Source organism: Bacillus sp. bc15 (assembly GCF_900142585.1).
Taxonomy (GTDB): Bacteria; Bacillota; Bacilli; order Bacillales; family Bacillaceae_G; genus Bacillus_A; species Bacillus_A cereus.
The window spans coordinates 57672-115342 of the sequence record NZ_FRBJ01000009.1 but is presented as its reverse complement, the minus strand read 5'-3'; the positions used below and the strand labels follow the sequence as shown (position 1 = coordinate 115342).

Here is a 57671-nt window from a genome sequence, read left to right as displayed (position 1 = left end):
ACTTAAAAGCATTGAAAATGCTAGTAAAAATACAAATACTGTAAACGATTTTTTCCGCATGAAATTCATTATGTACCCCCTACATGTTGAGAATATTTTTCAATAGCAAGCATGATATTAAGCCTTTATCTTTTGATTGTCAATACATATGGTTGAAAATAATTCTCATTTCCGTTGACAATAAGAATTAAGTTGAAATACACTTACAACGTATCATTATACATTGAAGGGGAAACGCTGCATGTTATTAAAAACAAATCAAGCAAAATGGATTGGATTATTTGTTGGAATCATTGCAGTCGTTATTTGTATTTGGGGAAGTATTATTTTCGGATATACAAATACGAGCTGGAAATTAGCGCTAGATGCTTTTTTCCATTTTAATGGTTCTAATGAACATATTATTATTCAAAATGTGCGCCTTCCAAGGGCACTTATAGCAGCAAGTGTTGGTGCTAGTTTAGCCATCGCGGGCTGTCTTATGCAAACTTTAACTAAGAATCCACTTGCTTCTCCAGATTTTATTGGATTAAATTCAGGTGCTGCGTTCTTCATAGTTGTAGCAATTGTAATCTTTTCAGTAACATCATTATCAGCTTTCACATGGATTGCCTTTTTAGGAGCTGCGGTTGCAGCTGTACTTGTATTTGCTTCTAGTTCTTTAGGAAAAGAAGGGACTACTCCTCTTAAGTTAACGTTAGCAGGGGTCGCAATTAGTGCGTTATTTTCATCATTAACACAAGGATTACTTGTGTTAAATGAAAAAGCACTTGAAGAGGTATTATTTTGGCTTGCTGGATCTGTGCAAGGGAGAAAGTTAGAAATTTTACAATCTGTATTCCCATATTTATTAATAGGATGGATTGCATCTCTTATGATGGCAGGGAAAGTAAATACATTGATGATGGGAGAAGACGTCGCGAAAGGACTTGGACAACGAACAATTTTAATGAAATCATTCGTGTTACTTATTATTGTACTGTTGTCTGGTGGTTCAGTTGCGGTTGCTGGTCCAATTGGATTTATTGGAATTATTACTCCGCATTTTGCTAGATTTCTTGTTGGAGTTGACCACAGATGGAGAGTGCCTTATAGCGGATTGTTAGGTGCAATACTACTAATATTGGCTGATATAGCAGCAAGATATGTCATTATGCCACAAGAAGTACCAGTAGGAGTTATGACAGCATTTATTGGAGCACCGTTCTTTATTTATATTGCACGTAAGAGAGGGCTTAGCAAATGAAGAAATATATTCCGTTTCGTATAGGAAAAGGCGAGCTCTCGTTTTTAATGTATAAACGAGCTTGTCTCGTCTTGTTAAGTTTACTAGTTGTTTTAATAGGATTATTCTTTGCGAGCGCAGGTATGGGAGACATGAAAATTGCTCCTTATGACGTATGGCAAGCAATTACCGGAAATGGCGATGCAATGTCAAATATGGTTGTAAATAAGTTTCGTATGCCACGTATTTTAATTGCTATCCTCGTAGGAATTGCGCTTGCGGTAGCGGGCTGTATTTTACAAGGGCTCGTTCGAAATCCGCTTGCTTCTCCTGATATCATCGGGATTACGGGCGGGGCAAGTGTCGCAGTTGTATTATTTTTAGCGTTATTTAGTGATAAAAATAATGCACTAACGGTAAGTATTCATTATATGCCGCTCGCAGCTTTTGCAGGAGCAACGATTGTAGCGGTTTTTGTATACTTATTTGCATGGCAACATGATGGATTATCACCAATTAGTCTCGTTTTAATTGGTGTTGGATTTTGGGCATTAACGAAGGCGGCGACAACATTATTTATGTTGCTAGCACCAATTTATCAAGCGAGCCAAGCGAATGTATGGATTACGGGTACCGTTTACGGCTCTTCTTGGCAAAATGTTATGGTACTTGCGCCTTGGGTTCTCATTTTAACAGTAATATCATTTATCGCAGCTAGGCATTTAAATGCACAAGAGCTAGGGGATGATATAGCGGTAGGACTTGGGGTTCCTTTAACGAAGTCGCGTGTATTTATGTTATTACTTAGTACAGCTTTAATTGGTGGTGCGGTAGCTTTTGCCGGAGGGATTGGATTTGTCGGTTTAATGGCACCTCATATTTCACGAAGATTAGTTGGTTCTTTATACGGTGCATTACTCCCAGTTGCAGCTATTGTCGGTGCAATTCTAGTACTTGCTGCAGATTTAATAGGGCGTACAATTTTCACACCACTTGAAATTCCAGCAGGGGTATTTACATCAGCAATTGGTGCACCTTATTTCATTTATTTACTTTATAAAAGTCGGAATTCATAAAGGGAGATGAATATGCAAAAAGCATTGGAGACGAAACGCTTGACGTTGTCTTATGGTGAAACAATTATTATTGATGAGCTGAACTTAGAAATTCCAAAAGGAGAAATTACAATTTTTATCGGTTCTAACGGTTGCGGGAAATCAACTTTATTACGTTCACTAGCCAGATTATTAAAGCCAACAAATGGTGATATTTTGTTAGATAATCAAGCAATTCAAAGTATGCAAACGAAGCAAATTGCTCGTCAAATGGCGATTTTACCGCAAGGACCACAAGCACCAGAAGGACTTACAGTATTACAACTTGTAAAGCAAGGACGCTATCCATATCAAACATGGCTGAAGCAATGGTCAGAAAAAGACGAGGAAATGGTACAGAAGGCACTTGCAGCAACAGGTATGACAGAATTTGCTGAGCGTGATGTGCATGCTCTTTCAGGTGGGCAGCGTCAACGTGCTTGGATCGCAATGACACTTGCACAAGATACAGATATCATTTTACTGGATGAGCCAACTACATACTTAGATATGACTCACCAAATTGAAGTGCTAGATTTATTATTCGAATTAAATGAAACAGAACAAAGAACAATTGTTATGGTATTACATGATCTGAATTTAGCATGCCGCTATGCAGATAACATTGTAGCAATTCAAGATAAACAAATATATGCACAAGGTAAACCTGAAGAAGTGGTAGATGAGAAACTAGTACGTGATGTATTCCGAATGGAGTGTCAAATTAGTACGGATCCGTTGTTTGGAACACCGCTTTGTATCCCTCACGGAAGAGGAAGACGTGTAGTTAAAGAAGTTGCTCAGGCAATGAGATAAAAAAACGATGAGTGAGTCATCGTTTTTTTTATTTGGTACAAGAAAATAAGAGGAAGAGAGGAATACGTAAGCGACGTTTATACTCTTCTTCATCTTGAAAATAGGTTGGATTTGGTGTAGCTTCTTTTAATGATGTAATGGTAAATCCAGCTTGCTGTAATAATGTGAAATACTCTTCCGTTGTACGATGATATTTAATAACTTCTTGGTCAATCCATGGTTCAACCCGTTTGCCTAGTTTAAAATAATCATCGACGAGCCAACTCGTTCTTTTACCACTTGTTTGTAAGCTTTCAAATGAAGAAGTAATAACGGGATGTTGAACGCTAAAGATAAAGGTGCCATTTGTTTTTAAAGTTTGAAACACATTTTGAAAAATGATATCAAGATGTTCAATATAATGTAAGGCGAGTCTAGAGGTTACTAAATCAAAAGTGGAAGAGGGATAGGTATAATCTTTGAGGTTTAAAAAATGAACAGATCCATTTTTATTTTCTAGTTGTTTTTTAGCTTTTCCATACATAAGCTCGGAGCCTTCAATGCCGGTGTAAGAGTAGCATCCCTTTTCTAATAATTCCGCACCAAACTTAGCATCACCACAGCCTAAATCGAGAATTTGTTTTCCTTGCACATGACCAATGAGCTGAAAGAATACTGGTTTTTCAATGGATTCATTTGGGCTATTTTCTCGGTATTTTCGTTTCATATATTGTTCGAAAAATGCTGTGTTATTGTATACATCAGATTCTGTAAATGCCATGTTTGAAGCCTCCCTAAATATTTTTTTAATTCTATCAAATATGAAAAGTAAATGATAGATTTATTGTAATGAATCATATATAATCTAGAATTGTAAGCGGTTACTTTAAACTATTTTTCTATAATAAATTCTGAAAACGTGTTAAGCTAGTAGAGGGATTATTAGAACTATTAAGACAATAATCCGCTTACATGAACGATGGGAGGCTTCACAATGTCTAGTAAAACACTTGCGAAATTTTTAGAAGAAAATTTAGAGGATTTAAAATCAAAGGGGCTTTATAACGTAATTGATCCGCTTGAGAGTTCGAATGGACCAATCATTACAATTGGCGGAAAAGAATATATTAACTTATCTTCAAACAACTATCTTGGATTAGCAACAGATAGCCGTTTGCAAGAAGCAGCAATTGGTGCTATTCATAAGTACGGTGTTGGAGCAGGGGCTGTTCGTACAATTAACGGTACTTTAGATTTGCATATTAAGTTAGAAGAAACAATTGCAAAGTTTAAACATACAGAAGCAGCAATTGCTTATCAATCAGGATTTAACTGTAATATGGCAGCGATTTCAGCTGTTATGGATAAAAATGATGCGATTCTTTCAGACGAATTAAATCATGCATCTATTATTGACGGTAGTCGTCTATCAAAAGCAAAAATTATTGTTTATAAACATTCTGATATGGAAGATTTACGCCAAAAAGCAATCGCGGCGAAAGAATCAGGTCTTTACAATAAATTAATGGTAATTACAGACGGTGTTTTCTCAATGGATGGAGATGTTGCAAAACTACCAGAAATTGTTGAGATTGCAGAAGAGTTAGATTTAATGACATACGTAGATGATGCACACGGTTCAGGTGTACTTGGAAAAGGTGCAGGAACTGTAAAGCACTTCGGTCTTTCTGATAAAGTTGATTTCCAAATTGGTACATTATCAAAAGCAATTGGGGTAATTGGTGGATATGTAGCAGGGAAACAAAACTTAATTGACTGGTTAAAAGTTCGATCACGTCCATTCTTATTCTCTACAGCATTAACACCAGCTGATGCGGCAGCTTGCATGAGATCAATTGAAATCTTAATGGAAAGCACAGAGTTACATGATCGTCTATGGGAAAACGGTCGCTATTTAAAACAAGGGTTAAAAGAACTTGGCTTTAACATTGGGGAAAGTGAAACGCCAATTACACCTTGTATTATTGGGGACGAAGTATTAACACAAGAATTTAGTAAACGTCTAAATGAAGAAGGCGTATACGCAAAATCTATCGTGTTCCCAACTGTAGCAAAAGGAACAGGTCGTGTTCGTAATATGCCTACAGCAGCTCATACGAAAGAAATGTTAGATGAAGCAATTCGTAAGTATGAAAAAGTAGGGAAAGAAATGGGCATCATTTAAGTAACGACATCTTTTGAATAGCTTGCAAATGAGGAGTGGGGAAAATGAAAAAAATTCTAGTAACCGGTTCTTTAGGGCAAATTGGTTCTGAACTAGTAATGAAACTTCGTGATGTATACGGCGCATCAAATGTTATTGCAACAGATATTCGTGAAACAGATAGTGAAGTAGTAACGTCTGGTCCATTTGAAACGTTAGATGTAACAGATGGACAAAAACTACATGATATCGCAAAGCGTAATGAAGTAGATACAATTATTCATTTAGCAGCTTTACTTTCAGCAACAGCAGAAAAAAATCCGCTATTTGCATGGAACTTAAATATGGGTGGACTTGTAAATGCTCTAGAAGCAGCTCGTGAATTAAACTGTAAGTTCTTCACGCCAAGTTCTATCGGTGCATTCGGTCCATCAACGCCAAAAGATAATACACCGCAAGATACAATTCAACGTCCTACTACGATGTATGGGGTAAACAAAGTAGCGGGAGAATTACTGTGTGATTATTATCATCAAAAATTTGGCGTAGATACGCGCGGTGTCCGTTTCCCAGGTTTAATTTCTTACGTAGCTCCTCCAGGAGGCGGAACAACTGATTATGCAGTTGAAATTTATTATGAGGCGATTAAAAAAGGTGCATACACCTCATACATTGCTGAAGGAACGTACATGGACATGATGTATATGCCTGATGCTTTACAAGCGATCATTTCATTAATGGAAGCTGATCCAAGTAAGCTAGTGCATAGAAATGCATTTAACATTACAGCAATGAGCTTCGAGCCAGAGCAAATTGCAGCGTCAATTCGTAAACACATTCCGACGTTTACAATGGATTATGCAGTAGATCCAGCTCGTCAAACAATCGCTGATAGCTGGCCAAACTCTATTGACGCAACAGCAGCAATGAAAGAGTGGGGCTTCAAAGCAGAATACGATTTAGATAAAATGACAACTGACATGCTGGCTAAGTTAAAAAAAAAGCTTGCAGCTGAGTTAGTGATGAATTAATAGGAAGGGTCGATTCTTAGGAATCGACTCTTTTTATTTGTATTTTGGGAATATGCAAATAATTACAAATGTGATAGAATGAGTTAATTTGTGTGTAAAGGGGAGACAAGGAATGGAGAAATGGGAGTTAGCAAAGGAAATTTACAATACGTCACGTTTAACGGGAACATTTAAACTTCGATCAGGACAAGTATCAAATCAATACTTTGATAAGTACTTATTTGAATCTAATCCAGTACTGTTATTAGAAATTACTAAACAGTTGAAAGAGCTCATTCCTCCTGATACAGAAGCACTCGCTGGTTTAGAGATGGGAGGAATTCCAGTAGCAACGGCATTATCTTTACAAACAGGTATACCAGTCGTATTTGTAAGAAAAGAAGCGAAGAAGTACGGCACATGTAAGTTGGCAGAGGGTGTTGATATTGCTGGGAAAAATGTTTGTGTTGTTGAAGATGTCATTACGACAGGCGGTCAAATATTATTAAGCACGAAAGATTTAAGAGAACTAGGTGCGAAAGTTAATCATGTTCTAGGTGTGATTGAACGAACAAAAGAAGGAAGAGATAACTTATTAGAAGATGGATTGCAGTTGCACTCCTTATTTACAATGGATGAGTTAATTGAAGGGGAAATGCAACATGCAAAGAGTTGATGTCGTATATGCACTAATACATGACGAAGAAACAGATAAAATATTAATGGTACATAATGTAGAACAAAACGTTTGGTCATTGCCAGGCGGGGCTGTGGAAAAAGGTGAAATATTAGAGGAAGCACTAATAAGAGAAGTGAAAGAAGAGACAGGTTTAACTGCTGCGTTAGGTGGACTTGTTGCGATCAATGAAAAATTCTTTGAAGAATCAGGGAATCATGCACTATTTTTTACATTCCGAGCGAATGTAGTAAAAGGTGAACTTATTGCGGAAGATGAAGGTGAAATTTCTGCAATAGAGTGGGTGGGTCGAACAATTGCGAATGAGCGCTTCCCATACTATGACGGAGGATTTGAATCTTTGTTAGAAGTAGCCATTCCATACAAGTTTCAACCAGAAACAAAGTAATTGAACGAAAAAACAGGAGCCACAAGGCTCCTATTTTCTATTCAATCGTCTTCAGTAATAACTTTTTCAATAGTGGTTTAATCTTTAGACGTAAATCTTCAGCGTGATTTGCAACTAAGAAGTGATGGTTATAAATGTTTTTCATCAATTGATAAGTTGCTTCTTTCGCTTCGCCTTCTTCGATGAAGATACCGATTACTTCCATACCACTTTTACGCGCGAGTTTAACAGCTTCATGCGTATCTAAAATTCCGTCTTGTTGATAGTCTAGCGCAGAAGGCTCACCGTCTGTGAAGACTAGTAAGAATTTATGTTTCTCAGGTCTTTTGGCAAGCTTTTCAGAAACGATACGAATAATATATCCGTCGCGGTTATCTTCTTCTTCACGAAGTTGCATAATTTCTGGACCAACGTTTGGTAACGTTGAGTTTTTATAATTTACAACTTCATGGATAACGTTCGGCTTATCTTCAGGTTTAGCGCTAGAGGCATCTTCCCAAAATCCGCTAATAGCGTGCGGGATTTTTAAAGATTTTAAAGCTTCATGGAATAGTACAACACTCTTCTTCGTTTCTTCCATTTTGTTATACATAGAACCAGAACAGTCAACTAACAGTTGGAATGCAACATCGAGTTCTTGTGACTCTTGTCCTTTTTTATAAAACATCCGCGGTTGTTTTTCGGTATAAATACGGAGGAATTTCTTACGAAGTCTTCCGTAATATTTATCACTATTCGCATTCGTTTTATTTTCAATCGTTTTTTCGATAATTTTCTTTAATTCTTTTACATCTTTATTGACGACTGATTTGATAGCTTGGTAATCTTTTTTCTCATCAATATTTACTTTGCGAGCTTCTTTAAATGTATGAGAAGCACCTACATTATACTTCCCATATGCACCGTCGTGCTGGCTAGAAGCGTGTGAAGCCCTTGCTTCTTCTGTATCAGCGCCATCAAAGTTGGATTGTGTACTTTTTTGAGAAGTACCTTGTACAGAACCAAGTGCTTGGTCGCCATCTTCTGATTCACGAGCAGTATCGCCCATCATGTTTGTTTTTGTTCCGCTTTCTAATTCAAAGCGTAAAAAGTTCTCGTTTTCGTTATTTTTATTTTCACGATGCCATGTGGAGAAACTTTCATCCATTTTGTTTTTATTTTCATCGTCATCTATAAGCTGCGTATCATCATTTGCTAAATCTTCGACGCGACAGTTCTTTTCGTCTGCAAGAACAGATAAGTAAAGTGGAGCATGTCCGAAATAGTTGTTAAGCATATCACTTTCAAGAAGCGCCTCTAAGCGATAGCGAATTTTCTCAACGATATACATAATATCTTCTGTATTACGTGCTTGGAATGTTTCATGTAAAATCGCTTCAATTTGCTCGAAATATTCATTATTAAACATTTCATATTTATCGCTCGTTAATGAAAGATAGCATAGGCAAAATAGACGATCAGCGTGATAATTACGAACACGGTTTATTTCATTTTGGGAGCCGAAGTAATTGCGGTACATTTCTTTTCGGCGTTTAAAAACATGCTTTGTGCCAGGACGTAAGTTCTTTACGATTTCCTCAACGCGTAAATCTTCTAATAGAACAAATAATTGTGTTAAAAACTTTCTTAGGGGCGATTCTTGCAATTCAATTGCATAAGAACGAATTAAAGTCATGTCCGAGTAATGTTTATTACCAAGTGCTTTTAAGAACACTTCGCTTTTTAATCCGATTACTGTATCTTCTTCTTTTCGATCATCCCAAAAGTGACTAATGACAACTTTCTTTTCAATTTCGTCGTAGTATGCTTTATAGCCATATTCAAGATAGGCATCGTCTTCTTTTAGAAGGGCATACATTAAGTTTTCCATTTGTAGAAACAGCGACGCATCAATTTTTTTGTCACTAAAAATTTGTCTCATAAATTATCCCTCAAAGAAATAACTTTCTGCTAATTCACGGACAGTCATTTGTTCTGTTTCATCATTAAGTTTTGCAATTATGCTTCGTTCAATCGCTCGCATAACAGGAATATATACACCTAAATCACATGCGTCGATAATACCACGAATACTTGCTGCTTCTTCACTTACACGTCCATCGCGAGCTAAAGGCATAAGGTCGCTTGCAAATGCAACAAACTTTTCAATTGTTGCAACATCATTTAATTTTGATTCTGCTAATAATAGTTCTTTTAATGTGTCACCTTGAATGTAAGGAACTTCAATAATAACGAAACGGTTTTTTAATGCTTCATTTAGTTCACTTGTTCCAACGTAACCTTCGTTAATCGCAGCAATTACACGGTATTCGTCATCACCGTATACAACCTCTTGTGTAAATGGGTTTGTGATCATTTTACGGTAATCTAATGCGCCGTGAAGTAGCGGTAAAGTTTCAGGTTTTGCCATATTGATTTCGTCAATATATAGGAAGTGACCGTTCTTCATTGCTTTCATAAGAGGACCGTTAACGAATGAAACTTCAGATGCACCATCTTTCGTTTGTAGTGTGTTGTATCCTAAAATACCTTCTACATCTAAGTCGACAGAGCAGTTAATGCTATGCATTGGTTTTTGGAATAAAGAAGAAAGAGTTTCCGCTAGTACTGTTTTACCACTACCAGTCGGTCCTTTTAATAGAATGTTCTTGCCAAGAAGAAGTGCTGTAATCGCATCTTCAATAATGCTATTATCAGACGCTTTATATATTTTCGTTCCGATTAAATGTGCATTTTCACCAGCTTCTTGTTTATTTTTTTCATGAATCGTAGAAAGCTGTTGTTTTAAATCAGAATGTATATGAAATTGTTCTAACATGTATTTCCCACCTAACATTATTTTCATAAAGTAATACATCTTATGATAACTTGTTTTAATATGGTATGCAAAGAAAAGGAAGGAGGATAAAGGGAAAAGAAAAAGCAATCAAGATGAAGTTGATTGCTTACAGTAAAGGAGAAATGAGCCTCATGAAAGACTCCAATATGCGTTTTTTTATACTTCTTTTTTGGAAAGAGTTCCATTTAATTTCAGTTGAATGTTTAAAGTCTTCTTCAAAATCATGTTTAATATCGTGAACTGTTTTTGATTCATAAAGTACGCTAATAATTTCGTAATTCAATTCAAAGCTACGTACATCCATGTTTGCTGTTCCAATAGTTGCAATTGTATCATCAACGAGTACAATTTTTGCATGCATAAAACCATCTTTATAACTGTAAATAGAAGCACCAGCCTTTAAAAGCGGAGTGAAATAGGATTGAGATGCTTGATCACTAATGATGCTATCACTTTTACCTGGATATAAAATCCGTACATCTATTCCGGCAATTGCACTTAAGCGTAATAATGTTAAAGTTTCTTGATCTGGAATAAAGTAGGGTGTAGCAATCCAAATTGATTTTTTTGCAGAGCCCATAACAGCTAATAATGTATTACGAATACTTTTATCATCGGAGCTTGGTCCGCTGGCTACGATTTGAACAGCACCTTCTGCATTTGAAATCTCTTTACCTGGGAAGTATTGTCTATTCATGAATTGATCCCAGGAATAAGTATTTAAACCACTAGAGGCATAGAGCCAGTCTTCTAGAAAGATTGCTTGTAATTTATATAATGCTTTTCCTTCTATTTTTAAATGACTATCACGCCAAACAGGAAATTTCTTTGAACGGCCAAGATATTCATCACCGACATTGAGTCCTCCGGTAAAACCAATTTCTCCATCTACAATAACAATTTTTCGATGGTTACGATAATTGACAGTTTCAAGTAACCAAGCTGAAAAAATAGGGTCAAATTCTACAATTTCAATCCCAGCTTCTTTCATAGGTTGTAAAAATCGTCTTCTTAACGTATTACTTCCAAGGCCATCATAAAGGAAGCGTACAATAACACCATCTTTTGCTTTTTGTATTAAAGCATCTCGAACTTTTGTACCAATTTCATCAGATTTATAAATGTAGTATTGAATATGTATATGATGTTTTGCCTGCTCTATAGCTCGCAAAATTTCTGAAAATGTTTGATCTCCGTTTGTTAAAAGTTTTGTAGTTGTTTTATCTGCGGCAGGACCGCCTCCAAATTTTTGTATGACTTCTGTTAAATGTAAGGAACGTTCATTTAGTGGGACTGTGAGTAATAACTCTAGTCTTCTTCCTTCTAATATTTCACGGAATAATTTTCTTTGTTCTTCTGAACGATGGAGATGTTTTTTTCTTCTCCAGCGGCTGCGTCCAAAAATAGCGTATAAAAGCACACCTATAATAGGAAGAAGTGCTAATACTAAAAACCATGCTAATGTACTTTGTGGAGATCTATTTTCTATAAAAATAACGAATGAAATTCCTACGATTGTGATGGACCATAGAGCACCGACAAATGTATATAACGAGATATACGATGTATTTAATAGGAACAGAACGATAGATACAATTGTAAATATTAATAGTAATTGAACGATAGGCTTCTTCATTTCTATATAATTCCCCTAATCTTTTTTCAATATAGACTTCTTAAATAGAAGATGTAATATGACATCTTTATTATAAGGTGTTTTGCTTTTTTTACAAAATATAGACATTTCACCTATACTTTCCGCATTTGTCCTACATACAGTGTACTATCCCATTTTTTATCTCACTCTTAACGCATATGAAAATGAAAAAATCGAAAAGGAGCGGAGAAACATGAATTATATAGAAAATAATGGATTGTACTATCGGAATCATCATGGAGGACACAATCATGGTGGGCATAATCATAACGGCGGACATCATCACCATGGAGGACACAATCACTATGATCACCATCATCATCACGGAGGCGGATGGGGCTGGGGTGGTGGTAGTTCATGGGGAGGCGGATTTTTCCCTGGAAGCTTTGCAGGAGGAGTGTTAGGCGGACTGACAGCGGGTGCGTTAACAGGTGCAACAAGTGGAGGATATTATCCGGCTCCATATCCAGTAGCTTATCCATCACCATACCCTGTAACGTATCCAATGCCATACCCAGGTTATCAGCAAATACCATATTCGTATTAAACTAAAAAAGAGGCTATCCTCTTTTTTAGTTTAATACGGTATTTATTTATAAAATACTTCCAAAATTAAGGTGAAAATATGTTAATATTTTGTTATTGTAATTCAAAAACATATACATTGATGTAGAGTTTTATATTATTATTCGTGAATAGTTATGTAGTATGTTCTAATTTCTATTTCGTTATTAAAAACAAAGAGATCAGATGTGAGTGGTATTAGTTGGAAATAAGGCTTGCATAGAGCCACTTAAAGGGATTGCAGTATAATAAGGCGCGAAATAATTAGGGAGATGAGAAGCTACTAGTTATAATTGGAACGGTATAATATTGCTTTTTATTACAAATAATATTATGTTATTTTAATCGGTCTATTTAAAAAGATAATTTATGTAATGGGCTAGTGTTAGAAAATGAAATATCTCTATTTCTATGAAGAGAAACAGGTTGTGTTTTAGTCAGATAGAAGCAAGGAGAGATGCGCATGCTAGAACAGAGAGGTCATGCATTATATGACTCTTCATTGCGAGATTTAAAGTTAGCATTAGATGAGTCTTCAATTGTTGCAATTACAGATCGAAAAGGTCTTATTACATATGTAAATGATAAATTTTGTGAAATCTCTAAATACAAAAGAGAAGAATTAATTGGAAAAGATCACCGTATTTTAAATTCAGGACATCATCCAAAAACCTTTTTTCAAGACTTATGGAAACGTATTTTGAATGGGAAAGTATGGACAGGTGAGATTCGGAATCGAGCAAAAGATGGTACATATTATTGGGTCAAAACAACAATTGTTCCATTTTTAAATGAAAAAGGAGAGCCATACCAGTTTATCGCAATTCGAAATGATATTAGTAGTAGAAAAGAAGCGGAACATAGATTGCGGCTAAGTGAAAGTCGTTATAGGGAACTTGCCTATCATGATGCTTTAACGAGTTTGCCTAACCGTTTACAATTAATAACGACCGTTAATAAATTGATTGCAGATAAAAAAGAATTTGGTATGATTTACTTTGATTTGGACCGTTTTAAATTAGTAAATGATACGTTAGGTCATATGATAGGGGATTTACTTTTAAGCGAAGTTGCTTCACGGTTGCATTATGTACTAGGAGAGAAAGAGGTTCTGGCTAGGCTAGGTGGCGACGAATTTGTGCTGTTAACAAAAAATCATAGACAAGATGATATGAGTCAGTTAGCGACATCTGTGTTGTCATGTTTTCAGGCACCATTTATGCTGGAAGGCCATGAAGTATACATTTCAGCTAGTCTAGGACTTTGTTCTTATCCACAAGACGGACAAGATGTGGAAACTTTATTGAAAAACTCTGACTTAGCTATGTATAGTGCAAAAGAACAGGGGAGAAACGCTGCGTGTTTCTTTACAGATGAGCTACGCGCGAAAATAAATCGTAGAATGAAAGTTGAGTTTGCTTTGCAAAAGGCAATTCGTGATGAAGAGTTAGATGTAGCATTGCAGCCTATTATTGATTTGAAAACGAAGAGATATTCTGGTATAGAAGCTCTAGTACGTTGTATGACAGAAGACGGACCTATTTCACCAAGCGAATTTATCCCTGTTGCTGAAGAGTCTGGACTTATTATAAAGCTAGGAGACTGGGTATTAGAAAAGTCATGCCGATTGTTTAAAACTTTGCCAAATTATCAAGAAGGACTAAAGTTATCTGTGAATTTATCTATACAACAATTAATGCAGAAACGTTTTATTTTGTCTGTACGTAGCATTTTAAAGAGAACTGGTTTTCCTCCGAACCGTTTAATATTAGAAATAACGGAAAGCATTGCAGTTCGCCATTTTGATTATATTATTGCTACATTACAAGAATTAAGAAATATGGGTGTTTTAATTGCTTTGGATGATTTCGGAACTGGCTATTCTTCCTTATATTATTTAAAACAACTACCACTGGATATTGTAAAAATTGATCGTAATTTTATTCGTGAATTTCATTATGATCATGCACAACCAGAACGAACGATTGTAAAATCCGTTATTGAAATTGCTCATAGTTTAAATTTAGCAGTAGTTGCTGAAGGGGTAGAAACAGTAGAGCAAGAGAGTTTGTTACAATCAATGAGCTGTGATTATGTACAGGGATTTTATTATGCGAAACCTTTATCTGTAGGAGAGCTAAAAGAAAAGTTAATTACAGATTTTTAATAAAAAAGAGAAGCCAGCAGCTTCTCTTTATTTAATCCGTTTTTTGTGAGTCTTTCATTAGTACAGGATAAAGAATAAGACCTAATACGAACAATCCAATTCCTAAGAAGAACGTTTTTAAGTCAGCAGTTCCTGTTTTGATAACCCAAATTGAGTATATAAATGCTAATGTAGTGATGATTCCGTCCTTTATTCGAGAACCAGGCATTATATCATACGTTTCTCCTGTAATAACCAGTTTGAATTGGTACAGAGTAGAAACAAGGTATGGAATTAAATAGGCTAATGTTGCTACGACGATAGCGAAACTATACGCTTCTGAAACAGTACCAGAAATCGTTGAAAATAAGAAGATTTGCGTCATTACATTTGTAATCAATAATGATTTTGAAGGACTACCTTTTTTATTTGTTTTCCCGAAAAACTTAGGGAAAAGTCCATTCTTTGCTGCCTGGTAAGGTACTTCTGAACTAACAACAATCCAGCCAACTGTAGATCCAAATAAAGATATAAGAGCGAGTAAAGCCATGATATATGCGCCTTTATTTCCAATTGCTAAATTTAATGCGTCTACTAATGGTTTTTGAGACTCTTTTAAAGCATCTTGCGGAAGAGCTCCCATTGTAAGTAAAGTAATTGACATGTAAATAAGAAGAGCGATAATTAATCCGAAAATCGTAGCTTTTTTTACATCGCGCTGTGATTTTGCACGATTAGAAAGCATAACTGCTGATTCAATACCGATAAATGCCCAGAGTGTTGCAATAGCAGCTGAATTGATTTGTCCCCCTAACGAGATGGATTGTCCTGCTTCATTCATAAAGGTTTGACCGTCTCCGAAATTAGAGGCATTGAAAATGAATAATGTAATTACAATAAACATTGTAAATCCGATAATTTTTGCAATGGTAGCAAGTAGATTCATGTTTCCAGCTCGATCAATATTTTGAGAAAGAATATATTGAATTCCCCACAGCATAAGGCTACATACGAGGAAAGTTAATCCTTTTCCGAGTTCCAGTGAAAATCCATTTATTGAAAAAAGAATTTGCTTACTTTGTAAAACTGGAAAGAATGTTGATAAATATCCAGCAAAGGAAATAATAACAGATGCTGTTGCAGCCCAGTTAGCAGCCCAATATCCCCATGCCATACTATATCCTGCAACTTTACCAGCTTTTTTTGAAGGAAACATAGCTTGAGCATAGCTTTGTGGTCCAGCTTTTAATTCTGGTTTCCGAATCGCTAAATTTCCAAATACAAGTGCAATCATAAATACGCCAAGTCCTGTAATACTCCATGCGAGTGTAGAACCCATCGGACCTGATACTTGTGCTAAATTTGCTGGAAGCATAAATACGCCACCGCCAACCATATTCCCGATAACAAATGCTGTTAAAACCCATAATCCCCATTTTTTCGTTTCCATTTTTGTTAACTCCTTTGTAGTAAGTTTTGCTTAAACATCATTTTTTACTAGCTTTTTGACAATAAAAAAAGAGCCATGTAGATAAAAAATACCTACATGGCTCTTTGCCTAACGTAGGTACAACGGGAATAACCCTTGTACCTACGCGTAATTTTTCCGCTAGGTTTCAAGGGTTACGTATGATGATGATGTTTTTGTGCAAATGTAACTACAGTTGTTGTATAAGTAAGCATAGTTCTTTGCTCCCTTTCTCCTCTGATTTTGAAGTTAGTATACTACATGTTTTTTTGAATGAAAAGAAAAATATAAAAATTTTTATAAAAATACGTTTTAAAGATTAAATATTTACCTATATTTTTCTTGTACTGGAAAATAAGTGAGAGATTGGCAGAAGAGTGAAGCATGTTATAATACATATAGAATTAGAAGGTGACAAGGGGCTATTGTAGATGATGAGTAAGTATGAACAAATTTATACAGAAATCAGTAAATCTATTGATAATAAACAATTAAAAGAGGGATGCAAAATTCCATCAGAAACAGAATTAATGAAGCAGTATGAGGCAAGCCGAGGCACGGTAAGAAAAGCTGTAGATTTACTGCAAGAGCGTGGATATGTGCAAAAAATTCATGGAAAAGGTGTTTTTGTTTTAAAGCGAAAAAATATTGAATTTAATTTTGGCGGTATTGTAAGTTTCCAAGAAGAAAATGAACGTTTAGGACGTCATTGTATTACGGAAGTTGTGGAAATGGACAAAGAAAAAGCCACAAAAGAAATTGCGAAATTATTAAATGTAAAAGAAAAAACAGAGATTGACCATATTAAACGTGTACGAAATATTGATGGAGACAAAGTAATTTTAGATATAAATCATTTTGTATCTGAATTTATTCCAGGATTAACGAAAGAAATTGCAACAGCATCGATTTATAAATACATCGAGAAAGAGCTTGGGCTACATATTAGTTATTCGCAGAGGGTAATAGAAGTACAGCCATGTACAGAGGATGACAGAAAGTATTTAGATTTAAATGGAACAGACTATGTTGTCGTTGTGAAAAACTTTACACATTTGTATGATGGAAGTCAGTTCGAATATACAGAATCACGCCACCGTTTAGATATTTTTCATTTTTCGGATGTGGCACGCAGGAAGTAAAGAGGTGGAACAAAATATTGTTTCATCTCTTTTTTTATAAAAAAAAACACGAACTCGTATATACGAGTGTTGACTAACTTATATATACGAGTTAATATGTAATTGTAAACGGTATCAAAAAAAGAAAAGAGGGACGGGAATATGGGGAAAGACTATCGTAAAACAGCAGAGGAAGTGTTGCAGTATATTGGTGGGAAAGACAATATTGAACAAGCTGCACATTGTGTGACGAGGCTCCGTATCGCTTTAAAAGATGAAAGTAAAATAGATAATGATAAATTACAGTCTGTTTCATTAGTGAAAGGAGCGTTTCATAACGCTGGTATATTTCAAGTTGTAATTGGTCCAGGGGATGTAGATCGTGTTTACGCTGAATTGATAACGCTTGCAGGTATGAAAGAATCGACTGTAGCTGACGTAAAAGACTCTGGAAATCAGAAGTTAAATCCAGCTCAAAAGTTTGTAAAAATATTTTCGGATGTATTTATGCCTATATTACCAGCGATCGTAACGGCTGGTTTACTAATGGGTATTAACAATCTATTAGGGGCAAAGGACTTATTTTTTGATGGGAAAAATTTATTAGATGTTTATCCGAACTTAGGTGGGCTTTGGGATTTAATTAATATGATGGCCAATACAGCATTCGTATTCTTACCAGCACTTGTCGGGTGGTCAGCAACGAAGCGTTTTGGTGGTAGTCCAATACTAGGGATTGTTATGGGATTAATGCTTGTGCACCCGGCCTTATTAAACGCTTGGGACTATGGAAAAGCAGCGACTGGTTTAGAGGGTCAAAAGATTGAGTACTTCAATATTTTAGGACTATTCCAAATTGAGAAGGTAGGATATCAAGGACAAATTTTACCTGTTTTAGTAGCAGCATTTGTATTAAGTAAAGTGGAAATTTTCTTAAAGAAACATGTACCAAATGCAATTCAATTATTAGTTGTACCAATTACAACAATCGTTGTGACAGGTGTGTTAGCACTAGGAATTATCGGTCCGGTTACACGTCATATTGGAGATTTATTAACAGTAGGATTAGTAGGTGTATATGAAACAGTACCAGTAGTTGGAGCAGTATTATTTGGAGCGTTATATGCACCCCTTGTAATTACAGGTATGCATCATATGTTTATTGCAATTGATTTACAATTGATTGCACAACATGGCGGTACATTTATTTGGCCGATGATCGCTCTTTCTAACATTGCGCAAGGTAGTGCGGCACTTGCGATGTTCTGGATTTCTAAAAATCAAAATGATAAAAGTATGGCATCAACATCAGCCATTTCAGCATACTTCGGTATTACAGAACCAGCGATGTTTGGTGTGAATTTACGAAATAAGTTCCCGTTCTATGCAGCGATTATAGGGTCTGCTGTGGCAGCGATATTCATTACATTAAATGGTGTATTAGCACCTGCTATCGGAATTGGCGGATTGCCAGCATTTATTTCTATCATTCCGAAATCGATTCCAATGTTTATTGTAGGAATGATTATTGCAGTTGTAATCCCATTTACTTTAACATGGTTATTTGCAAAAAGAGTCAAACAGAAGTAGGAGGAAGTTAAACATGAAGGATTGGCATAAAAGTGTAGTCTATCAAATTTATCCGAAGAGCTTTAATAGTTATTACAATAGAGAAACCGGTGATATAAAAGGGGTTACAGAGAAACTAGATTATTTAAAAGAACTCGGAGTGGATTATATATGGTTAACACCGATATACCAATCACCACAAAATGATAATGGATATGATGTAAGTGATTACTACAGCATTGATCCATCTTACGGAACGATGGAAGAGTTTGAAGAACTTTTAGCAGGAGCGAAAGTACGTAACATTGAGATTATGCTTGATATTGTTGTAAATCATAGTTCGACTGAACATAAGTGGTTTAAAGAAGCGAAGGAAGATAAAAATAGTCCATATCGTAATTACTATATTTGGCGTGATGAAAAAAATAATTGGCAGTCTAAGTTTGGTGGATCTGCTTGGAAATATGAGGAGAAGACGGAGCAATATTATTTACATTTATTTGATGAAACACAAGCAGATTTAAATTGGGAAAATGAAAAACTTCGTGAAGAAGTATATGATATGATGCGTTTTTGGCTGGATAAAGGGGTAACAGGATTCCGATTAGATGTCATTAACTTAATTTCAAAAGACCAATGCTTTTTAAACGATGAAGGTAGTACTGCGACAAGTGATGGACGCAAGTATTATACAGATGGTCCGCGTGTTCATGAATATTTACAAGAGATGAACCGAAATGTTTTTGCAGGAAAAGATGTCATTACAGTTGGAGAAATGTCATCTACGACAATTGATAATTGTATTAAATATTCTAATCCTGAGCGTAATGAATTAAGCATGACGTTTAGTTTCCATCATTTAAAAGTAGATTATCCGAATGGTGATAAGTGGACGAAAGCAGAGTTTGATTTTATTAAATTAAAAGAGATTATGTCTAACTGGCAAATTGAAATGCAAAAGGGCGGAGGATGGAATGCGTTATTTTGGTGTAATCATGACCAGCCTCGCATCGTGTCACGCTTTGGTGATGATGGAAAGTACCGAAACGAATCTGCAAAAATGTTAGCGACAGCCATGCACATGCTGCAAGGAACGCCTTATATTTATCAAGGGGAAGAAATCGGTATGACGAATCCTAAATTTGAGTCCATCGAGCAATATCGTGATGTAGAATCGTTAAATATATACGATATAAAGCTAAAAGAAGGGCTATCAAAAGAAGAGATTATAGGGATTTTAAAGCAAAAATCTCGTGACAACTCTCGCACTCCGATGCAGTGGAATGAAGAGATGAACAGTGGTTTTACAACAAGTACACCTTGGATTTCAGCGGCTGAAAATTTTAAAGAAATAAACGTAGAGAAAGCATTAGAAGATAAAGAGTCCGTATTTTATCATTATAAAAAGTTAATAGAGCTTAGAAAAACGTATGATGTAATTACAGAAGGAGAATATGCTATTTTGGATAAAAATGATCCTAAAATTTGGGCATATACTCGTACTACAGAAAGTGAAGTACTACTTGTTATAAATAACTTCTATGGAGAAGAAATAACGTATTCAGTACCAGCGCACGTTCAGTTAGATGGAATGAAACAAGAAGTACTACTTTCGAATTATAAAGATGCCAGCAAGGATATTGCAAAACTTAACTTAAGACCATATGAATCAATTGTGTATCGATATACGAAATAAAAAGGTTGTATGCCCGAGCGGCATACAACCTTTTTATTTTAAGACACCACTATACAAAATGCTTACTTCTACTTCAGGTTTGAATTTTACTTTTGCATAATCTTTATTCCAATTTTTTTTCTTCCATAAGTTAGGATGATAAGCGATAAGATGTCTTCCAATACCGAAAGCATCACAATTTGCTTTTTGTAGTTTTCGCGTTATTTTTTTCGCTTCTTTCGTGAGTTGTTTAGAAAGTTCTTTATTTAGTTTTTCTCTATCGTCCATTGTATACATATTATCTCTTGGAGATTCAAGTGCTATAACTTTTAATTGGAGCTTAATGTGAGCATAAACATTTCCTTTTTTATCTGTTGTTATTTTTAAGTCGCGTTTTAATTTTCGATTACTAATTTCCATTGTTAAATAATCAGATGTCTTCTCAGATTCATCACTAGTCAGTTTTTGGGTTATACGGGCACTTGTTCCCATTTTTCCGGTTAATAACACGAATAAAACAGATTGTTTCAAAGGTAAATGCCCAGTTAATTTATCATTGTTAAATAAAGCTAACCCGTTTGTAACTACTTCTTTTCCTTTTATTTTTATAGAAGGAAGGGTAAAGTCTTTACCGGGATCTAACATTTTTGTAGCAGCTGTTTCTAAAGTTTCTTTTGGAAATACACTCATATCTTCTAAGCTTTTCACTTTTTTCTTTAGAAAATCTCCAATTAGTAAATTTCCTATTTTCTTTTTTTCGAGTATCTCCGATGTTTCACCATCTACTGCAATAAGTTTTACTAAAGCAGTTGGGTTTGTTGGATCTCGAAAGCTGACATCTAAATAGGGGAGTATACCCTTTTTTAGAATTTTGGTTCCGAGTAATTGAACACCATATTTAAAATAGCGAATATTCCCAGTCACATTTTTTTTTAGGGCATCGCCTGTATCCATTATGTTATGCCCGGTTGCTGAATATATTTCATTCTCAAATGAAGATTGCTCTCCGCTTGAACTTTTTACGAGCTCGATTGTTTGCTGGAGTTTATTCTCTTCCGTAATATCAGCTCCAACGCTATAAGCTAAACTTGCCTCCCTTAATGGTTCTTGATCCCAACAGCCAGAAAGGAGGGAACTAGCACATAATATTAAAAGTAATTTAACTCTTTTTTTGAACATACTGTTCTCCTTTCTTATTTCGTATCACAGAATAAAGTAGAAATAAAAGAGGAAGGACAACTATGAAAATATAGGTGAACTTATCAGTGAAAGTTGAAATTACTTTTAATTCTTCAGGTGTATCTATAAATAAGGCTACACTAAAAGCAATAATACCAACGATTGGAACAGCCTTTTTATGATTAGCAAGGTTGAATATATGTCCAATTCCGATTGAAGCAGCGCAGTAATAACTAGCAATAGAAGCGACAACTGTTATCATCCAAATTGGGATGAAGATTAGGTCCGTTCGATCTATAATTCCAATATGCAAGGAGCGTAATAAGTAAGCAACTGGCTCTGGAATAAGCTCAATTTGCTTTGGACTAAATACGATAAAGCAAATCCAAACGGTAAAAGTATAAAAAAGAGTTACAAATCCATTGGCGATAGAAATGGCCTTCAGTTTTGCAATAGAACTCCCATTTACTTTTGGGAAAGCGATAAGAATAATTTCAAAACCATACATGGCTGTAATTGTTTCCTTGGATGCTTGAATTATATTCCACCATCCGGCTTCTGTAATAGGAAAAATATAAGAGAAATCAGCTCGTGAAAGCCCTAGGGCAATTAAAAGGGCCATTGGAATAATGAGAATAGAGGCCATGACATAAAATCGTACGATGACTTTAAATGTGTTATAAGCTACATAACAACAAGCTACTGTACATAATATGAGAATTGCAGACCACGGAGTTGCGTGTAAAACCCATACTTTAATGACGTTACAAGCATTCAACATAACCGTCATACCGATAAGGGTAAAATAAAAAACATAAGAAAAGCCCAATAGTTTTCCTAACTTATTACCAAATAGCATACAAACACTTTTATACATATCTGCATCAGGAAATCGTTTTAAGAAAAGCCACATAAGTAAAATAATAAGTTGAATGGCAAGCCCCGCGATGAGCGCAGAAATCCAACCACCACCTTTTGCTATCGGATGAAGCCGGTTAGGTAGAGATAGTATACCGACCCCAATTTGGCATTGAATAACGAAAAAGGTAAATTGAACAAGTGAAATTTTACTTTGCGTGTTTGTCACCGTCCTCATCCTCTCTCGTTACAGGTTGGCGCTGCATTTTTTTCGGTTTTGGATCATGTGGTCTTTCCCAAAATGACCAAATTGGTAGTCTTATGAAAGAATCTTTCATATCTTTAATCCGCATCGGGGCAACAGGAGAAAGATATGGTGTATGAAATGAATGAAGCTGACATAAGTGAACGAAAGTTATAATGAGACCGAATGATATTCCTACATATCCGAATATGGCAGCAAGGAGCATTAATGGAAAACGAAGAATCCGAACTGCTGAACTCATATCGTTTGATGGAACGAGAAAAGATGAGATTGCAGTTAAAGCTACAACGATGATCATTGTGTAAGAAACGAGTCCAGCTTTTACAATTGCATCCCCAATTACTAAACCACCTACAATACCGATTGTTTGTCCAACGCGGCTCGGCAAGCGAATACCAGCTTCTCGTAATAACTCGAAAATTAACTCCATTAAGAGAGCTTCAAAAATAGGAGGAAGCGGTACTTTCTCTAATGAAGCTTTAATCGTATACACAAGTTCGAGCGGTAACACATCAGGATGAAAAGCGACAGTTGCAATATATAAAGCTGGTAAGAGAAAGGCAATTAAAAAACTTACTAAGCGAATCATTCGGACGAAAGAACCGACAATCCAACGGTTATTATAATCATCTGGTGATTGATAAAAAGCGAATAACGTAACCGGTACGATGAGTGCTGTTGGATCTCCGTCAGATAAAATAGCAACACGCCCTTCCATTAAATTAGCAACAGTTCTATCTGGACGCTCTGTATTTAATTGCTGCGGAAATGGGGAGAAAGACGTATCCTCTATAAATTCTTGTATGTATCCTGGTGGCATAAGTGCATCCGTTTTAATGGTTTCCAATCTTCTTTTCACTTCTATAACTAAATCGTCATTCGCTATATTTTGCATATAAGTAATTGCCACTTTCGTGTGCATTTCTTCACCGAGTGTAAAATACTTAACAACTAAATTTGGACTCTTAATGAGTTTACGAATAGAGGTTAAATTAGTTGCTAGATCCTCTACAAAACCAGTATGTGGACCGCGCACAACTCCTTCATTATCAGGCTCTGCTATATCTCTCTTTAAAGATAAGGCTGTTTCGAAAATACAAAAACTGTCGACGTGTTCATGAAAATATAAGGATTTACCTTGTAATAAAAGTTGTATCCCATAATTTAAATTCGTTTCTTTTTTCATATTTAACGTAGAAAAAGCTTTATCTAAAGATAAATCTGATCGCGTTAATAATGGCTCAAGGACTAACTGATGAATTAGATTTGGATCTGCTAAAGATTCGATATATAAGATTGTTCCTTTTCCGTTTTGAAAAGGGAGATCTAATTTTTTTATATCATCAGAATGAGAAAGTTTATTTTCAATGTAATTAATGTTCTCCGGAAGTGATGGAAACATATGCTTTTGGTTTTTACTCTCTTGTTGTTCTTTTTGCTCTGTCATAATTTCCACCTCTCTTAAAGTGCAATTGTTTCTGTTAATTTTTGTTGTTTGTGAGAAATTTATGCTTGAATTATTTTAAAAAAAAGAGGATTGAAGGTTACGTTACATTGTCTTTTGTGCATTATTCAATTTCATAGCAGTACTTCTAACATTTGTGTCGAATTAAGAAGATATATAGGAGGGATATATATGGAAATAGCTGTAGAACGTGTTTTTACGAAAGAGATTTTAAAAAGAGCAGCGAATTTGTTTCATGTAACAGTAGAAGAAAAGCCACTTGGAGATTTTGAGAATTATATTTTTAAGGCGAAGGGTGATAATGATGAAGATTACGTATTACGTTTAACACATTCTTCTCATCGTTCTAAACAAGAGGTAGAGGCTGAACTAGATTTTTTACGATATGTTGCGGAGAATGGGGCAAAGGTAGCAGGACCTCTTTATTCAACGTCTCGAAATCTCGTAGAAGAAATCGCAGCAGAGGATGGGACTTTCTTTTTCGCTTCTTTATTTACATATGCAAAAGGTGAGCCAGTAAAAGGAGCAGAATCGCCTTATTGGGGAGATGCTTATTTTGAAGCGTGGGGAAAAGCGATTGGGCAACTGCATCGCCTTACAATGGATTATCCTAAAACAGACTACCGTGAAACGTGGGAAGAAGACGAAAGTGGAATTGTTAATGAATTAGAAGATGGTCAAGTGAAAGAGATTGCAGCGGTATTAATGGATGAAATTAAGGCTCTTCCAGTTGAAAGAGAAACGTTCGGTCTTATGCACGGTGATATCCATCAAGGTAATTTCCATTATGATGGAAAAGAGCTTACAATCTTTGATTTTGACGATGCAGCTTATAATTACTTTATACATGATTTAGCGATGGTTCTATACTACTCTGTTCTATTTACACCGTGGACAGCAGAAGAGAAGACAGATTTTGCTCGTAAACAGTTACAAGTGTTACGAAAAGGATATGAGTATGAGCACAGGCTGGCGGATAGTTGGTATGAATTGATACCACTATTTTTACGTTTACGTGATATAGGTTTATATGGAACGCTTCAGAAGAAGTTTAAAGGGAAAGATATGCCTGATAACTTCTTGAAATTATCAGAAGAGCTATACGAAAGAATTATTAAAAGAGAAGCAATTGTGAATATATAATACATTTAGTTCAAAACAAAGTATATAAAACAAATATATACTTTGTTTTTTTATACAAAAATATGTTTACTTTATTAAAATAATATTGTCCTGGATTCGGTATACACTTATAATTTTATATATATTCTGAATATTCTTCATAAAGAAGGAGGGGGAATGTTGGAAGCTTTCGTAAATTGGTTAAATAATATTGTTTGGAGTCCAGCACTTGTTTATTTATGTTTAGGAGTAGGTTTATATTTTTCCATTCGAACGAAGTTTTTACAAGTAAGGCACGTAGGAGAAATGGTGAAGCTGACATTTCAAGGAGAAAAATCAGAAGCTGGTGTTTCTTCATTCCAAGCGTTAGCACTTTCATTATCAGGACGCGTTGGAACAGGAAATATTGCTGGAGTAGCAACAGCGGTTGCATTCGGTGGACCAGGAGCTGTATTTTGGATGTGGGCAGTAGCCTTTTTAGGGGCAGGATCAGCTTATGTAGAATCAACACTCGCGCAAATATATAAGACGAAACATCAAGGGCAGTTTCGTGGTGGGCCTGCTTACTACATCGAAAAAGGTCTAGGAGTTAAATGGTATGCTTTAGTATTCGTTGCAGCGACAATTCTTGCAACAGGACTTTTATTACCAGGTGTACAAGCAAATAGTATTGCTGTAAGTTTAGAAACAGCTTTTGGTATTAATACTACCGTATCAGGGGCTATATTAGTTGTCGTATTAGCTCTTATCATTTTCGGTGGAGTAAAGCGGATTGTTAACGTAGCGCAAGTTGTCGTACCGTTTATGGCAATAGGCTATATTTTAGTAGCTTGCGTCATTGTTGCTATGAATATTGAAAAATTGCCAGAAGCATTTATGTTAATTATAAGAAGTGCATTTGCATTAGAAGCTGCATTTGGTGGTATTATCGGTTTAGCAATTTCTTGGGGAGTAAAACGTGGTATTTATTCTAATGAAGCAGGGCAAGGAACTGGGCCACATGCAGCGGCAGCAGCTGAAGTATCACATCCAGCTAAACAAGGTTTAGTGCAAGCATTTTCCGTTTACATTGATACATTATTTGTTTGTTCAGCAACAGCATTTATGATGATTATTACAGGCATGTATAACGTATTTGATGCAAGCGGAAAAAACTTTATCGTTAATAAATTAAATGGTGCTCAGCCAGGACCAGGATATACACAGGCAGCGGTAGAATCTGTTTTCCCTGGATTTGGAAACGGTTTCGTTGCAATCTCGCTATTATTCTTCGCGTTTACAACAATTATGGCGTATTACTACATTGCAGAAACGAATATAGCGTACTTAAATCGTGATAAGGATCGTCCTTGGCTGTCCATGATACTAAAGTTTGTATTTTTAGGAGCAGTATTCTATGGCTGTATAAAAACAGCAGCAACGGCTTGGGCTTTAGGCGACATTGGGGTAGGAATTATGGCATGGGTAAATATCATTGCGATTTTACTATTACAAAAACCTGCATTAGTCGCATTAAAGGATTATGAAAAACAGAAAAAAGAAGGAAAAGATCCAGTATTCGATCCAGGGCCATTAGGAATTAAAAATGCTGATTTTTGGGAGCATGAATACGGGAAAGATAAGAAAGAAGAAGTATCTTAATAGAATAGAAATGAAGAAGCAAAGGGGAAACCCTTTGCTTTTTTTTATGGACAAATTGAAGCTAAAAGTTATTTTTGGGACTATTTTTGAATATAAAAAGAATGTACATGCGTTGTTAGGGGAAGGGGGGAGTATGTTGATAGAATTTCGTAATGTAAATAAATATTATGGTAACTTTCAAGTTTTGAAAAATATTAATGTGCAAGTGAAAAAAGGCGAAGTAGTAGTAGTTGTCGGGCCTTCAGGATCAGGAAAAAGTACATTGCTTCGATGTATAAATCAATTAGAGGCAATTACAGATGGAGAATTAATTGTACAAAATACAGAGGTACACAATAAAAAAACGGACATGAATGAATTGCGGCGAAATATTGGGATGGTCTTTCAACATTTTTATTTATACCCACATAAAACAGTTCTGCAAAATATTACATTAGCACCGATTAAAGTAAATAAAGTTTCCAAAGAAGAAGCAGAGAAAACAGCAATGCTTTATTTAGAGAAAGTAGGAATCCCAGAGAAGGCTAATGTATATCCGCATCAATTATCCGGAGGACAACAGCAAAGGGTAGCAATTGCTAGAGGACTTGCGATGCAACCGGAAATTATGCTGTTTGATGAGCCTACGTCTGCTCTTGATCCGGAGATGATCGGGGAAGTACTTGATGTTATGAAAACGCTAGCTAAAGAAGGGATGACAATGGTCGTTGTCACGCATGAAATGGGATTTGCACGAGAAGTAGCAGATCGGATTTTATTTATGGATGATGGTCAAATTATTGAAGATACAACACCGGCACAATTTTTTGCAAATCCTGAACAAGAAAGAGCTCGTTTATTTTTAAGTCGGGTGCTAAATCATTAGAGGAGGAATTTCATGCTTAAAATGAAAAAGTTATTTACTTTAATCGTATTTTCATGTTTATTCGTGCTTGTTGTTGCTGGATGCGGAAGTAAAAAAGATGAGGCAAAGGAAACAAATACGAAGCAAGGCGGGGCTGTTGAGCAAATTAAGAAACGAGGGAAATTAGTAGTTGGGGTGAAGAATGATACGAATTTATTTGGATTAAAAAATCCTTCAACAGGGCAAGTAGAAGGATTCGATGTTGATATCGCGAAGGCACTTGCGAAAAAAATTCTTGGGGACGAAAAGAAACTAGAGTTGAAAGAAGTAACATCTAAAACACGTATTCCACTACTGAAAAATGGTGATATTGATGCAATTATCGCAACAATGACAATTACGGAAGAACGTAAAAAAGAAGTTGATTTTTCAGATGTATATTTTAAAGCAGGGCAATCGTTACTTGTGAAAAAAGGAAGCAATATTAAGAGTATTGATGATATAAAACAAGGTGTGAAAGTATTAGCTGTAAAAGGCTCAACATCTACAAATAACATTCGTCAAAAGTCACCAGAAGCGACTGTATTAGAATTTGAAAATTATAGTGAGGCATTTACAGCGTTAAAAGCGGGGAAAGGTGATGTTTTAACGACAGATAATGCAATTCTTTACGGAATGGCAAAACAAGATTCTAATTATGAAGTTGTAGGGAAAATTTTTACGGATGAACCGTACGGAATTGCAGTGCAGAAGGGTGCAGAGGATTTAACAAAAGAGATTAATAGTTTATTAAAAGATATGAAAGCTAATGGAGAATACGATAAATTATATGAAAAATGGATCGGTCAAAAACAAGAAAAATAAAGTGACACTAATTGGAATAAATAATAAGAGTGAGAGGATGAGGATGCTCATCCTCTTCTTGTAAAGAAAGAGGGGAGAATATGTGCCTGATTTTTCTATACTAACGAATAACATTGATATGTATTTAGAAGGCTTTAAGTATACAGTTATGTCTAGTGTAATTGCATTAATAGGAAGCTTTATTTTAGGAGTAATTTTGGCGGTAATGCGTATTGCACCGATTCGTATTTTAAATTGGGTAGGATCAGCTTTTGTAGAGTTTGTAAGAAATATTCCACTCGTATTAATTGCATTTATATTTTATTTTGCTTTACCTGTAATAGGAATTACTTTAAATGGTTTTGTAGCAGGAACAGTTACGCTTACGGTATATACGGCAGCTTTTATTGCAGAAGTAATTCGCGCTGGTATTTTATCAGTTGCGAAAGGGCAGATGGAAGCTGCTCGCTCTTCAGGGCTAACGTATGTGCAGGCGATGTATTATGTTGTCTTACCCCAAGCAGTGAAAATTGTAATTCCCCCTTTAGGAAACCAGTTTCTCAATTTAGTAAAAAACTCTTCCATACTCGGAATTATTGCTGGTGCTGATTTAATGTATCAAGGAGATTTAATTTCAACGAAGACGTTTGTTACGTTTGATGTTTATATATTTGTCGGGATGTTTTATTTAATATTAACAATTCCGCTCAGTATGCTAGTGCGTTATTTAGAAAAACGCTTAGCAAAGGAGGCGGTGTAAATGGATTTTAAGGGAGCTATAACAGGTGATCATATCCTCTTTTTATTAAAAGGATTGCTCATTACATTAGAGGTAGCGCTCGTAGCAATTGTACTTAGTTTTATTATTGGAAGTGTAATCGGTATATTGCGCTACACGAAAATACCTGTCGTCTCACAAGTATTAGGAATTATCGTTGAAGTGATTCGAAACTTACCACTACTGTTAATTATATTTTTCACGTATTTTGCACTTCCAGAAGCAGGCTTGAAATTAGAAATTATAACAGCTGCAATTGTTGCTTTAACAATATTTGAGGCAGCAATGATATCTGAAATTGTTAGAAGTGGTCTATTGTCTATTGAAAAAGGGCAGGTCGAAGCCGCAAGATCTTCGGGATTAACGTATGTGCAAGCGCTTTGGCATATTATTTTGCCACAAGCATTAAGGAGAATGGTTCCGCCGCTTGTCAGTCAATTTATTTCATTGCTGAAGGATACATCGCTAGCGGTTGTTATATCACTCCCTGAGCTTATACATAATGCTCAAATTATTAGCGGGCAAAATGTGAATTACATGATTCCAACGTTTATAGTAGTAGCTTGTATGTACTTTATCGTAAATTATAGTTTATCAATTTTATCGAGAAGATTAGAACTTCGTTGACTCTTACAATATATGTAAGGGTTTTTCCTTGTTTCTCCTTATTTTCCTCTAAATAGAATCTAAATCTTGCAATAATTCGATTTTTATATTATTTTATCAGAAAAGTTTTAATTTTATATAGAAAATGTAATCGCTTTCGTGTATATTTTTATTATCAGAAAATTTTAACAAGACATAGGGGTATGGTAGGGGGAGGATTTAGATGCAGCAACCAACGAATGAGAAATTACATCGTACGATGAAGAGTAGACATTTATTTATGATCGCACTAGGTGGTGTAATCGGAACTGGTTTTTTCTTAGGTTCAGGTTACACTATTAATCAGGCTGGACCAGGGGGAGCCATCCTTTCATATTTAGTAGGCGGATTTATTATGTATTTAACAATGCTTTGTCTTGGAGAGTTAACGGTAGCAATGCCAGTTTCAGGTTCTTTCCAAAAGTATGCAACGAAGTTTATTGGACCAGGAACGGGCTTTATGATCGGCTGGCTATATTGGCTTGGCTGGGCAGTAACAGTAGGACTAGAATTAACGTCAATCGGTTTAATGATGAAAAGATGGTTTCCAAATGTTGATGTTTGGGTATGGTGCCTTGTATTCGGCGTTGTTTTATATGCTTCAAACGCAATTTCGGCGAAAAGTTATGCCGAATTAGAATTTTGGTTTTCTAGTATTAAAGTAATTACAATCCTTGCATTTGTTGTTCTTGGTGGTAGTGCATTATTAGGATTTATATCATATGACGGAAAAGAAGCAGCACCTCTTTTCTCTAACTTTGTAAGCGATGGTGGACTTTTCCCAAATGGACTAGCTGCCGTATTACTTACAATGATTACAGTTAACTTCTCGTTCCAAGGAACAGAGTTAATCGGAATTGCAGCGGGAGAAAGTGAAAATCCAGAAAAAACAATTCCACGTGCGATCCGTAATACAGTATGGCGTATTATGTTATTCTTCATTTTAACAATGACAATTTTAGTAGGATTAATTTCTTGGAAGGAAGCAGGCGTAATTGAAAGTCCATTCGTAGTTGTATTTGATAAAATCGGTATTCCATATGCAGCTGATATTATGAACTTCGTTATTATTACTGCGTTATTATCTGTAGCGAACTCTGGATTATATGCAGCGACACGTATATTATGGTCACTTGCAAATGAAGGAATGGCACCAACTTCTTTCAAGAAAGTAAATAAACGTGGTATTCCAATTACAGCGCTAGTCGTAACGATTGCGGTAGCTGGATTATCTCTATTCACAAGTTTCCTTGCAGAAGATACAGTATACATGTACTTATTATCGATAGCTGGTTTATCGGCTGTTTCAAGTTGGATCATTATTGCTCTATCGCAACTTCGCTTTAGAAGTCAGTATATAAAAGGCGGAGGAAAGTTAGAGGACTTAAAGTATAGAACACCACTATATCCGATTGTTCCAATTTTAGCTTTAATTACAAATAGCATCGTTGTTATTAGTTTAGCGTTTATTCCTGAACAAAGAATGGCGTTATACTGCGGTATTCCATTTATCATTTTCTGCTATATATATTATTATTATTATATGAGTAAGAAACAGCAGAAACCGATGAAAGTGGAGATGGACAAAACAAATGAAACTAACAATCAAACAAGATGATATAAAGGCAGATTTATCGTATGCTCAATTAGCGATTGGAAAAGAAAACGGGTATTCACCGTTACAATTACTCGTTTCTTCTATCGCAGGATGTAGTGCAATTGTCTTTCGAACAATTTTAGAAAAGAAACGTATTACATACGATACGTTTACAATTGAAACTGAAATTGGTAGAAGTGAAGCTTTATCAAAACCAGTTGAAAGTGTTCATTTGCACTATAAAATTAAAGCGGAAAACATTACAGAAGAGCAGTTGGACAAAGCATTGCAGCTTGCAGTGAAAAATTGCACGATTGTTCAATCTGTAAAAGATAGTATAAAGGTTACGGAAACAATTGAACTAATAAAATGAAACATAAAAACGTGAGAGCCGTATTCTCACGTTTTTATGTTTTTAGAAAGAGGGGAAAGTGTAGTGGACTGTTTAGGTTGTAAATTAGCAAACGAAGAGAAAAAAATATATAAAGTATATGAAGATGATTATGTAACTTGCTTTTTAGATCATGCGCCTTTCTACCCAGGACATACTTTAATTGTGCCAAAGCAGCATGTTGTAGAAGTAGATGAATTAGATGACGTTGTAGCAAGATCAATTATGGATGCTTCTAAGCTGATTGCAAAAGCGATTAAGGCATTATATAAACCAGATGGAATTACAGTTTGTCAAAATGGTGGAGTATTTAACGAGTTAACACATTACCATATGCATGTCGTACCAAGATATAAAGAGCGTTCGTTTGCTGAGTTTTATACGGTGCAACCGGAGGAAAAGAAGAATCATAACTTTGAAGAGACAAAGAATTTGGTAAAAGAAGCGATAGAGCAAATACTGTATATTGAAAAGGTGTAAAAGAATTTTTCTTAGAGATACAGTCAGGAAAATTCTAATATTAAAAAGCCCAATTTCTCAGTTACAATAGAGAAATTGGGCTTTTGTTTATTCTATTATTAAATTTTATCTATAAAAAGATTTTGCAGTGTCACAAAGTTACAGTGCTCATTCGTTATATAGAGTGAGAGGAGGAATTATATGAAAGTTACAAACAAAGATTATGAAAAGATGGAAGAGCTATATGAGTTGTATGAACAAAAAATTTATTCTGTAGCTTATTCTATTTTAAATAATATTCAACAGGCTGAAGATGCGGTTCAAGAGACGTTTATTACTCTTTATAAGAACTTGGAAAAGCTCCATAGCTTGAGCACTGAAGAGCTTAAACGCTATATTTTGAGGATCGCGAAAAACAAGGCGATTGATAGTTACCGGAAAAATAAACGACATGAAACATTTTTAGAAGAATATGAAAGAGAATCAATAGAAGCAGTAGATGAAAATATTGAAGAGTGGGAAAAACGTAAAATGTCTGAGGTTCAAATTGATACATTGCTAAAAGAGTTAAATGAATCTAACAGACAGGTGTTTAAGTACAAAGTCTTCTATAACTTAACGTATCAAGAAATTTCAAGTGTAATGGGGATTACGGAGGCTAATGTCCGCAAGCAGTTTGAACGCGCTCGAAAACGAGTCCAAAATATGATAGGAGGTATACAACATGACGAATTCAAAGAACTCCAAAGAAATATATGAACTTGCTGAAAAAATTGCTTTAGATGATTTTGATAAATCCGAAGAACAACATGAATTTTCACATACATATACGCGCAAAAAGAAACTGTTTATGGAGGAAATGAAGCTGAAGGGCGAGCGACCACAGAAAAAGAGTAAAAGACATCGTATGTTAATCGCTGCTGCCTGCTTATTGATTGGTATGCCGACAACCGTTTTTGGTGCAGTAAAAGTCTATAATATGATTGTTCAAAAACAAAATTATGAAGTAAATGTTTCCTTAACAAATAAGGATTCGAAAAAGAGTGATCAGTGGTATAAGTTGAAGGTTGGTAAATTGCCAGAAAATATGGAAGCAATTGATGACACTGCTATGAAATATTCATTTAAAGATAACTATGCAAATGGAGGCTTTTCATTCGTTCTTTGGAGAGTAGGGGGGAATTCAGATTTTCCAACTCTGTACTCGAAAAGTTATGAAGAAAAAGAGATAAATGGTAAGAAGGCAGTAATTGTCCATAGAGAAACTGGTAAAAAAGATTTAATGATGGACAGGGTAGTTTTTCTATTCTTTGAGGAAGAAGGGATCATGTTACAAAGTTATATTGGAAACGATATAAATGAAGAACAAATGGTGGATGTGTTAGGGAACATCTCACTTGAGCCTACGTCAAAAGAAAAGGCATCACATATAACAGATTATGATAAAAAGTATTTTAGCGAAGAAAGTAAGCCTAAAAAAACTAAGGTGATTCCTTTGAAAAAAGATAGTAAACGACTATTTCATATAGGACAAAAGGTTCCAGTAACGATTATCATGGATAACAGCAAAATTGAATATGTGATAGAAAAGGTTGAAGTTTTTGATTCAATCAAAGATTTTAAACAAGAGAACTTTTATGAACTTGGCTTAGGAATACTAAGCAGGAATCAGGCTTTGGATCAAGGGGGACAATTAATACCATATAGACGGGACAAATATAAAATTGGAAATGGTAAAGATTCAATTGATCAATTAGTAGAATCAAAATTAATTCATCCTAAATTTGTCTACCTAACAACAACAGTGAAAAATATAGGTAAACAGGCGACAGAAGAAATCTATATGCATCCATCCATACAAGTGCTTAAAAGTAAGGGGAATGTATGGAATTACGCTGAAAGAGATGGAATTGCAGAAAAAAATATTATGACAGGCGAAGTTGATTATTTAGAGCCTCACGGAGATGGAAAAAGCTTTTACAATATTGGCAGTATCCGACCAGGACAAACGGTGAAGGTTAACTTAGGTTATTTTGTAGATGAGGATAAGATAGATTCAATCTTCCTTGATGCTTTCCGTTACAGTGGGTCTAGTGGCACTGAGAATATGAATGAGAAAAATCGTTGGTGGTTCGATATTCGTCAACAATCAAAATAATAGAAACAAATCGAAGAAAAAAGCTGCTTATATTTAGCAGCTTTTTTCGTCTTCATACATATGTAAAACTTCTTTCGCACGTCTACGTAAACCATCTATCAATTCTTTCGGTTCTAAAACTTTTGCATCTTTTCCAAGTCTATAAAATAAAGGAGTAATAAAGTTAATCTCACCTTTATCAATTGTTGAATTTATATATCCTGTCCCATCCTCGTTTACTATAACGAATTCCTCAAGATAAGGAACGCTTTTACATTGGCGTACGCCTTCTGTTGTCAGTAAAACATGTAACTGAGTAGGATTGTGTACTACGTTAGAGTTAGAGGTAAACCACTTTTCTAAATTCATGAATGTATCCTCATTTTCTTCCGTTGATAATATAGAAAGAATACGATCGATACGATATAGTAATACTTTTTTCCTATCATAGTCATAGGACGGTAAGTACCATAGCCCGTCATGAGCATATACACCGATAGGATGAACATGTTTTGTTTTTACCCCGGATTTAGATTCGTATTGAAAGTGTAAATTTTTATTTTCAATCGCCGCTGTTAACACTTCGTTTAAAAGTGGTGTATCAATTGTTCTCTTCGGATTCCAAAAGGCGATATAAGAACGTATTTTATCAACTTTCGCTTTCGCATCATGTTGTAGGGAGCTATATAGTTTATGTGTAACGGAATTTATTTCTGTGTTAAAAGGTAAGTCTCTGTAGTAGCTTAAAGATTGAAAGGCAAAAAAGATGGAGACTGCTTCTTCTTCGGTAAATAAGATAGGTGGAATGACCCTAGTTGTTAATACTTTATATCCTCCGTTGCGACCTTGTTCAGCGTAAATGGGTAATCCCATATCACTTAAATCTAAAATATATCTATGGACAGTACGAACGGAAATATTAAATTCATCGGCTATTTCTTGAGCTGTAAATGCTTTTTTTGCAGAAGCAAATATAAGAATATCTAATAAGCGTTTAGCTTTTGACAAATGTATCACCTTTTTTCTTTTTAACATGACATAAATCGTCGTGTTTTATTGTTAGTATATTGTTTACATCATATGTTATCAAGATGAGATGCAAGGAGGAAAAGATATGTCACGTGAAATAGTTTTATTTATAGCGGCGAGCTTAGATGGGTATATTGCGAAAGAAAATGATGATTTAGAGTGGTTAATGGAAACGGAAGGAGAGGGAGATAACGGTTATACAGAAATGTATGAAACAATTGATACAATAATAATGGGAAAGAGAACGTACGATTATGTAGTAGAGCATACGGAAACATTCCCGTACTTAGATAAAGCATGTTATGTTTTTTCTCGTTCAGAAAAAGGTTCAGACGGAAACGTGGAATTTGTAAATGAAGATGTAGTGGAGTTTACAAAAAGGTTAAAAGCACAAGAAGGATCTAAAATATGGATGGTTGGTGGAGGAGAGCTACTGAGAGAATTCTTTAAAAATAATCTAATTGATGAATATATTGTTACGATTACACCGCATATATTAGGCTCAGGTGTCCCATTATTTAAAGAAAAGAATCCAGAAATTAATTTAACTTTAACGGATACGAAACGTTTTGGGCAATTTGTAAATTTATATTATAAAGTAAAATGATAAAGTGAAACTTTAATCAGTGGGGGTTTTGTTCATCTCCCACTGATTATTAGTTGAACCAATCGGGCTTTTACGGGCAGTTGATCCCCCACCTAACTTCTTTGCTTCCGCTGAATTTTGATGTAGGGGTCTTACTGCCCGTTAATGCGGGATAAAGAAACACGACTACTGATGATAGTCGTGTTTCTTTATAGATGGTAATGAAATTATAAAGCAAGACCCGTGATTGACTTCACTCGTTACTGTAATATTCCCGCCGTGTAGCTCTACAATTTCCTTCACGATAGATAGTCCTAAACCAGTTCCACCTGTAGCTCGTGATCTAGCTTTATCAACACGATAAAAGCGGTCGAAAATGTGAGGGAGGTCTTCAGGCGGGATACCTTCGCCTTCATCTTCAATTGTAATGGAGATACGTTTATGTTCTTCTGTAATAGAAATGTTTATATGAGAATGTTCTTTTGAATGTCTATAAGCGTTATTTAAAATGTTTACTATAACTTGTTCAAATCGCTGTTCATCTAAGTTTACTAGCAGTGTAGGAGGACAAGAGAAAGAAACTTTAATGTATCTTTCTTTATACATGGCGTTTACTTTTTCAGCTATACGAGTAAGGAAGGTGTGTAAATGCACTTCCTTTACTTGAATAGAAAAGTTATGTTGTTCCATTTGTGCAAGTGAAAATAAATCTTGAACTAAGTTTGTAATGTAATCAGATTCATCTTTTATAATCGATAAATATCGCAAACGTTGCTCAGGAGGGGTGCTTTCTTTTAAAGCAATGTCAGCATAACCTCTTACGTATGTTAACGGTGTTCGTAATTCATGAGCAACACTTGCTAGAAATTCACTTCGCTCTGTTTTCATATAATGTAAATCATTTGCGAGCGTTTGAATAGATGATGCTAGTTCACCAATTTCATCATTTCGAGTAGTCGTTAACGAAACGGACAAATCGCCTTTACTCATTTTTTCAGTGGCATGTTTCATGTGTAACAATGGTTTTGTTAATAAACGTGATAATAGAAAGATGGTGATGGCTGTTAGTAGAAACGTAATGACTCCGGCAATAATGAATTGTCTTGTTAGCCCGTTAACCATTTCCTCGATTGATTCCGTCCCGAGAAACATATATACGTATCCTTCCGTTTTTCCAGCCACTACAATGGGGCTAACTGTACATATATAATTAGATGTTTTCCAATGATTCTCTATAATTGCTCCGTCATGATCTGTCCGTGTTTGCATCTTTTCAATATGCTTTTTTATAGTAGTATTTATTTCATTGGATTTAGCTAGTACCTCCTTATTTGCATTTGTAATAACAACAGTAGTTTCGGCTTCGGATTCCATTAGTGCAACATGGGAGATTGTTTGCTTATCAAAATACTTTTCAAGGACATCTCTGTGACTATTTCCGCGCTTTAATAAAGCTGTCATTTCTTCATTTACTCTATTGTTGACAAGGCTATAATAAAGCGAGACAAATAGAACACTTTCGATTAAAAGTGTAACAATCAAAAAATAAAATCCGAGCTGAATAGAAATTCGCTTCATTGCTTTGCTCCTTAATCTAGAGTATCAACCCATCGATATCCGACTCCGTAAACAGTTTTTAAATGGTAATCAATAGGGAAATTTGCTTTTCGCAATTTATCACGTAAATTACGAATATGTGAATCGACTGTGCGATCTTCTGTATTTGTGTTTAACCCCCAAATTCGTTCGATGAGCTGATCACGGCTTAATACGTAGTTCACATGGCGTAAAAATAATCCGAGTAAAGAAAATTCAATTGGTGTGAGAAGGAGTTCTTCATTATGGACAGAAACGAAGTGTTTTGTTTCATCCCATACAATACCGTGATATTGGATTTGTTTATGTTCATTTGTACGTCTTAAAACGGCTTCAATTCTTGCGAAAAGTTCTTCTTCATGGAAAGGTTTCGTTACGTAATCATCGGCTCCAAGTTTTAATCCTTGAACGACATCTACTGTTTGATCACGAGCTGTAACCATAATAATAGGAATGTTACTAAAAAATCGGATTTTTTTGCACGTTTCCCATCCGTCCATCTTTGGCATCATAATATCGAGTAAAACAAATTTAAAGTTTCGATTTTCTATATGTAAAATAGCTTCTTCTCCTGAAGTCGCACATACGCAGTTATATCCAATTGGGGTAAGATAAAGCGTTAATAATTCAAGCATTCTCGGTTCATCGTCTACGAGCAGTATATCAATCATAGAGAGCCCTCCATATTTATAATCGTTACTTAAAGTGTAATGCAAAATCATGAAGAAATGGTGCAGATTATGATGTGTCTGCATAATTTCTTCAGAATTGCTTGTTATTGTGGAGTTGAAATTACATTTTAGGTAATCATATTGGCTCAAAAATGATTAATACGGAGGCGGTATAATGAAAAAAATGACCCGAATTTTTGGGATAACAATAATTACAGCAGTTGGTCTTGCTGCATGCGGACAAACGAATACAGACCATAAAAACCATGAATCTACAAAAGAGAAAAAAACAGAGCAAAAGGAAATGAAAATGAATCAGGAGGTAACGGCGCCAAAAGAAATGAACGAAGGGGCATCGTATGATTTATTAACGACAAGTTTAAAAAATGTGACGAGGTTAAATACAAATGATCCCCTGCAAATGGCAGTGTTAACTTCGCAAACGATATGGCCAGCAACCCATAAAGAGAACCAGCCGGGTGCTGTTATTTTAGTACCAGCAAGCGAGTGGCAATTAGGTATTGCGAGTGCAGACCTTATTCATCATCCGAATAACGGGCCGATTTTATTTATAGAAAAAGAAAAGATACCGGAAATGACGTTAAAAGAAATAAAACGATTAAATCCAATCGGAACGAAAGATGGAACACAAATTATGGTGATGGGGGATGTAGGTACTAGCGCGCTTGAACAATTAAAAGGTTATAAAGTAAAACAAATAAAAGAAACGGACCCAGCTATATTTGCGAAAGATGTTGATAAGGAGTATGCCGATATAACAGGAAGCTACCCAAATAGTGTTATTATCGGTTCATCTGCAGAAGAAGGACGTTTATATACAACACCCGCTGTAAATTGGATTTCTCATATGCCGGAACCACTACTCTATACAGAAAAGAATAAAGTGCCAGAAGCGACAATAGAGGCATTAAAGATGAGAAAAGATAAAGCAAATATATATATATTAGGGCCAGAAAAAATTGTTTCAAAAGAAGTAGAAAAGGAGTTAAGCAAATACGGGAAAGTAACGCGTATTAGTGGAGAGACCCCTACAGAAAACTCGATTGCGTTCGCTAAATTTAAAGATGAAAAAACAAAATTTGGCTGGGGATTCACAAAACCTGGTCACGGTTTATCATTTGTTTCAAGCAAAACACCAGATTTAGCAGTTGCTGGGGCACCTTTTTCACATATGGGTAAACACGCACCTGTTGTATTATTAGAAGAAGGTAAAGTTTCACAACCAGTGTATGACTTCCTTGCAAGCATTCAGCCGAAGTTTAAAGATGATCCAACACTTGGACCATATAATCACGGTTTCTTATTAGGAAGTACGAGTGATATTTCATTTGAAACACAAGGAATACTAGATGAGAGGTTAGAAATTGTTCAGGAAAGTGGTCAAGGACACGGTGGACATTAATGAAATGAGAAAAGATGCTACTAAGGTAGCGTCTTTTTCTTTAGGAAACTTTTACATAGCAAAAAATCTTCTACTCGTTATATAATAGCTTTCGTGCAGTCGGCTAGATTTTCTTATGGAGAAAATCAAATTATAAAGGAGTAGAGGAGTGGTATTTTGTTTCAAATGATAAAAAATGACTGGTTTTCTAATGTGAGAGGGGACGTGTTATCAGGAATTGTCGTTGCTTTAGCATTAATCCCTGAAGCGATAGCCTTCTCTGTTATTGCAGGCGTGGATCCAACAGTTGGACTATACGCAGCCTTTTGTATTGCAGTTACCATTTCATTTGTTGGCGGAAGAACTGGAATGATTTCAGCTGCAACAGGTGCAATGGCATTATTAATGGTAACGCTCGTTAAAGATCATGGTTTGCAATATTTATTTGCTACAACAATATTAACAGGTATCGTCCAAATTATTTTTGGCGTGTTCAAACTGAGCTCATTTATGAAGTTTGTTCCGAAATCTGTTATGAGTGGTTTTTTAAATTCACTTGGAATTTTAGTTTTTACAGCGCAATTACCGCATTTTAAAAATGCAACTTGGCAAATGTATGCACTCGTTGTATTAGGACTTGCAATTATATATTTATTTCCACGTATTACAACGGTTGTACCTTCTACGCTTATTTCAATTATTATTGTGACGAGTATTGCACTTATGAGCGGATTACAGTTGAAAACAGTAGGGGATATGGGAAGCCTGCCGAAAGAATTACCGTTCTTTAGTATTCCTGATGTGCCATTTACATTAGAAACATTAGGGATTATTTTACCTTATGCAGTTATGCTTGCAATCATTGGTTTACTAGAGTCTTTATTAACAGCTTCAGTTTTAGATGATATGACGCATACAGAAAGTAATAAGCATAAAGAGGCACGCGGACAAGGGATCGCAAACATCGTTGCTGGATTTTTCGGAGGAATGGCAGGATGTGCAATGATCGGCCAATCTGTTATTAATATTAAATCAGGTGGACGAGGTCGCCTATCAACATTTGTAGCGGGCGGATTTTTAATCGTATTATTATTCGTTTTAGGAGATTATGTCGTTCATATTCCGATGGCAGCTTTAGTTGCGGTTATGATTATGGTTTCAATCGGAACGTTTGATTGGAACTCTGTAACAACGATTCATAAAGTACCAAAAGGAAACGCATTTGTTATGATCGTAACAGTTGTGATTGTCCTAATTACACATAACTTAGCATTAGGTGTAATTATCGGAACAGTAATTAGTGCGGTGTTATTTGCATTCAATATGGCAAAGATTCACGTGAAACATTTATATATTGAAAATAAGAAAATATACGAAATTCACGGTCAACTTTTCTTTGCATCCACAGCCGATTTCATAAATAATTTTTCATTTAATGAAGATGTAAAAGAAATTGAAATGAATTTTACTCATGCGCACGTATGGGATGATTCAGCGGTGGCATCAATTGATAAAGTTATCATAAAGTATGAGCAAAGTGGTGTGAAAGTAAGTATAACAGGATTAAATGAACGTAGCTCAAAACTTGTTGCAAATTTAGCTACTTATAATAAAAGAATTGCTAGTTAAAAGCCTCCTTTTTAGGAGGCTTTATTATATAATACGAGTAGGATAACGAAAAGGGGATTCAGCATATGTACAAACAAATTATATTAGCATGTGACGGTTCTGAACATGCACTTCGAGCAGCGGAACATGCAACATATATTGCGAAATGTAGCGCAGAAACAAATGTTGAAGTTGTGTACGTAGTAGATAATAGAACGGCAAAATCAGATATTATACAAGGTCAAACAGATTTAGAAACAATATCGGCTAGTCGAAAAGATAAATTAAAAGAGATTGAAGTTTTATTAAAGAAAGAGAACATATCTTATACAATTACGATATTACATGGTGATCCTGGAGATACAATTGTTCAATATGTAAATACAGGAGATATAGATCTTGTTATCGCCGGAAGCAGAGGGCTAAATACACTGCAAGAAATGGTACTTGGTAGTGTAAGTCATAAAATAGCAAAACGAGTGAAATGTCCGGTGATGATTATAAAATAAAATGTAACTAAAGACCTTAGTATAGCTGAGGTCTTTTTTATGTATAAAGAACTCTCATTTGTGGAAATACTAGATATATAAGTTGAAAAGATGTTAACTTACAAATTTGTAAGTTAGTTGTTAGAGAAATCGATGTTATGAAATTTTTCCCATTGGTAAAATAAAAGTATCAAAGGGGAGATAGGGAGGATGGAAGCAATGAAATCATTTCAAAATTTGTCATATAGTCAAGGGGTAAGCTTAATTTGTTTAGGGGGATTTGCTGGATCTGTTACGTTAGCTGTTTTAATAAAGGTATTTCATCAAATCTTTTAATATTAGAGTAGGGAAGGAATTGGTTGTTATCATTAGTAGGAAAAGCAATGAAAATAAAAAATAGCTCTTAGCATGTATGTAAATGCTAAGAGCTATTTTTATGTTTATTTTTCTACTTCTGGCTTCTCACTTGTTACAGTAACGTCTTTCCAATGTGAAGTTATTTGATTCACTTCAGTGTTGACATCATAATTTTTTACGCGCTTATTAACACCTGTTAAATCAAATGTGTAATGAATTGGAATCATCGGTGCTTCGTCATGAATTAATTTTTGCCATTTATCGTATACTTCTTTACGATATTTTTCATCAGTAGCTTTTTCTGATAATCCTGCTTCTAATAACTTCGTATTTTCATCATTTACCCAGCGTTGATAGTTGAATCCGGCATTTTTGCCCCATAGGCCAGAAAGGTCAGGGTCAGAACCAGTGTTCCAAGCACCGGCAAAAATATCAACCTTCGGATCATCTTTTTTAATCATGTCACGCATAGCATTAAATTCGTGTAAGCGTCCATCAACAAGTTCTACTTTTAAGCCGATATCTTTCCAAGATTGAATGTAGAATTTAGCCAGCGGTTCACTTGTTTCACTACCACTACTAGTTAAGAAGTTAATCTTCAATTCATTACCTTTTGGATCTTCACGGAATCCATCACCATTTTTATCTTTATACCCAGCTTCATCTAATAGTTTTTTCGCTTTATTTACATCGAAATTATACGCACCAACATCATTATTATGGTACTTTGGCATAGATGGTGGAATTGGAGAGTTAGCTGGAACGCGAAGTCCGTGATATACTTTCTCTCCTAATTTTTCTCTATCAATTGCATGTGCCATCGCTTGACGTAAACGAACGTCTTTGAACTTATCGTTATCCATTACAGCTTCATTCTTTGCTTTGTCCATATGTCCGAACTTAAATCCGATATAAGTGTAAGCAAGGTCAGTTTTACCAATTAGTTGTGTGTTTTTTAATTTACTTACGTTCGGATATTGATCAGCAGTAATTGCTGCAATATCAATATCACCTTTTTTCAGAGATGCACTAACAATAGATGGATTTACAACTTTTAATGTTACATTTTTTAGCTTAGGTTTGCCGCCCCAGTAATCATCAAAACGCTCATACTCAACTGATTCACCAGGAACGATTTTCTTCACTTTAAATGGACCGAATCCAATTGGATTTTGACGGATTTTATCTGATTCAGCTAGTTTTTCAATTGGTACATCACCTAAATATTTTTTAGGTGTAGGATATGTCCAAATACCAGTTTTTAGTGAAGGGTTTACTTCTTTATAAGTAATGGAAATTGTTTTTGGATCGACTACTTTAATACCAGAAATTTTGTCAGCTTTTCCAGTGTGATATTCTTCCATACCTTCAATCATTTGCATTTGTGTATCGTAACGGATACCTGTATATTTGCTATTACCGATTATTAAGTAAGAATATTCTAAATCCTCAGCTGTTACAGGATTACCATCGTGCCATTTTACATTATCTTTAATTTTAATTGTAATTGTTTTTTTATCTTCAGAAATTGTATAAGTTGCAGCACCGTCATTTGTAATTTCCCAGTTTTTATCTGTAGCTAATAATTGTTCATCAAAGAAATCCATAATCTCTGAATCTGGAGCAACTTCATACAATACCCTACTTAAAACACCAGCGAAAGGTGAATTTGAAACGAGTCCATAAGTTAATGATCCGTCTTTAATTTCTTTACCGTCATTTTTTACAGCAGCACTAAATTTATTTGTTTCTACTTTTTTTGTGTTTGCCTTTTTACTACCGCTATCAGCACCCCCACATGCAGATAGTAATAATGTTGAAGCAGCAAGTGTACTTAATACTTTGTACAGTTTTGGTTTGTTCATAACTTCTCCACCCCTTATCCTTTTCTTTGTCTCGCATCAGCCGCACGCTTTAACGCTTGACCAATAAAATTTATACACAGCATCAACACTAAAATCATGATTGATGCGGGTAACCAAATCCACCACTTTTCTTGTAATACATCTGGGTTAGTTGCGTAACTTACAAGTGTACCAAGACTTGGTGTGCTCTCTGGTAGACCGAAGCCTAAGTAAGTTAAACTAGATTCAATTCCGATGTTACCAGCAAGATTTAATGTGATATTTACGATAATAATAGAACTTAAATTAGGTAATATTTGCTGGAAGATTATTTTCCAATTTGGTGTTCCTAATGTTTTTGATGCAGATACGTAATCAAGTTCTTTCTCAGTCAATACTTTAGAGCGTATAAGCCTTGCTTTTCCGACCCATAAGAAAGCGGTCATTATGAGAATAAATGTCGTAATATTGAAAGTTGGAACGAGTGAGATAAACACGATAACAATCATTAAGAATGGTAAAATCATCATAAAGTCGATAAAACGCATAATGATGTTATCGACAACTCCTCCAAAATAGCCAGCAATTAGTCCCGTCGTAAGACCGATAAGGGTTGCTAAAAGAGTGATGGCTAAACCAACTGTAAAGGAGTTACGTGTACCAATAATTAATTGTCCGAAAATATCACGGCCTCCATAATCAGTTCCTAACCAATGTTCAGCAGAAGGAGGGTCATAAATAGCGAACAAATCGACTCGGACGATATCTTCTTGCTTCATAATAAATGAAGTTGCGTAAACGGCTATTAATATTAAAGCTAAAAAGAATAGAGAAAACATTGCTAGTTTATCTTTACGAAATTCTCGCCACATAATGGAGAAACCAGAGGGGCTCTTTTCGTAATGAATGACTTCAGTTTGTTTTTCAGGATTTGCTAACATAACGTTTCTTCACCTCCATTAATCAATACGAATACGTGGATCAACGATGCTTAGAATAATATCGGAAAGAAGAGTCCCGAGTAGCGTTGCGAATCCAGTAAATAATACAAGAGCAGTTACGACACTGAAATCACGTTGAGTGATAGATTGGAAAAATAGTTGTCCAATTCCTGGATAGCCGAAAATATTTTCTAGAATAATAGAGCCTCCAACTAAACCTGTAATTTCATATCCTAAAAATGCTGCAATTGGTAAAAATGAATTTCTTAAAATATGTCTGGAATATACTTTAGATTCTGGTACACCTTTTGCTTTTACTGTGCGTACAAAATCTTTATGTTTCGTATCGATAATTTCACTTCGTAAATATTGTACAGTTCCTACAGTCCCAATTAATGCCCCAGATAAAGCTGGTAAAATCATATGATTGAATTTACTTAAATAGTAATCAAATGATCCTGTTGCAACTTGTGGATCAACGCTACCACTCGTAGGGAAAATTGGATATAAAAAGCCGAATAAGAATAACATTACTAACCCGAAAATAAATAGTGGTGTACCGAATCCTAAAAAGTTATAGAGCGTAATGAGTCGATCAGCCCACGTATCATTCCAACGTCCACTTATAACTCCAAGTGGAATAGCAATTAAGTAAGTAAGAATAAGAATAAGAAGAGCTAACAGTATGGTATTGCCAAGACGTTCCCCGATAATATCTGTTACTTTTATTTTATGTGCGTAAGAAATACCGAAATCCCCTTGTACAGCATTTGAAATCCACCTTACATATTGAGTGGGAATAGGATCGTTTAAACCTAGTTTTTCACGTTGTTCTTCGAGCACTTTTGGATCGGCTTTTGGGTTTGCTAGTTCAGCGCCACTTAATGCATCACCTGGCATTGCCTTAGCCAGTGTAAAGACGAGTACGCTTAATATGAATAATTGCGGTATCATAACTAAAACCCGGCGTAATATAAATTTCCACATATTTTATCACTCCCTTAAGGTAATGCCACCCGGTGTGTTGGCGAGATTGGTTTTAAATCGTAAGCACGACCATTTTCATTGAAATAACTTTCGTATGATTTCTCATACTCAACGCTTACCTCACGACGCAATTTACGTTGTTGCTCGCGGTTTTCAGGACGAATATCAGGAATAGCTGATATTAAGCGCTTCGTATAAATATGTTGTGGATTATTATAAATTTCTGCACTTGTTGCTTCTTCAACGATGCGTCCGCGATACATAACACCGATACGGTCACACATATGGCGAATTACGCCTAAATCATGACTAATAAATAAGTATGTTAGTCCGAGTTCAGCTTGTAAATCTTGCAAGAAGTTTAAAACTTGAGCTTGTACCGACACGTCAAGTGCAGATACAGGTTCGTCCGCGATAATAAGCTTCGGTTTTAGTGTAAGTGCGCGTGCAATACCAATCCGCTGTCTTTGTCCACCGGAAAATTCATGTGGGTATTTATACATAGACTCAGGATTTAATCCAACTTTATCAAGATAATCTTGAACAGCTCTACGCTCTTCATCAGGTGAGAGTTTCTCAAAATTTCGAAGTGGTTCAGCGATAATATCCATAACACGTTTCTTCGGGTTTAAGGATGAATAAGGATCTTGAAAAATCATCTGAATATCTTTTCGTTGTTCTCTTAGTTCTGAGCGACTTAATTTTGTTAAATCTCTATTATTAAAATGAATGCTACCGCCTGTCGCTTTTGTTAAGTGCATAATTGCTTTTCCAGTTGTTGATTTGCCGCTCCCAGATTCCCCAACGATTCCGTATGTTTCGCCAGGTTGTAGTTCGAAGCTTACGCCATCAACAGCACGAACGTAATCTAATGTACGGCCGAAAACACCACCTTTAATTGGAAAGTGTACTTTTAAATCTTCTACTTTAAGCAGTGCCATGAGTTACGTCATCTCCTTTCTTATGTTGGAAGTTGAAATGTTTGTAGCAAGTGCAACGTACCCAATGGTCTTGTTTTACTTCATGTAAAACGGGATTTTCTTCATGTTGATCAGGTCTAATCCATGGAATCCGTGCTTGGAATCGACAACCTGTGCGAGGTAACTTAGCTAATGTCGGTACAACGCCTTGAATAACATGTAATTTTTCTTTTTCAGCAGATGCAGACGGGATTGAATTTAATAAGGAACGAGTATATGGATGAAGAGGGTTATTAAAAATCTCTTCGACTGTTCCTGTTTCTACAACTTGTCCTGCATACATAACGACGATACGATCAGCGGTTTCGGCCACGACGCTTAAATCGTGTGTAATTAAGATGATGCCCATTTTCGTTTGTTCTTGAATGGAACGTAATAAATCTAAAATTTGCGCTTGAATGGTTACGTCAAGTGCAGTTGTTGGCTCATCTGCAATAATGAGCCCTGGCTTACAAGCAATTGCAATTGCGATAACAATTCTTTGTCTCATTCCGCCAGATAATTCGTGTGGGTATTGTTTATATGTAAGCTCTGGTTTTGGAATACCAACTTGATGGAGTAGTTCTAAGGTGCGTTCTTTCTTTTCAACTTTTGAAAGGCTTGTGTGGTAGTCTAAGTTTTCTTCGATTTGTTTTCCAACTGTCATAAGAGGATCGAGTGCTGTAAGAGGTTCTTGGAAAATCATTCCGATATTTGAACCGCGTACTTTATTTATTTCGGCGGTTGACATGCTAAGTAAGTCCTTATCTCTATAGTAAAGCTGCCCTTGTAATTTTGTATTTGCTTCATTATGCAGTCGCATAATGGAAAGGGCAAGTGCACTTTTTCCGCATCCTGACTCACCAACGATAGCAACAATTTCATTTTCATGAACAGTTAAGGATACATCATCAACTGCTGCATGATACTGATCTTGTATACGAAAGGAAGTTTGCAAGTTTTCAATACGAAGAAGTGGATTCTTCATGGCTATCCCTCCATCTTTTCTGAAAAAACTAAATATTTTGTATGTTGTTATTTTAATATAAATTGACAATGTTTGACAAGGGTAAGTTGAAAAAATATTCAAAAATCTTTTTATATAAAAGTGGAATGCAGTTGTATTAGGTATTGAAGTGATTTGGAAACGCTAACATATATATGAGAGGAAAATAAATCTTTTGTAAGAAAAAAGATTTATATGTAGAAAAAAGAGAGGCATTCTGGAAAGAATGGTCTCTCTTTTTTTGATAAGTATAATATTTGTACTTAAGCTTGCTTTTGTTTTGTTGATCCTGTATTTAAAGTAAGGGCAAGGAAGAACATTGCAAGTATGCAAGATGCAAGTAATAAGATAAATCCGCCATCCCATCCGAATGCATCTACGATAAAGCCCATAGCGGCACTAGCGAAAGCAGCTCCGCCTAAGTAACCGAAGAATCCAGTTAAGCCTGCTGCAGTTCCAGCAGCTTTCTTTGGTGCTAAATCTAGAGCGTGTAGACCAATTAGCATAACCGGTCCGTAAATTAAAAATCCAATTGCGACAAGTGCGATACTATCAACCATTGGATTACCAGGAGGGTTTAACCAGTAAACAAGAACTGCGATAAATACACCAACCATAAATAAAATACCAGCAGGTGCACGACGTCCTTTAAATAGTTTATCACTCATCCATCCGCAAAGAAGTGTACCTGGAATACCAGCCCATTCATATAGAGCGTAAGCAGTACGTGAGCTACTATGAGTAAAGCTTTTTTCTTCTACTAAATAAGTAGGAGCCCAGTCTACAACGCCGTAACGTACGAAATATACGAAAACGTTCGCAATAGCGATGTACCATAAAAACTTATTGTTTAGTACGTATTTAAATAAAATTTCTTTTGCCGAAAGTTCGCGTTCGCGATCTTTTATTTTCTCATCTGGTGGATATTCTCCAGTATGCTCTTCAATAGAAGGTAGTCCACAAGATTGAGGCGTATCTTTCATTGTAATTAATACATAAATACCAACTAAAATTGAAAGAATACCTGGGAAGTAAAAAATACTTTTCCAGTCATCTGCGAAGAAGTATAAGCCTAATGTTACAAGAGAAGGCATAAGCGCGCCGCCGACATTATGAGCGACGTTCCAAATAGACATTTTTGTACCACGTTCGCTAATAGAGAACCAGTGAACCATCGTACGGCCACAAGGAGGCCAGCCCATACCTTGTACCCATCCATTTAAAAACTGAAGTACAAACATAAGTATAATGCTCGTTGTAATGAAAGAAAATGAGCCGAAAATAATATTAATGATACCTGATAAAAATAGCCCAGCTGCTAAAAAGTAGCGAGGATTACAACGATCGGATACGATACCCATCAAGAATTTACTTAATCCGTAAGCGATAGATACTGCTGAAAGGATAACCCCAAGTTCCCCTTTACTAAAGCCTTGCTCGATTAAGTATGGCATTGCTAGTGAAAAGTTTTTTCGAACAAAGTAGTAGCCTGCATAACCGATGAAGATACCTAAGAATACTTGTAAACGTAATTTACGGTATTCGCTATCAACGCGATCAGCTGGTAAGCGTTCCGCGTGGGGCGCAGGTTTAAATAATTGTGTGAAAAACATAAAATGAAAATCCTCCCCTAATTAATTCGAAGCGTTTTAAGACAGAGAATATAAAAAGGCCATGAAATATAAAAAAGTTTCCTTTTTTATGATTCATAGCCGTGTACTCCGTTTCTCCGTGACTGTCAATATTAACTTCGTCGAAAATTATACAACTTTGTGACAAAAATGTAAACGTTTTTATGAATAAAAGTATTGACGGATTTTGTTCGCGGGATTAATATTTAAATACGTTAAATATTTTATTGTTTAAATAAGGGGTGGATAACATGCCAAATGATATGACGCATATCGATAAAATTCAAGCTCTTGCCTTTTCGATTGGAAAGAAAATGCAGACGGAGTTATTAGAACAAATGCAAGCAACAGGACTTACACCACCGCAGTTTTATATTTTAAAGATTTTAGATCATTATGGGGCTTCAAGAGCGACAACATTAGCAAAAAAGATGTATGTGAAGCCTAGCGCGATTACAGTGATGATTGATCGTCTAATCGATCAAGAACTTGTAGAACGCTATCACGACAAAGATGACCGTCGTGTTGTCATCATCGAGTTAACAAAAAAGGGGAAAGCTAGAGTAGAAGAGGCAATGACAGCTCGCAACGAGCATATTGCAAAATACTTTTCACATTTAGAGTTGCAAGAAAGAGAAGATTTATTACGTCTCTTTGAGAAGTTAGAAACCATTATTTGCGGGACACAAGAGAAAAAAGAGAATAACTAAGAGGAATTGAGGAGATTACATGGAGCAACAAGAAAATCAAAATAGAAAGTTGTTGTTAATCGGTTTAGTAATCGCGATGCTATTTGCTGCATTAGATGGAACAATTGTTGGTACAGCAATGCCACGTATCGTCGGTGACCTAGGCGGATTAAGTTTAATGACATGGTTAACGACAGCTTATATGTTAACATCAACGACAGTTGTACCAATTGCAGGTAAATTAGCGGATTTACTTGGTCGTCGTAACGTATATATAACAGGGCTAGTTATTTTCATGATTGGTTCGGCGTTATGTGGTATGGCGAATGGTATGACAGAATTAATTATTTTCCGTGGTATTCAAGGTCTTGGTGGCGGTATTATGATGCCAATGGCTATGATTATTATTGGAGATATGTTCACGGGAAAAGAACGTGCGAAATGGCAAGGTATTTTTGGTGCGTTATACGGTCTTGCTTCTGTAATTGGACCGCAAGTTGGTGGTTGGATTGTAGATGCAGTGAACTGGAGATGGGTATTCTACATTAACTTACCGGTTGGTATTTTAGCAACAATCTTTATTGCAATGGGATTAAAATCACATAAACAAACAGGACCAATTAAAATTGATATCGCTGGAATCTTTACAATGATTCTAGGTGTTGTAAGTTTATTACTTGCGCTAACGTTTGGCGGAAAAGATTATGCATGGGATTCTTGGCAAATTATCGGTTTATTCGCACTAGCTGTAATTGGTATCGTTAGCTTTGTTATTGTTGAAACGAAAGCTGAAGAGCCGATTTTACCAATGCATTTCTTTAAAAATCGCACATTTACAATACTGAATGCGATTGGATTCTTTATGAGTATTGGAATGTTCGGCGCGATTATGTTCGTACCATTCTTCATGCAAGGTATTGTAGGAGTAAGTGCTGCTGAATCAGGAACAATTATGACTCCAATGATGATTACAATGATTGTAATGAGTATTATCGGTGGGCAACTTGTATTAAAAGTTGGTGTAAAACCACAAATTATCGCAGGTATGCTTATTATGGCCGGTGGTTTTTGGTTATTAACAACGATGGATATGCACACAACGAAGCTTACAGCTACTTCTTATATGATGGTTATCGGTTTAGGAATGGGTCTTGTAATGCCGACATTAACATTAGCGTTACAAGAAAGCTTCCCGAAAAAAGACCTTGGTGTCGTAACGTCATCAAGTCAGTTCTTCCGTCAAATTGGTGGAACATTTGGTATTACAATTTTAGGATCAATTATGAATAACACTTCAGGTACAACGTTAACAAATAAATTAGTACCTGTATTAGATACATTCCCGAAAGAAGCGGGACAAATGGTAACGAAATTTAAAGATATGATTCACACAGATCCACAAGGTTTATATTCGATGCTATTTAGCCCAGAGGCATTAAAACAAATGCCAGAAGCGTTTGCTAACAGCATTGTACCTATTTTGAAAAACTCTTTAGTAGACTCGCTTCATACTGTATTCTTAACAGGATTAGTATTTATCGTAGTAGGTGCCATCTTTACGATTTTCTTACAAAAAATTAAACTATCAGATCGTAAAAAAGATGCTGAAGAGCCTGCTGTAGAAGAAAAAGAAAAAACTGTATCATACTCGTAATGAAGAAGCATCGCCTTATGGCGGTGCTTTTTTGAGTATAACCTTAAAAGCTTTTTAGTGAGAAATGATTGACGTATTTTTAGAAATACGTTATATTATTTTCTGTAAACGGTTACATGAAATGAGGAGAAAAGAGAATGAGTACGATTAAAGACGTTGCGAAATTAGCGGGAGTATCTGTTGCGACCGTTTCCAGAGTTTTAAATAAAAATGGATATGTTCACGAAGATACATTAAAAAAGGTAGAGCGTGCAATTGAGATGTTAGATTATAAGCCTAGTACAGTAGCGCGTTCACTGTATAATAAAAAGTCTCGTTTAATTGGCTTAGTTGTTCCAAATATCGTGAATCCGTTCTTTCCAGAAGTTGCACGTGCCGTAGAAGATGTAGCACATAAACAAGGTTACACAGTTGTCCTTTGTAACTCTGATGAAAGTTTAGAAAAAGAGAAACAATACATTGATGTACTTAGACAAAATAATGTAGATGGATTTATTGTAGCAACAAATCCACAAAATAGTGTTAATTACATGAATTTATCTGTCCCGGTTGTTGCGATTGACCGTATGTTTAATGAGCGTATTCCTACTGTATATGCAGATAACTATACAGGAAGTCAGGCTGCGACAAAGCTGTTACTAGATAAAGGATGTAAACATATTGCACATATTCGCGGTCCACGTGATGTGAGTACTGCAAATGAACGTTTTGAAGGTTTTGTAGACGTTATTACGCAAAATAACCTTTCGTATATGATTGCGGAGAGTACGTTTGAGCCAGCAAATAGTGAGCGTGTAGCGATGGAATTATTAGAAGAATACCCGCATATTGATGGTATTGTTGCTGGGAATGATTTAATTGCGATTGGTATTGTAAAGGCTGCACTTCAAAAGGGGATTGCCATTCCAGATGATTTACAAATTATCGGATTTGATGGAATTTCTTTAACAGAAATGATGTATCCATCTATTACAACAGTTGCACAACCGATATATGAAATGGGGAAAATTGCAACAGAGTTGTTATTAGAGCAAATGGAAGGAAATACATTAGAAGAGAAACACTATCGTTTGCCGATTGAAATTATAGAACGAAATACAACGAAGTAAGGAGATGAAACAGATGCCAAATATTGCAGTAGTAGGAAGCATTTCAATGGACTTAGTGGCTGTTTCAAAAAAACGGCCGAAAGCAGGAGAAACAGTAATTGGTGAAGCGTTTCATACAATCCCAGGAGGGAAAGGGGCAAACCAAGCAGTTGCTGCAGCTAGGTTAGGAGCAAATGTAGCAATGGTTGGAGCGGTAGGAAATGATGATTATGGAACAGTAGTTAGAAAAAATTTAGAGAACGAACGCATTTTTATCGATTATGTGGTACCGGTTACAGATAGAACGACAGGAATTGCTCATATCGTTTTAGCAGAAGAAGATAACAGTATTGTTGTCGTACAAGGGGCAAATGCTCTTGTAAATAAGTCAGTTGTAGATCGCTCCAAAGACCTTCTTGTAAAAGCGGATATGGTTGTTCTTCAACTAGAAATTCCACTTGAAACAGTAAAATATGTATTGGCTATTTGTGAGGAACATAATATTCCTGTTATGTTGAATCCAGCGCCAGCACAAGTTTTATCAGAAGAAATTTTAGAAAAAGCAACTTATATTACGCCAAATGAACATGAGTGCCGCATCGTATTAGATGATTTTACATCACCAATTGAAGATTTATTGGCGAAGTATCCAAATAAATTATTGATGACAGAAGGTTCTAACGGTGTTCGTTTTCATAATGGCACGGAGATTGTACATGTTCCTAGCATTGCTGTTGATGTAGTGGATACAACTGGAGCTGGTGATACATTTAATGGTGCGTTAGCAGTTGCACTTTCTGAAGGAGAGACACTTCAAAAAGCAATTCGTTTCGCGAATATTGCCGGTGGTCTTTCTGTAACGAAACTTGGAGCACAGGGCGGTATGCCAACGAGAGATCGAGTACGTGAAGTGCAGGTGATTGTTGGATGAAAAAGCATGGTGTATTAAACAGTGAAATCGCGGCAGTCCTTGCTTCACTTGGGCATACAGATACGGTTGTAATTGCTGATTGCGGGTTACCGATTCCGGATGGAGTAAAACGAATTGATTTAGCTGTTGAGATTGGAAAACCGAGTTTTTTAGAGGTGTTACAAGTTGTAGCTGATGATATGGCAATCGAAAAAGTGACGTTAGCAGAAGAAGTCATTATAAATAATGCGGAAGTAAATAAAGAGATCGAGCAAAAATTAATAGAGCCAGCATTTGAGTATGTATCTCATGAACAATTTAAAGAGCATACAAAGAAAGCGAAGGCGATTATTCGTACAGGCGAGGCTACGCCTTATGCAAATGTAATTTTACATGCAGGCGTGATTTTTTAATAAAGGGAAGTGATGGGAATGCATATTGAAATGAAAAACATTTCAAAGGCGTTCAATGGCAATCCTGTTTTGAAGAATGCACAGTTTATGATTGAAACAGGAGAAGTCCATGCATTGATGGGGGAAAATGGAGCGGGTAAATCAACGCTCATGAAGATTTTAACAGGTGTATACAAAAAAGATGGTGGGACAATCACGATTGATGGGCAAGAGCGCACCTTTAAAAATGCGAAAGAAGCTGAAGAGTACGGCATCGCATTTATACATCAAGAACTAAACATATTGCCGAATTTAACAGTAGCTGAAAATATGTTTCTTGGTAAAGAGTTAATGTATGGGAAAACAGGTATTTTACGCACTCGACAAATGAACGCGATTGCGCAGCAGCAACTAGCAGAGCTAGGATTGCATGTAAGAGGTGCTATGTTAGCAGAGGAACTATCGGTTGGACAACAGCAAATTATCGAAATTGCGAAAGCGTTAATGACAAACGCGAGCGTTATTATTATGGATGAACCTACTGCGGCACTGACGGATCGTGAAATCGAAACGCTCTTTACAGTAATCAATAAGTTACGTAAAGAAGGTGTTTCATTCGTGTACATTTCGCATCGTATGGAAGAGATTTTCTCAATATGTGATGCCATTACGATTTTGCGTGATGGAGAATACGTTGGAAAGAGATTAATTCCAGAAACATCATTTGATGAAGTAGTGAGTATGATGGTGGGGCGCAGCATTGGTGAACGTTACCCAGAGCGAAATAGTCAAATTGGTGATGTCATTTTTGAAATGCGTAACGGAACGAAGAAAGGGAAATTTGAAAATGTTTCGTTTCAAGTGAGGAAAGGTGAAATCCTTGGTGTAGCTGGTTTGATGGGGGCTGGTCGCACTGATATTATGAAAGCGATATTTGGTTATGAACCTTTAGATTCTGGACAAATTTTTATAAATGGACAAGAAGTAAAGATTGATAGTCCGATAGATGCAATTAGACAAAGAATTGCTTTCATTACAGAAGATAGAAAGTCTGAAGGATTAGTGTTAGATTTTTCAATTCGAGAAAATTTAGCTTTACCGAATTTAGAAAGTCTTTCAAAGGGAAGTGTTCTAAGCAACGAGCTAGAACAACAGTTTACAGAGGATATGATGAAGCTTCTTAATGTGAAAGCATCTAGCGGAGAGCAGGCAGTGAAATCTCTTTCTGGTGGAAATCAGCAAAAGATTGTAATCGCAAAATGGCTAGGCATTCATCCGCAATTACTCATTTTAGATGAGCCAACAAGAGGTGTCGATGTTGGAGCGAAAAAAGAAATTTACTCTATCATGAATAAGCTTACTGAGCAAGGCGATGCCGTTATTATGGTATCATCTGAGCTTCCGGAAGTTTTAGGAATGAGTGATCGAGTTCTTGTTATTCATGAAGGAAAAGTCGGCGGCATTTTAGGGAAAGATGAGGCATCACAAGAGTCTATTATGGCACTAGCTACAGGGGGAGAGTAAGGATGGCTAAGAAGGGGAATGTATTACAACAACTCGGTTCTTTAATCGGTTTAGTATTAATTATCGTCGTAATTACAGTTTTAAATCCAGCGTTCATTGAAATTCCAAATTTATTTAATATACTGCGTCAAGTATCGATTAATGCGCTTATTGCATTCGGAATGACCTTCGTAATTTTAACAGGGGGTATTGACTTATCGGTAGGTTCTATTTTAGCATTATCAAGTGCACTTGTTGCTGGAATGATGGCAAGTGGCATGGATCCGTTCCTTGCAATGGCAGTTGGACTATTAGCAGGTCTTGTAATGGGGGTTGTAAACGGTATCATCATTGCGAAAGGAAAAGTAGCTCCATTTATTGCAACTTTAGCAACAATGACTATTTTTCGTGGGTTGACGCTTGTTTATATGGACGGACGTCCGATCACTGGTCTTGGTGATCATTTAATGTTCCAAATGTTTGGCCGCGGTTATTTTCTTGGTATTCCGGTACCAGCTGTTACAATGATGATCGCTTTCGCAGTACTGTACTTCATTTTGAAGAAAACGACATTTGGCCGTCGTACATTTGCAATTGGTGGAAATGAAGAAGCAGCAGCACTATCAGGTATTAATGTTACGAGAATTAAAGTAATGATTTACGGTCTTTCCGGAATTTTGGCAGCGCTTGCAGGTATTGTCTTAACATCACGACTAGATTCTGCACAGCCGACTGCAGGTACTTCTTACGAATTAGATGCAATTGCAGCAGTTGTATTAGGTGGAACAAGTCTTTCTGGGGGAAGAGGATGGATTGTTGGTACATTCATCGGTGTACTAATTATCGGTGTACTAAATAACGGTTTAAATTTATTAGGTGTATCTTCTTTCTTCCAACAAGTTGTAAAAGGACTTGTAATCTTACTAGCTGTATTAATTGATCGCCGAAAAGAAGCGTAATGGAGGGACAGTTCATGAAGAAATGGTTACTTATACTCGTTGCATGTATTATGGTCATTACTGCTGGTTGTTCAATGGAACCACCAGAATGGGCAAAGGATTCTAGCGATAAAGGTCGAAATAAAACTATTAAAGTTGGATTCTCTGTTTCAACTTTAAATAATCCCTTCTTTGTAACTTTGAAAAAGGGTGCAGAAAAGAAAGCGAAAGATAGCGGCATCGAATTGATTGCTGTTGATGCGCAAAATGATGCAGCGAAGCAAACGAACGATGTTGAAGATTTAATTCAAAAGGGTGTCGATGTAGTTGTTATTAATCCGACCGATTCAGATGCTGTTGCTTCAGCGGTAAGTGCGGCAAATGCAGCAAATGTTCCTGTTATTACAGTAGACCGCGTTGCGAATTCAGGTAAGGTTGTTTCTCACATTGCATCTAATAATATCGAAGGTGGTCAAATGGCTAGTGATTACATTCGTGAATTAGTCGGCGAAGGAGCAAACGTTGCTGAGTTAGAAGGAATCCCTGGATCGTCTGCTGCTCGTGAACGTGGGAAAGGATTCCATAACGTAGCCGATAAGTCTTTAAAAGTAGTTGCCAAACAAGCGGCTGATTTTGATAGAGCGAAAGGATTATCTGTTATGGAAAACATTTTGCAAGCAAATGGTGATATTAAAGCCGTGTTTGCGCATAACGACGAGATGGCATTAGGTGCACTTGAAGCATTGAAGTCTGCTG

Annotated in this window: 54 protein-coding genes (2 of these 54 cut by a window edge); 36 read left to right on the top strand and 18 right to left on the bottom strand. The window is 35.9% G+C overall.

The genetic code is table 11. From position 1 onward, the window contains the following. A protein-coding gene (locus tag BUA87_RS23700; protein WP_001010277.1) for an ABC transporter substrate-binding protein crosses the window boundary here: on the bottom strand, positions 1-69 show its beginning. The gene continues 900 nt to the left of window position 1, outside the view; the window shows 69 of its 969 coding nt (coding positions 1-69); it begins with the start codon at positions 67-69; its stop codon lies off the left edge, out of view. 172 nt (positions 70-241) lie between these two features. Here BUA87_RS23700 and BUA87_RS23695 point away from each other — a divergent pair, with 172 nt between their 5' ends. The 3 genes from BUA87_RS23695 to BUA87_RS23685 are packed head-to-tail and all read left to right on the top strand — an operon-like array spanning position 242 to position 3135. Beyond that, positions 242-1246 (top strand): FecCD family ABC transporter permease, encoded by a 1005-nt coding sequence (locus BUA87_RS23695; RefSeq protein WP_000925211.1) that lies wholly within the window; start codon positions 242-244, stop codon positions 1244-1246. Continuing rightward, complete coding sequence (locus BUA87_RS23690; protein WP_072941002.1) at positions 1243-2301, top strand: FecCD family ABC transporter permease; 1059 nt, start codon at positions 1243-1245, stop codon at positions 2299-2301. The genes BUA87_RS23695 and BUA87_RS23690 overlap by 4 nt, the downstream gene beginning before the upstream one ends. Positions 2302-2313: 12 nt before the next feature. Beyond that, entirely contained in the window at positions 2314-3135 is an 822-nt protein-coding gene (locus BUA87_RS23685) for an ABC transporter ATP-binding protein (RefSeq protein ID WP_001167953.1), read from the top strand. 28 nt (positions 3136-3163) lie between these two features. On the opposite strand, the gene BUA87_RS23680 is transcribed toward BUA87_RS23685, so the two are convergent. After that, positions 3164-3895 carry a class I SAM-dependent DNA methyltransferase gene (locus BUA87_RS23680; protein WP_000885964.1) on the bottom strand — a complete coding sequence of 244 codons (732 nt, stop codon included), beginning with the start codon at positions 3893-3895 and terminating at the stop codon, positions 3164-3166. 213 nt (positions 3896-4108) lie between these two features. Here BUA87_RS23680 and BUA87_RS23675 point away from each other — a divergent pair, with 213 nt between their 5' ends. From BUA87_RS23675 to BUA87_RS23660, 4 genes are all read left to right on the top strand, one after another. Continuing rightward, positions 4109-5299, top strand: a complete 1191-nt coding sequence (locus tag BUA87_RS23675; RefSeq protein WP_000095906.1) for a glycine C-acetyltransferase — start codon at positions 4109-4111, stop codon at positions 5297-5299. 44 nt (positions 5300-5343) lie between these two features. Beyond that, positions 5344-6309: an L-threonine 3-dehydrogenase gene (locus BUA87_RS23670; RefSeq protein WP_000723124.1), complete on the top strand. Its 966-nt coding sequence runs from the start codon at positions 5344-5346 to the stop codon at positions 6307-6309. Positions 6310-6421: 112 nt separating this feature from the next. Beyond that, on the top strand, positions 6422-6964 hold the full coding sequence (gene pyrE, locus BUA87_RS23665) for an orotate phosphoribosyltransferase (protein ID WP_000417032.1): 543 nt from the start codon (positions 6422-6424) through the stop codon (positions 6962-6964). Then, positions 6951-7373, top strand: coding sequence for an NUDIX hydrolase (locus BUA87_RS23660; RefSeq protein WP_001189939.1), 423 nt, complete (start codon positions 6951-6953; stop codon positions 7371-7373). Before pyrE ends, BUA87_RS23660 begins: the two co-directional genes overlap by 14 nt. 37 nt (positions 7374-7410) lie before the next feature. Here the strand turns inward: BUA87_RS23660 and BUA87_RS23655 are convergent, their stop codons facing one another. From BUA87_RS23655 to BUA87_RS23645, 3 genes are all read right to left on the bottom strand, one after another. Beyond that, on the bottom strand, positions 7411-9294 hold the full coding sequence (locus tag BUA87_RS23655; protein WP_001248879.1) for a vWA domain-containing protein: 1884 nt from the start codon (positions 9292-9294) through the stop codon (positions 7411-7413). A gap of 3 nt (positions 9295-9297) precedes the next feature. Then, the gene (locus tag BUA87_RS23650; RefSeq protein WP_000892988.1) at positions 9298-10191 is read right to left on the bottom strand and encodes an ATP-binding protein; all 894 of its coding nucleotides are present in this window, start codon (positions 10189-10191) and stop codon (positions 9298-9300) included. Between the two features lie 127 nt (positions 10192-10318). After that, positions 10319-11848: a cardiolipin synthase gene (locus BUA87_RS23645; protein WP_000743035.1), complete on the bottom strand. Its 1530-nt coding sequence runs from the start codon at positions 11846-11848 to the stop codon at positions 10319-10321. 214 nt (positions 11849-12062) lie between these two features. On the opposite strand from BUA87_RS23645, the gene BUA87_RS23640 reads away from it, so the two are divergent. Next, positions 12063-12416 (top strand): hypothetical protein, encoded by a 354-nt coding sequence (locus tag BUA87_RS23640; RefSeq protein ID WP_001106379.1) that lies wholly within the window; start codon positions 12063-12065, stop codon positions 12414-12416. A 480-nt stretch (positions 12417-12896) separates the two neighbouring features. Beyond that, complete coding sequence (locus BUA87_RS23635) at positions 12897-14600, top strand: putative bifunctional diguanylate cyclase/phosphodiesterase (protein ID WP_061661014.1); 1704 nt, start codon at positions 12897-12899, stop codon at positions 14598-14600. A gap of 31 nt (positions 14601-14631) precedes the next feature. Here BUA87_RS23635 and BUA87_RS23630 read toward each other — a convergent pair whose 3' ends face one another. Next, positions 14632-16029 (bottom strand): amino acid permease, encoded by a 1398-nt coding sequence (locus tag BUA87_RS23630; RefSeq protein ID WP_000448445.1) that lies wholly within the window; start codon positions 16027-16029, stop codon positions 14632-14634. Positions 16030-16478: 449 nt separating this feature from the next. Between BUA87_RS23630 and treR the strand changes: the two genes are divergently transcribed. From treR to treC, 3 genes are all read left to right on the top strand, one after another. Continuing rightward, the gene (gene treR / locus BUA87_RS23625; RefSeq protein WP_072940997.1) at positions 16479-17189 is read left to right on the top strand and encodes a trehalose operon repressor; all 711 of its coding nucleotides are present in this window, start codon (positions 16479-16481) and stop codon (positions 17187-17189) included. 141 nt (positions 17190-17330) lie between these two features. Continuing rightward, a complete protein-coding gene (gene treP / locus BUA87_RS23620; protein WP_000513942.1) occupies positions 17331-18758 on the top strand; it encodes a PTS system trehalose-specific EIIBC component in 1428 nt (475 codons plus the stop codon). 13 nt (positions 18759-18771) lie between these two features. Then, on the top strand, positions 18772-20433 hold the full coding sequence (treC, locus tag BUA87_RS23615) for an alpha,alpha-phosphotrehalase (RefSeq protein WP_061661015.1): 1662 nt from the start codon (positions 18772-18774) through the stop codon (positions 20431-20433). Between the two features lie 33 nt (positions 20434-20466). Here the strand turns inward: treC and BUA87_RS23610 are convergent, their stop codons facing one another. Genes BUA87_RS23610 through gerKA form a run of 3 tightly spaced genes read right to left on the bottom strand, consistent with a single transcriptional unit; the run spans position 20467 to position 24161 of the window. After that, entirely contained in the window at positions 20467-21591 is a 1125-nt protein-coding gene (locus BUA87_RS23610) for a Ger(x)C family spore germination protein (protein ID WP_000474045.1), read from the bottom strand. Then, entirely contained in the window at positions 21572-22678 is a 1107-nt protein-coding gene (locus BUA87_RS23605; protein ID WP_000185797.1) for a GerAB/ArcD/ProY family transporter, read from the bottom strand. The genes BUA87_RS23610 and BUA87_RS23605 overlap by 20 nt, the downstream gene beginning before the upstream one ends. Further along, positions 22659-24161 carry a spore germination protein GerKA gene (gene gerKA / locus BUA87_RS23600; RefSeq protein ID WP_016513624.1) on the bottom strand — a complete coding sequence of 501 codons (1503 nt, stop codon included), beginning with the start codon at positions 24159-24161 and terminating at the stop codon, positions 22659-22661. Before gerKA ends, BUA87_RS23605 begins: the two co-directional genes overlap by 20 nt. A 189-nt stretch (positions 24162-24350) precedes the next feature. Between gerKA and BUA87_RS23595 the strand changes: the two genes are divergently transcribed. The 11 genes from BUA87_RS23595 (at position 24351) to BUA87_RS23545 (ending at position 34657) form a co-directional block, all read left to right on the top strand. After that, positions 24351-25322: a phosphotransferase enzyme family protein gene (locus BUA87_RS23595; RefSeq protein WP_072940993.1), complete on the top strand. Its 972-nt coding sequence runs from the start codon at positions 24351-24353 to the stop codon at positions 25320-25322. A 159-nt stretch (positions 25323-25481) separates the two neighbouring features. Further along, a complete protein-coding gene (locus BUA87_RS23590; RefSeq protein WP_000387158.1) occupies positions 25482-26942 on the top strand; it encodes an alanine/glycine:cation symporter family protein in 1461 nt (486 codons plus the stop codon). Positions 26943-26952: 10 nt separating this feature from the next. After that, positions 26953-27807: an amino acid ABC transporter ATP-binding protein gene (locus BUA87_RS23585; RefSeq protein WP_141544020.1), complete on the top strand. Its 855-nt coding sequence runs from the start codon at positions 26953-26955 to the stop codon at positions 27805-27807. A gap of 12 nt (positions 27808-27819) precedes the next feature. Then, positions 27820-28650 (top strand): glutamine ABC transporter substrate-binding protein GlnH, encoded by an 831-nt coding sequence (gene glnH, locus BUA87_RS23580; protein ID WP_025118055.1) that lies wholly within the window; start codon positions 27820-27822, stop codon positions 28648-28650. An 82-nt stretch (positions 28651-28732) separates the two neighbouring features. Further along, positions 28733-29389 carry an amino acid ABC transporter permease gene (locus BUA87_RS23575; RefSeq protein ID WP_071714253.1) on the top strand — a complete coding sequence of 219 codons (657 nt, stop codon included), beginning with the start codon at positions 28733-28735 and terminating at the stop codon, positions 29387-29389. Further along, positions 29390-30034, top strand: a complete 645-nt coding sequence (locus BUA87_RS23570; RefSeq protein ID WP_072940986.1) for an amino acid ABC transporter permease — start codon at positions 29390-29392, stop codon at positions 30032-30034. A gap of 202 nt (positions 30035-30236) precedes the next feature. Next, positions 30237-31670: an amino acid permease gene (locus BUA87_RS23565; RefSeq protein ID WP_072940981.1), complete on the top strand. Its 1434-nt coding sequence runs from the start codon at positions 30237-30239 to the stop codon at positions 31668-31670. Beyond that, positions 31645-32022, top strand: a complete 378-nt coding sequence (locus BUA87_RS23560; RefSeq protein WP_016513628.1) for an OsmC family protein — start codon at positions 31645-31647, stop codon at positions 32020-32022. Before BUA87_RS23565 ends, BUA87_RS23560 begins: the two co-directional genes overlap by 26 nt. A 63-nt stretch (positions 32023-32085) precedes the next feature. Next, positions 32086-32520, top strand: coding sequence for an HIT family protein (locus BUA87_RS23555; RefSeq protein ID WP_025118056.1), 435 nt, complete (start codon positions 32086-32088; stop codon positions 32518-32520). 180 nt (positions 32521-32700) lie between these two features. Beyond that, positions 32701-33258 carry an RNA polymerase sigma factor gene (locus tag BUA87_RS23550; RefSeq protein WP_000869255.1) on the top strand — a complete coding sequence of 186 codons (558 nt, stop codon included), beginning with the start codon at positions 32701-32703 and terminating at the stop codon, positions 33256-33258. Further along, the gene (locus tag BUA87_RS23545; protein WP_071714255.1) at positions 33224-34657 is read left to right on the top strand and encodes an anti-sigma factor; all 1434 of its coding nucleotides are present in this window, start codon (positions 33224-33226) and stop codon (positions 34655-34657) included. The genes BUA87_RS23550 and BUA87_RS23545 overlap by 35 nt, the downstream gene beginning before the upstream one ends. Positions 34658-34690: 33 nt before the next feature. Here the strand turns inward: BUA87_RS23545 and BUA87_RS23540 are convergent, their stop codons facing one another. Then, on the bottom strand, positions 34691-35671 hold the full coding sequence (locus BUA87_RS23540; protein WP_072940977.1) for a helix-turn-helix transcriptional regulator: 981 nt from the start codon (positions 35669-35671) through the stop codon (positions 34691-34693). 79 nt (positions 35672-35750) lie between these two features. Between BUA87_RS23540 and BUA87_RS23535 the strand changes: the two genes are divergently transcribed. Beyond that, positions 35751-36272, top strand: coding sequence for a dihydrofolate reductase family protein (locus BUA87_RS23535; RefSeq protein ID WP_071714257.1), 522 nt, complete (start codon positions 35751-35753; stop codon positions 36270-36272). Positions 36273-36437: 165 nt separating this feature from the next. Here the strand turns inward: BUA87_RS23535 and BUA87_RS23530 are convergent, their stop codons facing one another. Next, complete coding sequence (locus tag BUA87_RS23530; RefSeq protein ID WP_065229751.1) at positions 36438-37829, bottom strand: sensor histidine kinase; 1392 nt, start codon at positions 37827-37829, stop codon at positions 36438-36440. 11 nt (positions 37830-37840) lie between these two features. Next, positions 37841-38518 carry a response regulator transcription factor gene (locus tag BUA87_RS23525; protein WP_071714259.1) on the bottom strand — a complete coding sequence of 226 codons (678 nt, stop codon included), beginning with the start codon at positions 38516-38518 and terminating at the stop codon, positions 37841-37843. Between the two features lie 175 nt (positions 38519-38693). Between BUA87_RS23525 and BUA87_RS23520 the strand changes: the two genes are divergently transcribed. From BUA87_RS23520 to BUA87_RS23505, 4 genes are all read left to right on the top strand, one after another. Beyond that, positions 38694-39941, top strand: a complete 1248-nt coding sequence (locus BUA87_RS23520) for an ArsR family transcriptional regulator (RefSeq protein ID WP_072940974.1) — start codon at positions 38694-38696, stop codon at positions 39939-39941. Positions 39942-40097: 156 nt separating this feature from the next. After that, a complete protein-coding gene (locus BUA87_RS23515; RefSeq protein WP_064532039.1) occupies positions 40098-41549 on the top strand; it encodes a SulP family inorganic anion transporter in 1452 nt (483 codons plus the stop codon). A 65-nt stretch (positions 41550-41614) separates the two neighbouring features. Continuing rightward, on the top strand, positions 41615-42037 hold the full coding sequence (locus BUA87_RS23510; RefSeq protein ID WP_000277991.1) for a universal stress protein: 423 nt from the start codon (positions 41615-41617) through the stop codon (positions 42035-42037). 198 nt (positions 42038-42235) lie between these two features. Then, positions 42236-42352 (top strand): DUF4027 family protein, encoded by a 117-nt coding sequence (locus BUA87_RS23505; RefSeq protein WP_002094283.1) that lies wholly within the window; start codon positions 42236-42238, stop codon positions 42350-42352. 104 nt (positions 42353-42456) lie between these two features. Here BUA87_RS23505 and opp4A read toward each other — a convergent pair whose 3' ends face one another. The 6 genes from opp4A to glpT all read right to left on the bottom strand — a co-directional run bounded on the left by opp4A (position 42457) and on the right by glpT (position 49723). Beyond that, a complete protein-coding gene (opp4A, locus tag BUA87_RS23500; RefSeq protein ID WP_001039730.1) occupies positions 42457-44238 on the bottom strand; it encodes an oligopeptide ABC transporter substrate-binding protein in 1782 nt (593 codons plus the stop codon). A gap of 14 nt (positions 44239-44252) precedes the next feature. Beyond that, a complete protein-coding gene (locus BUA87_RS23495; RefSeq protein ID WP_000880730.1) occupies positions 44253-45158 on the bottom strand; it encodes an ABC transporter permease in 906 nt (301 codons plus the stop codon). 18 nt (positions 45159-45176) lie between these two features. Next, entirely contained in the window at positions 45177-46145 is a 969-nt protein-coding gene (gene opp4B, locus BUA87_RS23490; protein ID WP_000265452.1) for an oligopeptide ABC transporter permease, read from the bottom strand. Between the two features lie 14 nt (positions 46146-46159). Beyond that, positions 46160-47086 (bottom strand): ABC transporter ATP-binding protein, encoded by a 927-nt coding sequence (locus BUA87_RS23485; RefSeq protein WP_072940971.1) that lies wholly within the window; start codon positions 47084-47086, stop codon positions 46160-46162. Next, positions 47073-48092 (bottom strand): ABC transporter ATP-binding protein, encoded by a 1020-nt coding sequence (locus BUA87_RS23480; RefSeq protein WP_000795382.1) that lies wholly within the window; start codon positions 48090-48092, stop codon positions 47073-47075. Before BUA87_RS23480 ends, BUA87_RS23485 begins: the two co-directional genes overlap by 14 nt. Positions 48093-48373: 281 nt before the next feature. Further along, a complete protein-coding gene (glpT, locus tag BUA87_RS23475) occupies positions 48374-49723 on the bottom strand; it encodes a glycerol-3-phosphate transporter (protein ID WP_000466382.1) in 1350 nt (449 codons plus the stop codon). Between the two features lie 269 nt (positions 49724-49992). On the opposite strand from glpT, the gene BUA87_RS23470 reads away from it, so the two are divergent. The 8 genes from BUA87_RS23470 to rbsB form a co-directional block, all read left to right on the top strand. After that, positions 49993-50451 (top strand): MarR family winged helix-turn-helix transcriptional regulator, encoded by a 459-nt coding sequence (locus BUA87_RS23470; RefSeq protein WP_001132365.1) that lies wholly within the window; start codon positions 49993-49995, stop codon positions 50449-50451. A 19-nt stretch (positions 50452-50470) separates the two neighbouring features. Further along, the gene (locus tag BUA87_RS23465) at positions 50471-52084 is read left to right on the top strand and encodes an MDR family MFS transporter (protein ID WP_000437647.1); all 1614 of its coding nucleotides are present in this window, start codon (positions 50471-50473) and stop codon (positions 52082-52084) included. A 137-nt stretch (positions 52085-52221) separates the two neighbouring features. Continuing rightward, positions 52222-53193: a ribose operon transcriptional repressor RbsR gene (gene rbsR, locus BUA87_RS23460; RefSeq protein WP_000104054.1), complete on the top strand. Its 972-nt coding sequence runs from the start codon at positions 52222-52224 to the stop codon at positions 53191-53193. Positions 53194-53206: 13 nt separating this feature from the next. Next, entirely contained in the window at positions 53207-54103 is an 897-nt protein-coding gene (gene rbsK, locus BUA87_RS23455) for a ribokinase (protein WP_001132865.1), read from the top strand. Then, positions 54100-54495 (top strand): D-ribose pyranase, encoded by a 396-nt coding sequence (gene rbsD / locus BUA87_RS23450; protein WP_000716151.1) that lies wholly within the window; start codon positions 54100-54102, stop codon positions 54493-54495. Before rbsK ends, rbsD begins: the two co-directional genes overlap by 4 nt. An 18-nt stretch (positions 54496-54513) precedes the next feature. Beyond that, positions 54514-55998, top strand: a complete 1485-nt coding sequence (gene rbsA / locus BUA87_RS23445; RefSeq protein WP_002163845.1) for a ribose ABC transporter ATP-binding protein RbsA — start codon at positions 54514-54516, stop codon at positions 55996-55998. 2 nt (positions 55999-56000) lie between these two features. Then, positions 56001-56936, top strand: a complete 936-nt coding sequence (gene rbsC, locus BUA87_RS23440; RefSeq protein WP_001074650.1) for an ABC transporter permease subunit — start codon at positions 56001-56003, stop codon at positions 56934-56936. A 14-nt stretch (positions 56937-56950) separates the two neighbouring features. After that, positions 56951-57671, top strand: partial view of a ribose ABC transporter substrate-binding protein RbsB gene (gene rbsB / locus BUA87_RS23435; RefSeq protein WP_000758975.1) — the 5' portion only. Its footprint extends 206 nt past the window's final position; 721 of the gene's 927 nt are visible here — the first part of the coding sequence; the start codon lies at positions 56951-56953; its stop codon lies beyond the right edge, outside the window.

Bases quoted from the DNA above. Each gene is read 5' to 3' on its own strand.
- BUA87_RS23695 (WP_000925211.1), top strand. From the start codon at position 242: ATGTTATTAAAAACAAATCAAGCAAAATGGATTGGATTATTTGTTGGA.
- BUA87_RS23690 (WP_072941002.1), top strand. From the start codon at position 1,243: ATGAAGAAATATATTCCGTTTCGTATAGGAAAAGGCGAGCTCTCGTTT.
- BUA87_RS23685 (WP_001167953.1), top strand. From the start codon at position 2,314: ATGCAAAAAGCATTGGAGACGAAACGCTTGACGTTGTCTTATGGTGAA.
- BUA87_RS23680 (WP_000885964.1), bottom strand. From the start codon at position 3,895: ATGGCATTTACAGAATCTGATGTATACAATAACACAGCATTTTTCGAA.
- BUA87_RS23675 (WP_000095906.1), top strand. From the start codon at position 4,109: ATGTCTAGTAAAACACTTGCGAAATTTTTAGAAGAAAATTTAGAGGAT.
- BUA87_RS23670 (WP_000723124.1), top strand. From the start codon at position 5,344: ATGAAAAAAATTCTAGTAACCGGTTCTTTAGGGCAAATTGGTTCTGAA.
- pyrE (WP_000417032.1), top strand. From the start codon at position 6,422: ATGGAGAAATGGGAGTTAGCAAAGGAAATTTACAATACGTCACGTTTA.
- BUA87_RS23660 (WP_001189939.1), top strand. From the start codon at position 6,951: ATGCAAAGAGTTGATGTCGTATATGCACTAATACATGACGAAGAAACA.
- BUA87_RS23655 (WP_001248879.1), bottom strand. From the start codon at position 9,294: ATGAGACAAATTTTTAGTGACAAAAAAATTGATGCGTCGCTGTTTCTA.
- BUA87_RS23650 (WP_000892988.1), bottom strand. From the start codon at position 10,191: ATGTTAGAACAATTTCATATACATTCTGATTTAAAACAACAGCTTTCT.
- BUA87_RS23645 (WP_000743035.1), bottom strand. From the start codon at position 11,848: ATGAAGAAGCCTATCGTTCAATTACTATTAATATTTACAATTGTATCT.
- BUA87_RS23640 (WP_001106379.1), top strand. From the start codon at position 12,063: ATGAATTATATAGAAAATAATGGATTGTACTATCGGAATCATCATGGA.
- BUA87_RS23635 (WP_061661014.1), top strand. From the start codon at position 12,897: ATGCTAGAACAGAGAGGTCATGCATTATATGACTCTTCATTGCGAGAT.
- BUA87_RS23630 (WP_000448445.1), bottom strand. From the start codon at position 16,029: ATGGAAACGAAAAAATGGGGATTATGGGTTTTAACAGCATTTGTTATC.
- treR (WP_072940997.1), top strand. From the start codon at position 16,479: ATGATGAGTAAGTATGAACAAATTTATACAGAAATCAGTAAATCTATT.
- treP (WP_000513942.1), top strand. From the start codon at position 17,331: ATGGGGAAAGACTATCGTAAAACAGCAGAGGAAGTGTTGCAGTATATT.
- treC (WP_061661015.1), top strand. From the start codon at position 18,772: ATGAAGGATTGGCATAAAAGTGTAGTCTATCAAATTTATCCGAAGAGC.
- BUA87_RS23610 (WP_000474045.1), bottom strand. From the start codon at position 21,591: ATGTTCAAAAAAAGAGTTAAATTACTTTTAATATTATGTGCTAGTTCC.
- gerKA (WP_016513624.1), bottom strand. From the start codon at position 24,161: ATGACAGAGCAAAAAGAACAACAAGAGAGTAAAAACCAAAAGCATATG.
- BUA87_RS23595 (WP_072940993.1), top strand. From the start codon at position 24,351: ATGGAAATAGCTGTAGAACGTGTTTTTACGAAAGAGATTTTAAAAAGA.
- BUA87_RS23585 (WP_141544020.1), top strand. From the start codon at position 26,953: ATGAAGAAGCAAAGGGGAAACCCTTTGCTTTTTTTTATGGACAAATTG.
- glnH (WP_025118055.1), top strand. From the start codon at position 27,820: ATGCTTAAAATGAAAAAGTTATTTACTTTAATCGTATTTTCATGTTTA.
- BUA87_RS23570 (WP_072940986.1), top strand. From the start codon at position 29,390: ATGGATTTTAAGGGAGCTATAACAGGTGATCATATCCTCTTTTTATTA.
- BUA87_RS23565 (WP_072940981.1), top strand. From the start codon at position 30,237: ATGCAGCAACCAACGAATGAGAAATTACATCGTACGATGAAGAGTAGA.
- BUA87_RS23560 (WP_016513628.1), top strand. From the start codon at position 31,645: ATGAAACTAACAATCAAACAAGATGATATAAAGGCAGATTTATCGTAT.
- BUA87_RS23550 (WP_000869255.1), top strand. From the start codon at position 32,701: ATGAAAGTTACAAACAAAGATTATGAAAAGATGGAAGAGCTATATGAG.
- BUA87_RS23545 (WP_071714255.1), top strand. From the start codon at position 33,224: ATGACGAATTCAAAGAACTCCAAAGAAATATATGAACTTGCTGAAAAA.
- BUA87_RS23540 (WP_072940977.1), bottom strand. From the start codon at position 35,671: ATGTTAAAAAGAAAAAAGGTGATACATTTGTCAAAAGCTAAACGCTTA.
- BUA87_RS23535 (WP_071714257.1), top strand. From the start codon at position 35,751: ATGTCACGTGAAATAGTTTTATTTATAGCGGCGAGCTTAGATGGGTAT.
- BUA87_RS23530 (WP_065229751.1), bottom strand. From the start codon at position 37,829: ATGAAGCGAATTTCTATTCAGCTCGGATTTTATTTTTTGATTGTTACA.
- BUA87_RS23525 (WP_071714259.1), bottom strand. From the start codon at position 38,518: ATGATTGATATACTGCTCGTAGACGATGAACCGAGAATGCTTGAATTA.
- BUA87_RS23520 (WP_072940974.1), top strand. From the start codon at position 38,694: ATGAAAAAAATGACCCGAATTTTTGGGATAACAATAATTACAGCAGTT.
- BUA87_RS23510 (WP_000277991.1), top strand. From the start codon at position 41,615: ATGTACAAACAAATTATATTAGCATGTGACGGTTCTGAACATGCACTT.
- BUA87_RS23505 (WP_002094283.1), top strand. From the start codon at position 42,236: ATGAAATCATTTCAAAATTTGTCATATAGTCAAGGGGTAAGCTTAATT.
- opp4A (WP_001039730.1), bottom strand. From the start codon at position 44,238: ATGAACAAACCAAAACTGTACAAAGTATTAAGTACACTTGCTGCTTCA.
- BUA87_RS23495 (WP_000880730.1), bottom strand. From the start codon at position 45,158: ATGTTAGCAAATCCTGAAAAACAAACTGAAGTCATTCATTACGAAAAG.
- opp4B (WP_000265452.1), bottom strand. From the start codon at position 46,145: ATGTGGAAATTTATATTACGCCGGGTTTTAGTTATGATACCGCAATTA.
- BUA87_RS23485 (WP_072940971.1), bottom strand. From the start codon at position 47,086: ATGGCACTGCTTAAAGTAGAAGATTTAAAAGTACACTTTCCAATTAAA.
- BUA87_RS23480 (WP_000795382.1), bottom strand. From the start codon at position 48,092: ATGAAGAATCCACTTCTTCGTATTGAAAACTTGCAAACTTCCTTTCGT.
- glpT (WP_000466382.1), bottom strand. From the start codon at position 49,723: ATGTTTTTCACACAATTATTTAAACCTGCGCCCCACGCGGAACGCTTA.
- BUA87_RS23470 (WP_001132365.1), top strand. From the start codon at position 49,993: ATGCCAAATGATATGACGCATATCGATAAAATTCAAGCTCTTGCCTTT.
- BUA87_RS23465 (WP_000437647.1), top strand. From the start codon at position 50,471: ATGGAGCAACAAGAAAATCAAAATAGAAAGTTGTTGTTAATCGGTTTA.
- rbsR (WP_000104054.1), top strand. From the start codon at position 52,222: ATGAGTACGATTAAAGACGTTGCGAAATTAGCGGGAGTATCTGTTGCG.
- rbsK (WP_001132865.1), top strand. From the start codon at position 53,207: ATGCCAAATATTGCAGTAGTAGGAAGCATTTCAATGGACTTAGTGGCT.
- rbsD (WP_000716151.1), top strand. From the start codon at position 54,100: ATGAAAAAGCATGGTGTATTAAACAGTGAAATCGCGGCAGTCCTTGCT.
- rbsA (WP_002163845.1), top strand. From the start codon at position 54,514: ATGCATATTGAAATGAAAAACATTTCAAAGGCGTTCAATGGCAATCCT.
- rbsC (WP_001074650.1), top strand. From the start codon at position 56,001: ATGGCTAAGAAGGGGAATGTATTACAACAACTCGGTTCTTTAATCGGT.